Genomic DNA, 57671 nt, shown 5'->3' on the forward strand with positions numbered 1-57671 from the left:
AATCCACACCGAACCCGGAAGGCCCTCACCCGTTCAAGACACATCGGCCGAGACCTGCGTCACCCGTCCACAACCTCCCAGGGCAATACACCTAGCCCCGTGCGTCTGACGCACTCGCCGTTTCCCTGCGGGAACATTGGTCTCCGCGCCCCGGTGGTGGGCTCGTCGCGCAGTTCCGCCCCCTCGGCCCCAGAGGGCCTGGGGAGACCCCCAGCGCCACCTGTTTCGCTGCCCCCGTCGTTTGTCTGCGGGCCGAGGGCAGGGTGTTTGGGGCGCTGGGGGTCCCCCCGTGCCCGCAGGGCACAGGGGGCGAAACTGCGCGAACAAGCCCCGCCAGGGCGCGGAGGCCAACGCAGTCGTGGGGCTGCGGCCCGTGGGTCGACCGTCGAGCCCGCCGCATGGCGGACCGTCAGAGTTTGATGCTGGCTGCTACTGGGAGGTGGTCGCTGTTCGTGCGGGGGAGCGTCCAGGACGAGACCGGCTCCACCCCCCGCACCAGGATCTGGTCGATCCGCGCCATCGGGAACGACGCCGGCCAGCTGAAGCCGAACCCGTCCCCCGCCGCCCCCTGCGTCGACCTCATCTGCGCCGTCACCGACTTCAGCGCACGGTCGTTCATCGTGCCGTTGAGGTCGCCCAGCAGCACGACCCCCGCCACCCGCTCCCGCGAGATCGCCTCGCCCAGCGCGTCCGCGCTCCGGTCGCGTTCGCTCGCCGTGAAGCCCGCGCGCATCTTGACCCGTACGGACGGCATGTGGGCCACGTAGACCGCGACCTCGCCCTGGGGCGTGACGACCGTGGACCGCATCGCGCGGGTCCAGCCGAGCCGGATGTCGACGGGGGCGACGTCCTGGAGCGGGTACTTGCTCCACAGGCCCACCGTGCCCTGCACGGCGTGGTACTTGTACGTCTCCGCGAGCGCGTCGCGGTACGCGGAGACCCGGCCCGGGGCCAGTTCCTGGAGCGCGAGGACGTCCGCGCCCGACGCCGCGACGTCCTTCGCGGTGCGCTCCGGATCGGGGTTGTCCGCGTTGACGTTGTGCGAAGCGACCGTCAGATCGCCCCCGCCGGTGGACTTGTCGGTGATCAGGCCGCCGAAGAGGTTGAACCAGACGAGCACGGGCAGCAGCAGGGCGATCAGCGCCGTCGCCGACCGCCGCCACAGCGCCACCAGCAGCAACAGCGGCACGGTGACCACCGTCAGCCACGGCAGGAACGTCTCGGAGAGGCTGCCCAGGTTCCCTATCCGGTTGGGAACGTGGGCGTGAAGCCCCGTCAGGAGGGCGACGAGCGCGGCGCACCCGGCGAGGACCAGGCCGCGCCGCCAGATGCCCGGATCGCCGCGCCAACTCCGGAACGGCCCCAGGCGACGGAGCCGGGATCGGGATGGGGTGACCGGGTCCTTCGGGTCGCCGCTCTCCGTCTCCGCTTCGTACGCCTGCACCATAAGAGCTTTTCCTCACTGCCTTGCGCCGCCACACACCAGCTTCGGCCCCGACACTAGGCGATGACGGTACTTCCCCGTGCCGCCCAGGGGCGGCCGTACGCTTTCGATGACGGTTGCGGGGCGCGTCGCGGTTCCTCGTATCGGCGCAGGTGGTGCAGGTGTGACCGAAGCATCACAACACCCCCGGACCCCATCGGGTGCGGGCGGGTCGGACACCTGACGTCACGGGGCGTCACCGAGCGGCCCCCGGTCTTTCCACGGTGCGGCACGAAGTGCCACCATGGGGGTGATCCGGGGACGCCGTCAGGGCGCCACGAGATGACGTAAGGAGCCGCAAGCCATGACGCTTCAGGCTGCCCACAAGCCCGCCGACAGCAGCAAGGCGCTGTACGGGGGCAAGGGCACTCGCCGCATCACGGTCCACGACGTCGCCGCCGCCAAGGAGCGCGGCGAGAAGTGGCCCATGCTCACCGCCTACGACGCGATGACCGCTTCCGTCTTCGACGAGGCGGGCATCCCCGTCGTCCTCGTCGGCGACTCCATGGGGAACACCCACCTCGGCTACGACACCACCGTCCCGGTCACCATGGACGAGATGACGCTGCTGGCCGCCGCGGTGGTCCGGGGCACCCAGCGCGCCCTCGTCGTCGGCGACCTGCCGTTCGGTTCGTACCAGGAAGGGCCGGTACAGGCCCTGCGCAACGCCACCCGGCTGGTCAAGGACGCCGGGGTGGGGGCCGTGAAGCTGGAGGGCGGCGAGCGCTCGCTGCCGCAGACCGAGCTGATCGTCCAGGCCGGCATCCCCGTCATGTCCCACCTGGGCCTGACCCCGCAGTCCGTGAACACCATGGGCTACCGGGTGCAGGGCCGGGACGAGGAGGCCGCGCACCGGCTGCTGCGGGACGCCAAGGCCGCCCAGGACGCCGGCGCCTTCGCCCTCGTGCTGGAACTGGTGCCCGCCGAGTTGGCCGCCGAGGTCACCCGCTCGCTGCACATCCCGACGATCGGGATAGGCGCGGGCCCCGACACGGACGCCCAGGTCCTGGTCTGGACGGACATGGCGGGCCTGACCGGCGGCAAGGTGCCCCGGTTCACCAAGCAGTACGCGGACCTGCGGCGCACCCTGGGCGACGCGGCGAAGGCGTTCGCCGACGACGTCGTGGGCGGCGCCTTCCCGCAGGAGGAGCACACCTTCCACTGAGGCCCGCGGCACACCCGAGCCACCCCCGGCACAGACGACAGCCCGCCGATCTTCCCCCGTCGGCGGGCTGTCGGCCGTCCACGGCCGCTGTCGGCCACTGACGGCCGCTGTCGGTGGAGTGTCGGCGATCTGTCGGCGGCGGCCGGCACCGTGGACGGCATGATGCGAAACGACAAGAACCCGCACGGCGCCGGGGACACCGCCGTTCAGGTGCGGGGGCTGGTCAAGCACTACGGGGAGACCAAGGCGCTGGACGGCGTGGACCTCGACGTCCGCGAAGGCACCGTGCTCGGCGTGCTCGGCCCCAACGGTGCCGGCAAGACCACCCTCGTACGCTGCCTGTCCACCCTGATCGTCCCGGACGCCGGGACCGCGACCGTCGCCGGCTACGACGTGGTGCACCAGCCCCGGGCGCTGCGCCGCGCCATCGGTCTGACCGGGCAGTACGCCTCCGTCGACGAGAAGCTGTCCGGCTGGGAGAACCTGTACATGATCGGGCGGCTGCTCGACCTGTCGCGCAGGGACGCCCGGGCCCGCAGCGACGAGATGCTGGAGCGCTTCTCCCTCACCGAGGCGGCGAAGCGGCCCGCCGCCCAGTACTCCGGCGGCATGCGGCGCCGGCTCGACCTGGCCGCTTCGATGATCGGGCGGCCCTCGGTGCTCTACCTGGACGAGCCGACCACCGGACTGGACCCGCGGACCCGCAACGAGGTGTGGGACGAGGTCCGCACCATGGTCTTCGAAGGCGCCACGGTGCTGCTCACCACCCAGTACATGGAGGAGGCGGAGCAGCTCGCGCACGAGCTGACCGTCATCGACCGGGGCCGGGTCGTCGCCAGCGGCGGCGTGGACGAGCTGAAGGCCAAGGTCGGCGGCCGGGCGCTGGTGGTGCGCCCGTCCGACCCGGCCGACCTGTCCGAGATGGCGCGGGCGCTGGCCGAGACCGGCCTCGACGGGATCAGCGGGGTGCGCACGGTGCCCGAGGAGGGCCAGTTGTACGTACCGATCCTGGCCGACGTGCAACTGACCGCGGTGATCGGCCTGCTGGCCGAGCGCGGCTTCGAGATCGCCCACATCGGCACCCACCTGCCGAGCCTGGACGAGGTGTTCCTGGCCATCACCGGAGAGAAGACGAGCGGGTCGCAGGCGGCCCTTGAGGAGGTCGCCGCATGAGCGCCACCACCACCAGCGAGCCCACCCGCACGGCGGCCGGCACGGCGCCGAAGGCCGCGCCCCGCCCGGCGGGCGAGGGCCGCATCGGGCTGCGCGCCAACCTGCGCCACATCGGTGCGCTGGCCCGCCGCAACACCATGCAGATCAAGCACGACCCGGAGTCGATGTTCGACGTCCTGCTGATGCCGATCATCTTCACGCTGCTGTTCGTGTACGTCTTCGGCGGCGCGATCTCCGGCAAGGGCAACCAGCAGGACTACGTCAACTACGTGGTGCCCGGTCTGATGGCGATGATGGGCCTGAACATCGCCATGGCGGTCGGCTCGGGCGTCAACGACGACTTCAAGAAGGGCGTGATGGACCGCTTCCGGTCCATGCCGATCGCCCGTTCCTCGGTACTGATCGCGAAGGTCGTCGTCGAGGTCGGCCGGATGCTCGTCGCCATGGTCATCCTGCTGGGCATGGGCTTCCTGCTCGATCTGGAGGTCGGCGGCACCTTCGCCGGGCTGCTGGCCGCCATGGGCCTGTCGCTGCTCTTCGGCGCCTCGCTGATGTGGATCTTCATCCTGTTGGGGCTGGCCCTGCGCACCGCGCAGGCCGTCCAGGGGATGGCGATGCTCATCCTGATGCCGCTCCAGTTCGGTTCGTCGATCTTCGCGCCGCCGGACACGATGCCCGCCTGGTTGGAGACGTTCACCAAGTACAACCCGCTGTCCAACCTGGCGGACGCGGCCCGCGCCCTGATCAACGGCACGCCCGTCGGCGACTCGGTGTGGATGACGCTGGTCTGGACGGCGGCGATCACCGCGGTCACCGCGCCGCTCGCGGTCCGCAGGTTCCGCACCAAGACGTGAGCGGCGCCCCTCGGGGCCGGCTCAGACGAGGGCGACGGCCTCTTCGGCGGAGAGGCCGTCGCCCTCGGCGTACGCAGCCGGGTAGGCCTCCTTGAGCAGGGCCCGCAGCCGCGCCTCCACCTGCTCGTGCTGTTCCGCCTCATGGCGCGGCATGGCGTAGTCCGCCATCCGCTGGGCGTCGGCCGCGCCGAGGATGCGTGCGGCGTCGGCGGCGCGCTCGGGGTGGAGCGCGGACAGTGCACCGGCCGCCGTGACGAGCTGGGGCGCGATCATGTGCGGGGCGACCGCCCTGCACAGCGGCGTCAGCGCCCCTTCCAGGGCCCGGCGCGCCCCGGCCAGGGCCCGCTCGTGGTGGCCGTCGAGGTGGTCCAGCCAGGCGAGGAAGCCACGCACCATGTCCTCGAAGGCGACGAGCATGCTGGCCTGGAACTGGCCCAGCATCTCGGTCATCAGCTCCCGTGACTCCGCGATCCGACCCGTCCTGCCGAGCCACAGCCCGAGCACGATCCGGGCGACGGCGCTGGCCTCGTGGAACTCGACGTCCTGGCCGTCGACGACCTCACGGAGGATCGCCTCGCCCCGGGCGCCCTCCTCCGGGCCCAACTCCATCAGCGCGCCGCCGAGCCGGGCCCGCAACACGGCGACCTGGCCGTGGGCGCCGATCCGCTCGGCCCGCGCGACGGCGGCGGCGTAGTCGTCAGCGGCGTCCGCGTAGTCGCCGCGCCGCTCCCGCGCCTCCGCGCGGGCGGCCAGGGACTCGGCCTCGCCCCAGGAGTCGCCGAGCCGTTGGAAGATCTCCAACGCCTCGTCCGCGTCGCGGATGGCGTCGCCGGCCCAGCGGGTCCGGTTGGCGAGGACGTTGGCCCGGGTCTCCAGCGCCGACGCCAGCTCCCAGTCGTATCCGGGCAGGGACCGGCTGGTCCGTACGGTGTCGTTGAGCACCTTCTTGAGGGCTTCCAGGTCCCCGGTCAGCAGCACGGCGAAGAACCACATGGACGCCGGGTGGCGGCAGATCTGCGGCAGGCCGGCGTGGTAGACCCGGGTGACCCTGCGCAGTCGGTCCAGGCCGTGGGGCGAAGTCCACACCTCCATGTCGCGGTTGATCACCACCATCCGCATCATGTCGTTGCTGCGGCGGGCCTCGTCGAGCAGATGGGCCGGCCAGGGCGGGGGGAGGTCGGTGGGGCGTTCGTGGACGGGTTCGGCGGGGCCGCAGTCCGGGCCGAAGGGGTCGGGGCCCAGCTCGCGGGCGGCGACGGTCCAGTGGCGGGTCTCGGTGCGCAGGTCCTTCATCTGCCAGTACCAGGTGAGGGACATCACGAGGGAGAGGACTTCTTGTTCCTCGCGGGCGGCGACGGCGCGGCGCAGCGCGGTGCGCAGGTTCTCGTACTCGACGTCCAGCAGGGCGAGCGCGACGTGCTGGTCGGGGCCGCGCAGCAGGGGGTCGGTGGCGCGGGCCAGCTCCCGGTGGTGGACGAGGTGGCGGCGCTCCACCGGGGCGCGTTCGCCGGATTGGTCGAGGCGTTCGGCGGCGTACTCGGCGACGGTCTCCAGCAGTCGGTAGCGCATCCCGGCGGCCTCGTCGGGCACCGCGACCACCAGCGACTTGTCCACCAGCGCGGCCAGTACGTCCAACACGTCGCCCGCCGCGGGCAGTTCCTGGCCGCAGACGGCTTCGGCCGCCGACAGCGCGCAGCCGCCGGCGAACACCGACAGCCGCCGCAGCACGGTCCGTTCGGCCTCGTCCAGCAGGTCCCAGGACCAGTCGACGACGGCGCGCAGGGTCTGCTGCCGGGGCAGTACGGTACGGCTGCCGCTGGTCAGCAGCCGGAAGCGGTCGTCCAGCCGGTCCGCGATCTGCCGGGGTGCCAACGCGCGCAGCCGCGCCGCGGCCAACTCGACCGCCAGCGGCAGCCCGTCCAGGCGTCGGCAGATCTCCGCGCACGCCTCCGGGTCGTCCGCCACCGAGAACCCGGGCCGCGCCGCCGCGCCGCGGTCCGCGAGCAGCCGCAGCGCCACCTCCTGGGGCAGCGGGTCCACCGCCCGCACCACCTCCCCGGGCACCCCCAACGGCTCACGGCTGGTGGCCAGCACGGTGACGCCGGGGCAGTCGCCGAGGAGGCGTTCCACCAGGGCGGCCGTGGTGCCCACCACGTGTTCGCAGTTGTCGACGATCAGCAGCATCCTGCGCCGGGCGCACAGCTCGACCAGCCGCCGCAGCGGTTCGTCCCCGGTCCCTTCGGCGACCCTCATCTCCTCGGCGCCGGCGCCGCGCAGCACGGGGCCGCGGGCGCCGAGCGCGGCGAGGACGGCTTCGGGCACGGTCTCCGGGTCGTTCACGGGGGCGAGTTCGACCAGCCACACGCCGTCGGGGTGGTCGGCGGCGACCCGCTCCCCCGCCTCCTGCGAGAGCCGGGTCTTGCCGGACCCACCGGGGCCGAGCAGCGTCACCAGCCGGGCGCGCTGCAGGTCGTCGCGGAGGTCCGCGATGTCGTCCTCGCGGCCGACGAAGGACGTCAGCCGGGCGCGGAGGTTGCCGCGCGGAGCCCGTACGGGGTTGTTCGGTACGGGGGCTCGTACGGGCGCGGGCGACGGTTCGGCGGGGGCGAGCAGCTCGCGGTGCAGGGCGATCAGCTCCGGGCCCGGGTCGGTGCCCAGGCGTTCGGCGAGGGAGCGGCGCAGCGTCTCGTACGCGTCCAGGGCGCGGGCGGGCCGGCCGGCGGCGCGCAGGGCGCGGACGTGCAGGGCGTGCAGGGGCTCGTCGAGGGGGTGCGCGGCACACAGGTCGGCGAGCTCCGGGAGGGTCTCCTCGGCCCGCCCGAGCGCCGTGAGCGCGGTCAGCCGGGTGCGTACGGCCTCCAGCCGGCGGGCCTCCAGCCGGGCGGCTTCCGCACCGCCGTCGGGGAGGTCCGCGAGGGCGGGGCCGCGCCACAGCCCGAGGGCGTCGTCCAGGACGTCCAGCGCCTTCGCGGCGTCCCCGTCGTCCAGGGCGCGCCGGCCCTCGCCCGCGAGCCGGGTGAAACGGTGCAGGTCCACGTCGTCGTGGTCGGCGCCGAGCCGGTAGCCGCCGCCGTCGGAGAGCACGGCGTCCGCGCCGATGGTGCGCCGCAGCCGGCCCACGAGGGCCTGTAGGGCGCCGGTCGCGTCGGCGGGCGGATCGCCGTCCCACACCTCGTCGACGAGCACGGCCACGGGCACCGCCCGGCCGGCACGCAGTGCCAGCACGGCCAGTAGCGACCGCAGCCGCGCGCCGCCGATCGCGACGGGCGCGCCGTCGTCGTCATGGACCTCGGTGGTGCCGAGCAGCGAGTAGCGCACCCGTTCATTGTCCCCAACGCCCGTTCGTCGTCGCTCGGCACCCGTGATCCGGTTCGGTCGGGGTGCGGACGCGGGAGCGGCGCGCCGGGTACGGTCGGTGCGCACGCCGTCACCCCACAGGAGTCGCACCCATGATCCACACCGCCTCCCGCCGCAGCGGGCGGGGCATCAGCCCCGTCTTCCTCGGGATCGTCGCGATCGGGGCGGTCTCGGGGTGGGCCGTGTGGACGGACTTCGGGAAGACCGCCGGGGTCGCGGTCTTCCTCTTCGTGACCGCGGCGTGGGTCGTCTCGCTCTGTCTGCACGAGTACGCGCACGCCCGCGCGGCACTGCACAGCGGGGACGTCACCATCGCCGACAAGGGCTACCTCACGCTCAACCCGCTGGCCTACACGCACGCGCTGACCAGCGTGATCCTGCCGGTCCTCTTCGTGATCCTGGGCGGCATCGGACTGCCGGGCGGCGCGGTCTTCATCGAACGCGGCCGGATCCGGGGTCGCTGGCGGCACAGTCTGATCTCGGCGGCGGGCCCGCTGACGAACGCGCTGTTCGCGGTGGTGTGCACGGCGCCGTTCTGGCTGGGCGGGCTGGACGGCGTGCCGGTCCTGTTCCAGTTCGCGCTGGGCTTCCTGGCGCTGCTCCAGATCACCGCGGCGCTGTTGAACTTCCTGCCGGTGCCGGGGCTCGACGGATACGGGGTGGTCGAGCCGTGGCTGTCCCCGTCCCTGCGCCGCCGCGTGGAGCCGATCGCGCCGTACGGCCTGTTGGTCGTGTTCGCCCTGCTCTTCTTCGTGCCGGAGGTGAACAGGGCGTTCTTCGACGTGGTGGACGCGATTTTGCGGGGCTTGGGGGTGGGGGACCTGGAGTCGAGCTGTGGCTACGAGTACTACCGGTTCTGGCGCGGCGAAAACGCGGCGTGCGCGTCCTGGCTCTGACCCTGCGGGCCGCCCGCGCCCCTGTTTTGCTGCCCCCGTCATTTGTCTGCCGGGCATCAGCGAGGTCTTGAGGGGCGCTGGGGTCCCCCACGGCGGAACTGCGCGAACAGCCACAGACAGGCCGCAGACGGGAACGGCGGGTCTTCAGGGGCGCGAGCCCCGGCGGGCTGAGGCTTGCGGGGTCACCTCACCCCGGCGCGTACCTTTCCGCGGCGGATGTAGTACCACGCCATGTTCGACGACAACCCCGCCAGCAACACCCACACCACACCGATCCACATGCCCTGGACGAACGAGACCACCGCCGCCGCCACGGCGAGCGCGCAGACGGCGAGGGAGTAGACGGCGAGGCGGGGCATGGGGTCGGCTCCTGTCGGTCCTGGCGGGTGCTGGCGGGCGTCGCGACGTGGGTCGTGCGCCCGCTCCAGTGTCCCCCATGCCCCGCCGGCGCTCACACGTCGGTGACCCGCAGCCCCGCGTGGGCCTTGTAGCGGCGGTTCACCGAGATCAGATTGGCCACCAGCGACTCCACCTGGTGCGCGTTGCGCAGCCGGCCGGCGAAGACGCCGCGCATGCCGGGGATGCGGCCCGCGAGCGCCTGGACCAGGTCCGTGTCGGCCCGGGACTCGCCCAGCACCATCACGTCCGTGTCGATCTCGTCGATGGCCTCGTCCTGGAGCAGGACCGCGGACAGGTGGTGGAACGCCGCGGTCACCCGCGAGTCCGGCAGCAGCGCTGCGGCCTGCTCGGCGGCGCTGCCCTCCGCCGGCTTGAGGGCGTACGCGCCCTTCTTGTCGAAGCCGAGCGGGTTCACGCAGTCGATCACCAGCTTGCCGGCGAGGTCCTCGCGCAGCGCCTGGAGCGTCTTGGCGTGCCCGTCCCACGGCACGGCGACGATCACCGCGTCGCTGCGGCGGGCGCACTCGGAGTTGTCCGCGCCCTCGATGCCGAGGCCCAGTTCGGCCGCGGCTGCCTGGGCGCGCTCGGCGGCGCGGGAGCCGATGATCACCTTCTGGCCGGCCTTGGCGAGCCGGTAGGCCAGCCCGCGGCCCTGGTCGCCGGTGCCGCCGAGGACGCCGACGACGAGTCCGGACACGTCCGGCAGCTCCCAGGGGTCCTTGGGGGCGGATGCGGCTGCCGCGGCGCCGGCGGTGTTGTCAGTGGAAGTCATGAGCCCGACCCTACTGGCAGGTACACGTACGGGTGAGTCCCGCCGAAGCGGTGCTCGCCCCGGCGGCGCGTGCTCCAGGATGCGGGCCATGGATGCCGTACGCGTCGCGCTGCTGCGCGAGGTCCTGGCGGGCACCCGGTGGCCCGCCGCCGCCCGACGGTTCGCCGGGGTCCTCCGGTCGTCCGTGGTCCCGCGCGGCGGCGGGCTGCTGCTGGTCGGGACGGCGGAGTACGAGCCCTGGCACCTGGCCGCGCACCTGGTGGACGAGGCGGCCTGGTCGGGCCGGCCCGAGCTGACGCCGACCCTGGTGCGCCACGGCACCCGCCCCGGCGCCCCGCCGCACCTCGCGGTGGGCCTGGACCGCCTGGGCGGCGTGCGCCGGGGCGAGACGCTGTTGCTGGTGGCCCCGGACCGTCCGGGCGAGGTCCTGCTGGAGCGGGTCCACGACGCCCGTCGCAGCGGGGCGACGGTCCTCGCGCTGGAGTCCGGCGACGCGGACGTGCAGGGGCTGGCGCACGAGTGGCTGTCGGTCCGCCCGGAGAGCGACGAGGTGGACCTGGACACGGTGCAGCACCTGGTGAGCGCGGCGGCCGGGGAGAACGGCCTGCCGGTGGCGCGCGGCAGCCGGCACTTCAGGGACCGGGTGTCCCGGCTGGTGGACCAGCTGACGTCGCCGCCGCCGGAACGTTGGTGAGCGGCGCTCGCGCACCCCGCCGGCAGGCACCGCGGGGAAAATCGTTTGCCCGCACCATCCAACCGCCGTGACGATGACCGGTTGTGGCGTCCAAGCTCTCCGCGATACTCCCCGACCTCTCCCCCTGGCACTCCTCCCGGGACTTCCGGCTGCTGTGGGGCCAGGGCCTGATCACCTTCTTCGGCAGCTTCATGGCGATGATCGCCCTGCCGCTCCAGATCAAGGACCTGACCGAATCGCCCCTCGCGGTGGGCGCCATGGGCGCCGTCGAGCTGGTGCCGCTGATGGTGTTCGGGCTGTACGGCGGGGCGCTCGCGGACGCGATGGACCGTCGCAAGGTGATCTTGTGGACCGAGGCGGGACTGGGCTTCCTGGCGCTGCTGCTGTTGGTGAACTCGCTGCTGCCGGAGCCGCTGCTGTGGCCGCTGTACGTGGTCGCGGCGGGCGTCTCCGCGCTGGCCGGGCTCCAGCGGCCGGCGCTGGACTCGCTGATGGCCCGCATCGTGCCGCACGACCAACTCACCGCGGCAGCCGCGCTGAACGCCCTGCGCTGGCAGGCGGGCGGCATCCTCGGGCCCTCGCTGGCGGGCGTGGTGGTGGCGTACGCGGGCCACGCCACGGCGTACGGCATCACCATCGTCACCTTCGCGGTCTCCGTCGCGCTCTGCCTGCGGCTGGCGCCCGCGCCGGCGGCGGGCGACGCGGAGCGGCCGTCGCTGCGCGGCATCGCGGAGGGCGCCCGGTACGCCTGGTCACGGCCGGTGCTGATGGGCACGTACGCGGTCGACCTGTTGGCGATGGTGCTCTCCGCACCGATGGCGATCTTCCCGTTCCTCGCGGACGAGCTGGACGCGGAGTGGTCCCTGGGCCTGATGTACGCCTCGGTCTCGGTGGGCTCGGTCGCCCTCAGCCTGACGAGCGGCTGGACCTCGCGGGTGCAGCGGCACGGCCTGCTGCTGATCTTCGGGGCGATGGCGTGGGGGCTGGGGATAGTGGCGGCGGGGGTGTTCGACAACGTGTGGCTGGTGCTGCTGGCGCTGGCGTTCGCGGGCGCCGGCGACATGCTCAGCGGTCTGGCCCGCAGCACGATCTGGAACCAGACGATCCCGGACAACCTCCGGGGCCGGCTCGCGGGCATCGAGGTGCTGTCGTACAGCGTGGGCCCGCAGATGGGCCAGGTCAGGGCGGGTGCCATGGCGGGCTGGACGGGGACGCGGCCGGCGGTGTGGGCGGGGGGTGTGGCGTGCGTGGCGGTGGTGGGTGCGTTGGCTGCGGCGATGCCGAAGCTGGTGGCGTACGACGCGTCGACGGATGCCGACGCCCAACGCCGCCGCGCGGAAAAGGAAGCCACCCCGCTGTAGCCCTGCGCCCTGCGCTCTGCGCCGCCTGGAGATACCCGCCGTTTCCCTGCGGGTGCGTTGCCGTCTGCGGCCCGGTGGCGGGCTGTTCGCAGACAGCAACGCACCCGCAGGGGAACCGCGAGGTCACGCGGGGCGGGGGCTACTTCGGTGGGGGCTCGTGCCAGCGGGGGTCCTCGTCCCACTCCGCATTGCGTTCCCGCGCCGTCTCCATGGCATGGGCCGCCTCCTTAGGCGACCCGTACGGCCCCATCCGGTCCTTCGCCGGACACTCCGGCCCCTCCTCTACCTTCTGGTGCTTCAGGCAGTAGTACCACTCGCCCGGCTTCCCGACCGTCCGCCGCTTGAACAGCGCCATCACCAACGCCTCCCTCTTCCCTCTCGTCCCCATGCTGCCCCACGCCCCGTGGTTAGACTCGCTGACATGTCTGGCCAGTCATTGCTCGTGCCGGGTGAGCTCTCCCCCACCCGCTCCGTTCCCGCCGCCGTCAAGCGCCCCGAATACGTCGGGAAGCCCGCCCCGACCCCTTACACCGGGCCGGAGGTGCAGGACCCCGAGACGGTCGAGCGGATGCGCGTCGCCGGGCGCATCGCCGCCCGGGCGATGGCCGAGGCCGCGAAGCACATCGCGCCCGGCGTGACCACGGACGAACTGGACCGGGTCGCGCACGAGTTCCTGTGCGACCACGGGGCGTATCCGTCCACCCTGGGCTACCGGGGCTTCCCCAAGTCGCTGTGCACCTCGGTGAACGAGGTGATCTGCCACGGCATCCCGGACTCCACGGTGCTGCGCGACGGCGACATCGTGAACCTGGACGTGACGGCGTACATCGGCGGCGTGCACGGCGACAACAACGCCACGTATCTGTGCGGTGACGTGGACGAGGAGTCACGGCTGCTGGTGGAGCGCACCCGGGAGTCGCTGAACCGGGCGATCAAGGCGGTCAAGCCGGGGCGGCAGATCAACGTCATCGGGCGGGTCATCGAGTCGTACGCCAAGCGCTTCGGGTACGGCGTGGTGCGGGACTTCACGGGCCACGGGATCAATTCCTCGTTCCACTCCGGACTGATCGTCCCGCACTACGACGCCCCGCACGCCACCACCGTTATCCAGCCGGGGATGACGTTCACGATCGAGCCGATGCTGACGCTGGGGACGCACGAGTACGACATGTGGGACGACGGCTGGACCGTGGTCACCAAGGACCGGAAGCGGACCGCGCAGTTCGAGCACACGCTGGTGGTGACGGACACGGGCACCGAGATCCTGACGCTCCCCTGACCGTACGGGGGCGGGAAGTCCGCGAAGACGGGGACGGGAACGGGTTTTACCGACAGCACGTCGGGAACACATTGACTTAGGTAAGCCTAAGTAGAGAGAATTGGTGCTGGCAACAGCCGTGGGCCGCTGCCGTCTGTGCTGTCCGTCTCAGCCCGTCCCATCGCCCCGGAGGTCCGCCGTGGACGCCACCGCCCCCGCCCCCTTCTCCCAGCTGCTGCGCTCCGCCACGCACGACAAGCACGACGAGGCGAACGCCTCCCCCTTCATCGGCCACCTGCTCGCCGGGCAGCTGGGCATCGAGGCGTACGCGCGCTACACCGAGCAGCTGTGGTTCGTGTACCGGGCGCTGGAGGAGGCCGCGGAGTCGCTGCGGGACGACCCGGTCGCTGGGCCGTTCGTCCGCGACGAGCTGATGCGCACGCCCGAGCTGGAGCGCGACCTCGCGCACCTGCGGGGCGAGCGCTGGTGGGAGGGCGCCCGGCCGCTGCGGGCGACGGCGGCGTACGTCGCCCGGATCGAGGAGTGCGCACGGAACTGGCCCGCCGGCTACGTGGCGCACCACTACACCCGCTACCTGGGTGACCTCTCCGGCGGCCAGGTCATCCGCGACCAGGCCGAGAAGACCTGGGGCTTCAACCGCAAGGGCGACGGTGTGCGGTTCTACGTGTTCGAGCGGATCTCCAACCCGGCGGCGTTCAAGCGGGCGTACCGCGAACTGCTGGACTCGGTGGACGCGGACGACCTGGAGAAGCAGCGGATCGTGGACGAGTGCCGCCGCGCCTTCGACTACAACAGCGCGGTGTTCTGGGAGCTGAACGAGGCGTACCCGCTCAGCGCCTGATCCGCACCACCGCGGCCGTACGGACCGGCCCCAGGTCGCGTCCGGAACGTCTTGTGTGCGGTTGCCTTGGCTGGCGCGCCGCCGCACGGGACCTCACGGGACTTGGCGGACACGACCTAGCCCATCGACCGCAGCGCCTCCGTGACGCTCAGGCGGCGGGCGGGCACCGCGGCCGGCGGGGGGACGGGGGTGAGTACCGGCGCCTGGGAGACCAGGCGCACGCGTCCGCCGAGTTCCACCTCGCCACCCGGGCCGGGGGCCGTCAGGATCTGCGACCCCCGGCCCTGAGTGATGTTCAGGGCCCGGCCGAGCCGGTCGGTGAGCAGCAGCGCGGCGGTACCCGTCGCCTCGTCTTCCTCCGCCGCGTCGCCGTCTGCCGTGTCGAGCGGGCGGAACGCCCTGGCCCGTACGCGGCCCGCGGCCTCCTCCTCCCAGGCCCAGGCGTACCACCACTCCCCCGGGGCCGCGCCGGTCGGCGGGCCGGTGAGCGCGTCGACCTCGGCGGGGGAGGCGTGCTGCGCGAGGGTGCACGGCGGCGCCCAGTCGGCGCGGACCGTGATCCAGGTGAACTCCCCGTCGCCGCGGGCCCACACGGGCCCGGGCGGCGGGTTCAGCTCTTCCAGGTCGAGCAGCCAGGCGGCGCCGATCAGGGCCGCGCCGGCGAAGGGCAGTCGTCGGCCGGGGGCGTGGACGTCGACGGCTCCGCGCTCGGGGTCGTCGACGAACACGGTCTCGCCGCGGCCGACTTCGGCGGCGAGGGCCTGCCGGGCGGCCGGGCCGCGGTGGCGGCGGGCGTCGCGGACGACCGAGACGGCGTTGCCGTGCCGGCCGTCGGCGGAGCAGAAGACGTGCAGCACGTCCAACTGGTCGCGTTCGTTCACCCCGGCATTGAAGCACCGCGGGACGGTGGTGTGCACACGCGTCAACGGCGGGGCGGCGCCGGCACGTTGGCTGCCGGGCCGCCCCGCCGTCGTGCGACGGGGATGCGGATCAGCCGGTGGCGCCCGCCCGGCCGCGGCGGCGGGCCAGGACGAGCGCGCCCGCGCCGGCCGCGGCGATGCCCGCGGCGGCGGCCAGCAGCCCGGTCACCGGGACGTCGGCGCCGGTGTTGGCGAGGGCGCCGCCCGTACCGCCGCCGACCGAGCCGCCCACGGAACCGTCCGCCGCGCCTCCGACGGCACCGCCGACCGAGCCGCCGCCCACGGAACCCCCGCCGGTGCTGTCACCGGCGCCGTCGCCGGTCGTACCGCCGGACGAGGAGCCACCGGACGAAGTGCCGCCGGAGGTGGTGGCGGCGGGCAGTTTCACCGACTTGTCGAGGGCGACCGCGACGTTCACCCGGTCCAGTTCCTCCCCCGGCTGGTACATCCCGCTGAACGCCTTGCTGCCGTCCGCGGTGAGCTTCGCCGGCACCCCGGTCAGCTGCACCAGTTTGTCCTTGGCCGTCAGCGCGTTCGCCGGGACGGTGAGGGTGGCGAGGCCGAGGTCGTTGTGGGTGGAGACCTTGCCGGTGTTCTTGTCCTTGGTGGACACGTCGGCGAGCAATGTGCCCTTGGCGCCCTGCACCCGGACCTTCAGGTCGCTGAGCTTGAGGTCGAGCAGGTACGTGCCCTGGATCTCGTGGCCGAGGAAGCGCACGCCGCCGTCGAAGGACGCGTCGAGGGACTTCTTCGCCGGGTCGAAGGTGCCCTTGCCCTTGGGGAAGCGGAATCCGGCTGCGGTGTTCTTGGCGCCGCCGGAGAGCTCGATCTTGCCCTTGGCCATGCCGGTGGTGACGTACGAGCGGAAGCGCTCCTTGACGCCCCAGTCGAGGTTGCCGTCGACGATCGCGCCGTCCGGCGCCGCGGGCGGGTCGCTCGGCTTGCCCGACGGCTCGGGCGACGGCTTCGTCGGCTCGGGGTCGGGGTCGGGCGAGGGGCGGGGCGGCATCTCGGCCTTCACCGTGAGGGTGGCGGCGTCCAGTTCCTCGCCGGCCTTGTACATCCCCAGGGCCTCGGCGCCCTCGGCGGTCAGCTTCGCCGGGATGTCCGCGAAGACCATGGCGCCGCCGGCGCCCTGCCCGGGGGACTTGTCCGTCAGGTCGAGCGCTGCGACCTGCACGTCCTGCCGGGTGGCGCCCTTGGCGGTGACGTCAGCGGTGATGAAGCCGCTGGTGCGGTTGGTGGTCAGCTTCAGGTCGGCGAGCCCGATCGTGTAGCCGTACTTGGTGGCGTCGAAGGTGACGGAGCCCTTGAAGGCGGTCCGCACGCCGTGCTTGGACATGTCGTACGTGCCCGTGCCGGCGGTGAAGGCGAACGGGCCGTTGCCGGCGGCCTGTCGGGCGCCGTCGGCGACCGTGATGGTCCCCTCCGAGCGCTCGACGACGTGCTTACGGAAGGTCTCCTTGAAGCCCCAGTCGAGCGTGCCGTCCTTCAGCTGGTACGTGGGCGCGGCGGCGGGGGCGGAGGGCCGCGCGTCGTCGCCGGCCGCGAAGGCGGGCAGGCTCAGGGCGGTGGCTCCGAGCGCGACCGCAGTGGCGGTCGCGGCGGCCACGGCCAGGGGGCGCCTTGTTGCTGACATCGGGTTCTGCTCCTGCGTGTCGGGGGATGGGTTCAGGGGTGTGGCGCCGGCCGGGGGCGGCCGGTCGGGCACGGCAGACCGGGGGGGGTTCAGCCGGCCGGGGTTTCGGTCGCGGTGTCGGTCGCGCGCCGGCGGCGTACGACCACGAAGGCGAGCGCGAGGGCGACGATCAACACGCCCGCGCCGACGGCGAGGTACGTCGCGGTCGAGGACCACCACGACGACGGGGACGGGGACGAGGACGAAGAGGCAGCCGGGGCGGCGTCGGAGGCGGCCGGGGCCGGCGTGGACGCGGACGGGGCGGCGGCCCCGACGTCGCTGCCCAGGTCGGGCAGGGCGGGCAGTTGGGCCTTGGCGTCGACGGCGACCGCGAGCGACACCGGGTCCATCTCGGTGCCCGCCTTGTACATGTTCCCGAACGCCTCGGCGCCTTCCGCGGTGAGCGTCGCCGGCGCTTCGGTGAGGGTCGCCAGGCCCGCCTTCGGCGCGAAGTCCTTCGCGCCGAAGGTGACCAGGGGCACCGCCTTCGTGGTGGCGCCGGCGCTGGCGACGTCGGCGCTCAGCGTGCCCGTGCCGCCCGCGACCTTCGCGGTGACCTTGCTGAGGGTCAGGTCCAGGTTCTCCCCGGTGAAGCGGACGGAGCCGGCGAAGGAGGCGTCGAGGCTCTGCTTCTGCGCGTCGTACGCACCGGTGCCCGTCGGGAAGCGGAAGAGGGCGCCGCCGTCCTGCGCGCCGTCGGCGAGGGTCCACTTGCCCCGGGCGATCGAGCCCGTGACGTACTCGCGGAAGGTGCGGCGCACGCCCCAGTCGACGGCGGCGTCCCGGACCGTGCCCTGCGCCGCGTCCGTGGCGTCCTTCGCGGCCTTGGCGTCCTTCGAGCCGCTGCCGGCCGACGGCTGCGGCTCCTTCGGCTGCGCCTGCCGCGGCGGGCCCGCGTTCACGAGGTCGACGCTGAGGCTGATCGGGTCCAGCGCGGTGCCGGCGGTGTAGAAGCCGGCGAAGGCGGTGGCGCCCTGGGCGGTGAGGGTGGCGGGGACGCTGGCGAGCCGGATCGGTCCGCTGCCGCCCTTCATGTTGACGCCGGAGAGGTTGAGGGAGGCGAAGGGGACCTGGGTGGTGGAGGTGACCTTGCCGGTGCCCCTGGCCTTGCTGACCATGTCGACGTGGAGGGTGCCGCGACCGCCCGCGATCCGCACGGTGGGGCGGCTGACGGCCAGGTCCAGCTCGTGGCCGCCGTTCGGCTTGCGGTGGCCGGTGAAGTGGACCCCGCCGCCGAAGCGGGCCTCGAAGGCGCCGGTGGCCGGGTCGTACGAGCCCTTGGCGGAGTGGAAGCGGAACTGTCCGGCGCCGACCGTGGCCGCGCCCGACGTCAGCCGGTAACCGCCGTCGGCGATCGGCCCGGTGACGTACGTCTGGAACGACTTCTTGATGCCCCAGTCGAGCCTGCCGCCCCGCACCTCGCCCTCGGCCGCATGGGCGGCGGTGGCCGGGAGCAGGGCTCCGAGCAGGGCCGCGAGCAGCGCCACGGCGAAGGCTCGGGCCGTTCGGTACGGCGGCATGGGTTCCCTCCAGGGGTACGGCGACGGGCGCTCGGGCGCACGGCCGGAGTCGGGTTCGGGGGGCGGGTTCGCGAGGGCGGGTTCGCGAGGGCGGGTTCGGGCGGCCGGATCGGGGTCGGTGGACGTCTGCGGGCTGCGCGGGAGCGCGCACCTGGGACGAACGACCCGTCGTCCGGGCACGGGACGGGCATGGGACGGGCAACCGGCGCACCCCCACCCTGGCCAGCAAGGTAAGGCTAACCTAAGCTATCTCCAGCCCGGGTCGGTAGTCCCCGTAGGGCCCCATTTGCGGCCCCGTCCGGGTGGCCGCAGCCGACGACGGACAGACAGGACGGTGCCCCCGTGCCTTCGGACCGCAGAACCCCCTTGGTGCGTACGGCACTCGCCGCGCTCGCCCTCGCCGTCGGCCTCGCGGCCACCGGTTGCGGCAGCGGCGACACCGCCGCGAAACCGGACGGGGGCGGCTCCGCCTCGGCGCCCGCCGACCGGGTCGAACCGCTCGCCGGCACGCCGGCGCCGAAGCTGCCGGTGACCGTCGACTCCGCGGACGGCAAGCAGGTCACGGTGGCCTCCGCCGAGCGGATCGTGCCGCTGTCCGGCTCCCTCAGCGAGATCGTGTACACCCTCGGGCTCGGGGAGCGCGTCGTCGCCCGCGACGTCACCGCCACCTTCGAACAGGCCGAGGAGCTCCCGGTGGTGACCCGGGGCCACGACGTGTCCGCCGAGAGCGTGCTGTCCCTCAAGCCCACCCTCGTCCTCGCGGACACGACCACGGGACCCGACGAGGCCGTGGCCCAGATCCGCGACGCCGGCGTCCCGCTCGTCACCGTGGAGACCGCGAAGGGCCTGGACGACGTACGGACCAGGATCGAGGCGGTCGCCGGCGCACTCGGCGTCCAGGCCGCCGGCGCCGAACTCGTCGAGCGCACCGAGTCCCGCATCGCCGCGGTCCGGAAGACGATCCCGAAGCCCGCCGACGGCAAGGAGCCGCGCGTCGCCTTCCTCTATCTGCGCGGCTCCGCCTCCGTGTACCTCATCGGCGGCGCCGAGTCCGGTGCGTCGTCCCTGCTGGAGGCGGCCGGCGCGATCGACGCGGGCAAGGAGTCCGGGCTCACCAAGGACTTCACCGCCATCACCAGCGAGGCGCTGGCCAAGGCGGCGCCGGACGCGATCCTCGTGATGAGCAAGGGCCTGGACTCCGTCGGCGGCGTCGACGGGCTGGTGAAGATCCCCGGCGTCGCCCAGACCCCGGCCGGCATGGACCGCCGGGTCGTCTCCGTCGACGACGGCGTCCTGCTGAACTACGGACCGCGCACCGACCGGGTCCTCGCCTCGCTCGTCGAACAGCTCCACGGGCAGGGGAAGGACTCGTGACGGCGACCGCCGACTCCCCGCCCTCCCTGCCGCGCACGGCGGTGCCGCCGCCCGCGAAGGGGTCCCCCGCACCGCGGCGCCGCCGCTCCGCCTCGGCCCTGCTGACCGTCGGACTGTCCGCCGCGCTCGTCGCCGTCGCCCTCGTCTCGGCGGGGTACGGCGCGTACGACATCCCGCTGGCCGACGTGGTCGCCTCCGTGCAGCACCGCGTCGGGCTCGGCGGACAGGCTCTCGACCGGGTCGGCGAGAGCGTGCTGTGGAACGTACGGCTGCCGCGCGTCGTCCTCGCGCTCCTGGTGGGGGCCTCGCTGGGGTGCGCCGGAGCCCTGATGCAGGGCGTGTTCGGCAATCCGCTGGCCGAGCCCGGCATCATCGGCATCTCCGCGGGCGCGGCGGTCGGCGCGGTCGGCTCCATCGCGCTCGGCCTGAGCTTCTTCGGCAACTGGACCATCACCGCGTGCGCGTTCGTCGCCGGCCTGGCGACGGTGCTGCTGGTGTACGCGATGTCCCGGTCCGGCGGGCGTACGGAGGTGGTCACGCTGATCCTCACCGGGGTCGCCGTGAACGCCTTCGCCGGCGCGCTCATCGGGCTGTTCATCTTCTTCGCCGACAACGCCCAGATCACCCAGATCACCTTCTGGCAGCTCGGCTCGCTCTCCCAGGCGACCTGGCCGAAGGTGCTCGCCGTGCTGCCGTGCACCCTGCTCGGGCTGCTCGTCGCGCCCTTCTACGCCCGCAAGTTGGACCTGCTGGCGCTCGGCGAGCGGCCGGCGCGGCACCTGGGCGTCGACGTGGAGCGGCTGCGGCTGACGTTGATCCTGGTCGTGGCGTTGCTGACGGCCGCGGCCGTCGCCGTCGCCGGGATCATCACCTTCGTGGGCCTGCTGGTGCCGCACCTGCTGCGGATGGCGAACGGGCCGGGGCACCGCTTCCTGGTGCCCGGCAGCGCGCTCGGCGGTGCGCTGATGCTGGCCGCGGGCGACTTGGCGGCCCGTACGGTCGCCGAGCCGGCGGAGCTGCCGCTCGGGGTGCTCACGGCGCTCTTCGGCAGCCCGTTCTTCTTCTGGTTGTTGCGCAGGACCCGCCGTCGACAGGGAGGCTGGGCGTGAAGAGGCTCTTCTCGGTGCGCGAGCGGGAGTTGCCGGGGCGCCCGGCGCCCGGTGACGTCCTCGCCGAGGCGCGCGGACTGCGGGTGCGGCTCGGGGACCGCGAGGTCCTGTCGGGCGTCGACCTGGACGCCCGCGCCGGCGAGGTGCTGGCGCTGGTGGGCCCCAACGGGGCGGGCAAGTCCACGCTGTTCGCCGCGCTCGCCGCGGACCTGGCGCCGGACGCGGGAACGGTACGGATCGCGGGCCGCCCCGCCGGCGCCTGGGCGCCGCGCGACCTCGCCCTGCGGCGCGCGGTGCTCCCCCAGTCCTCGTCGCTGTCCTTCCCGTTCCCGGTGGCGGAGGTCGTCCGGATGGGGCGGGCGCCGTGGGCGGGGACGGTGCGGGAGGACGAGGACGGGGCGGCGGTGGCGCAGGCGCTGCGGGCGACGGAGACGGAGGGCTTCGCGGACCGGCCCTTCTCCGAACTGTCCGGCGGCGAACGGGCCCGGGTCGCGCTGGCCCGCGTCCTGGCGCAGCGGACGTCGCTGCTGCTCCTCGACGAACCGACGGCGGCGTTGGACCTGCGGCACCAGGAGTTGGTGATGCGGCTGTGCCGCGGTCGGGCGGCGACGGGGGACGCGGTGGTCGTCGTCCTGCACGACCTCGGCCTCGCGGCGGCGTACGCGGACCGCGTGGCGGTGCTGAGCGGGGGCGGGGTGGAGGCGGTGGGGGTCCCGGCGGATGTGCTGGAGCCGTCGCTGCTGACCCGCGTGTACCGCGAGCCGGTCGACGTCTTCCCCCACCCACGCCACGGCACCCCCGTAATCCTCCCCACGCGCACCGAGCTCGCGTGAGCGCTCCCGCGCGCGGGCTGCGTTGGCCTCTGCGGCCGGGTGGTGTGCTTGTCGCGCAGTTCCCCGCGCCCCTGGGTTCCTGTACCCAAGGCCCTTGGATCCACTAGCCGGCACTGGGAACGACGGGGGAAGCACATCAGGGGCGCGGGGAACCGCGCGAGCAGCCCACCACCGGGCCGCAGAGACCAACGCTCTCGCAGGGAAACGGCGGGCAGGTCACCAGCCCACAATCACCCCGCAGAGAACCGCGCGGTAGCGCAGGGGCGTCCACCTTGCGAAGGGATCCGCGCGGTAGGAGGGGTGGACGGGGTGGACGGGACGTGTTTGTACGGGCTGCGCCTGGGGCTCGCCGTCGGGGCCGGCATCGCCCTGCAACTCGCCCTCGTCGCACGGACGAAGCACACCCGCCCCGTGTGGACCACCACCGCCACCACCACCGCCCTCTTCCTCGGCCTCGGCGGGCTCCTCGAATTCGGCTCCCGACAGCCCACGCCCGAAACCCGCAGCCTCGTCACCGGCACCCTCGCCCTCGCCGCCGTCGCCGCCGTGACCTGGTTCGTCGTCCGCCTCCGCACCGGCAGGCCCGCCCCCGCAACCCTCCTCATCGCCGTCACCGCCCTCCTCATCGGACGCGAAGGGCTGGAGGGCGCCCTGTACTTCTGGTCCGCCGCCCGCGCCGCGACCGGGGTCAGTGCCAGCGCACAGCCCCTGCTCGGACTGGCGCTGGGGCTCGCGATCGCGCTGCTCGCGGTGTGGGGGCTGTACGCGGGCGTCCGCCGCGCCGGACCGGAGCGGACCGCCCGCTGGACCGCCGCCGCGCTCGGCGTGATCGCCGCGGGAATGCTGGTGCAGGGCGTCAGCGCGCTCCAGGACGCCGGCGCCCCCGGCGCCACCGGCAGCGCCGCGCAGCCCGCGTACGACCTCACCGCCACCGTCCCGCCGGACAGTTGGTACGGCACGGCGCTCAACGGCCTCGTCCACTTTCTGCCCGATCCGACCGTCCTCCAGGTCACCGTCTGGTTCCTGTACGCGGTCCCGGCGCTCCTCTTCGCCCTCGCCCCGATAGGGTTCGGTCGTTCAGTCGGGGGCGCGGGGGCCAAGGAGAAGACGACCGATGGGTAGGCCGATTCGGGTGGGTGCGCGAGGCCGTAGCGGTAGTCGCAGCCGGAACCACGTCCGCAACCGCAGCCTCGCGGCGGCGGTCGCCGCACTCGCGCTGACCGCGACCGGCTGCGTGACCGTCCACGGCGAGCGGGAGGTCGTGCCGACGGCGACGGACGCGGAGGCGGCGCGGGCGCTGGAGGAGTTCACCGCCGCGTACAACGACCGGTTCAGGACGTACGATCCGACGCTCCACGCCGACCGGCTCGCCGGCCCGCTCGGCGCGGTCAACCGGGCCGGCATGACGTCGCAGCGGGCGAAGTCCCCGGGCGGCAACCCCAACCACCGGGCCCTGGAGCTGACGGACGCCTCGTTCTCCATACCGAAGAAGGCGGGTTGGCCGCGGTACTTCCTCGCGAACGCGGACGCCAACTGGGGCGGGGGCCGCCAACAGGACGACCGCTGGCTGTTGGTGTTCCTGCGCGAGGGCCCCGACCAGAAGTGGCGGGTGGCCTACCTCAACACGATGGCCCGGGACCGGGTGCCGGAGTTGAAGACCGACGGCGACGGCTTCGCCGTGCCCGTGCCCGTCGAGACGGCCTCGCTGGTGAGCGCGCCGTCCGCGCTGGCGAAGAACTACTCCTCGTACCTCCAGTCCGGCGCTCCCCCGCTCTTCAAGGACGGGCCGGACACCTCCCAGTGGCGCGACGCCCGCCACCGGCCGTCCACGCCGGGCACCACGACCCAGTGGATCGACCAGCCGGTGAACTCTCCCGACTCGGCCCCGGTCGGGTTCGCCACGAAGGACGGCGGCGCGCTCGTCTTCTTCACCACCAAGACGTACGAGCGCCAGACCGCGGCGAAGGGCGTGCAGCTCAGCGTGCACCCGGACCTGAAGCCGCTGCTGACGGGCGAGGTGAAGCAGTCCGTGACGAAGGAGCGCGTCTCGGGCCTCGCGGCCCACGTCCCGGCCGCGTCGGGCGGCGCCGACGGCAAGGTCGACGTGCTCAACCGGATGTCCGGCCTCACGTCCGTGAAGGGCGAGTGACGGAGGGCCGAGTGGCGCACGGCCCGTGGGGGCTCAGCGGTGCAGCGGCCAGGGCTCCTCGTGGTGCAGCGCGTACCGTGCGCACGCGTCGGTCAGCGCGCCCAGCAGCGTGAGCGGCTCCGGGAGGGGGTGTTCGGGGCCGCGCACCCAGCTGACCGCGTGGTCACCGGGCAGCAGCGCGGGCGGCACCAGGACGTAGCTGCCGCGGCAGTGCCACCGCAGGCCGGGGTGCTCGTCCATCGTCTCGGGGTGGCAGTCCAGCTCGCAGGGCCACCACTCGTCCTCGTCCTCCGGGGTGCCGCGGGTGGCGGTGAAGAACAGCGCCCTGGCGTCTTCGCCCTCGCCCCCCGACTCGGCGACCGGCCCGACCTCGACGCCCTGCTCCAACAGCCGCTCCAGCGCGTTGCGGCCGGCTTCCAGGGGGACGTCGAGCACGTCGTGGACCATGCCCGTGGCGGTGATGAAGTTCGCCCGCGGCTCGCCCTGCGCCCAGCGCTGGATCTGCACGGGGTCGGTCGTGGACTGGGTCTGCCAGGCGAAGGAGACCGGGTGCCGGCCGGGGGTGGGACAGCCGATGCGCTCGCACGAACAGCGGTACGCGACGGGGTAGGCGGCGGGCGCCAGCGGCAGTCCCGCGGCGGCTGCGGCGAGCAGCAGGTCCTCGCGGTGGGCGTCGGAGACCGCGCCGTGGTCGGGGGCGGTGTCCTTCGAGCGCCTGCGCAGCCACTGCGCGAGGCGGCTCTCCCCGGGGAGTCTGTCCGTGCCGCGGTATCGACCTTTACCGTCGCCCATCTATCCCCTCACACATCACGCTCGCCCCTCGCGGTCCCTGCCATGGTCCCACCATCCTGCTCCGCGGGGGTCCACTGTCCCCAACCGGGGGGCCTCTCGACTCATTCCGGGGCGCACGGAAGTGGGGTGCGGGATACTGCGCGACCGGCGCACGGTCCGGCGCACCGCCCGGCGCACGGCGCCGTTCTGTGCGGTTCCGACGAAGCGGCGGCGGGCGGAGTTTCGTAGGAAACCGCGAAAACTGCCGAAAGGCGACGCGCGGGGCGAACGCTTCACCGCACGGCCGGCGCTCTTCCGCCGGGGCGCCCCCACCATGGCTCCACGCACACCCGCGTACCCGACGTCTCCGTGTGAGGAGCCTTCTTTGCGCTCATCGCTTCGTGACGCATCGCCGCGCCGCTACCTGATGTGCCCACCCGCGCACTTCAGGGTGACGTACTCCATCAACCCGTGGATGGACCCGGCGAAACCCGTCGACCTGCCCCTGGCCATGGCCCAGTGGGAAGACCTGCGCGACCGCTACCGCACCCTGGGCCACACCGTGGAGCTGTTGGCTCCGCGGCCGGGCCTGCCCGACATGGTCTACGCCGCGAACGGCGCGACCGTCATCGACGGCCGGGTGCTGGGCGCCCGGTTCGCCCACCCGGAACGCCGGCCCGAGGCCGCGGTCCACCTGGAGTGGTTCCGTACCGCCGGGTTCACCGAGGTCCACGAGCCGGTGCACGTCAACGAGGGCGAGGGGGACTTCGCGGTCACCTCGTCGTACGTGCTGGCGGGGCGGGGCTTCCGGTCGTCCCCGCTCTCCCACGACGAGGCGCAGGAGTTCTTCGGCCGGCCCGTGATCGGGCTGGACCTGGTGGATCCGCGCTACTACCACCTCGACACCGCGCTGTGCGTACTGGACGGGGCGGCGGACGAGGTCATGTACTACCCGGGCGCGTTCTCGCCGGGGAGCCGGTCGGTGCTGGCGCGGCTGTTCCCCGACGCGCTGGTGGCCGACGGGCCGGAAGCGGCGGCGCTGGGGCTGAACGCGGTCAGCGACGGTCGGCACGTGCTGCTGCCGCAGGCGGCGGTGGGCCTGTTCGGGCCGCTGCGGGACCGGGGCTTCGAGCCGATCGGGATGGACCTGGGCGAGTTGCTGAAGGGCGGCGGCAGCGTGAAGTGCTGCACGCAGGAGCTGCGCCCCTGAGCCCGGCCTTGGGAGCCCTGGAGCCCTAGGAGGTGCCGGGGCCGCGGACGACGACCACCGGACAAGGTGAGTGTTGGGTGCAGTGCTGGGCGACCGAGCCCAGCACGGCCCCGACGAAACCGCCGTGGCCCCGGCTGCCGACGACGAGGAGTTCCGCGTCGACGGCGGTGGCGAGCAGCGCGTCGGCCGCCGTGCCGTGGACGACGTGGGTGCGTACGGGCACGGCCGGTGAGGGGCCCGCTACCTCGGCCACCGAGTCCTGGAGCACCTTCTCGGCGACGGCTGCCGGGTCGTAGTCGCCGGCCGGCGGGGTCCAGCCGAGGGATCCGTAGTACGGCGGGAACTGCCAGGACATCACGGCTTCGACGCCGCCGTTGATCAGTGCGGCCTGGCGCAGGGCCCAGCGCAGCGCCTCCTTGGAGGAGGGGGAGCCGTCGACGCCGACGACGACGCGGCGGTGCGGGTCGGTCGGGCCGGGGGCCTCGGGATCGGTGGGGAACGTCGCGGATTCCTCAGACACCTCAGACACCTCTGCCTCCGTCGTGACCTGGACCGCCCGAAGAGCCCGTGGGACCTGGTCAGCCCGTGGGGCTGGTGAGCCCGGTCAGCCCGGTGGGCCCGGGCGGCGGGCGCTCCTCATCCCATCGTCGGTCAGGCTTCCGGTGCCGGCCACTCCTCGCCCCAGTCGGCGCCGCGGGCGGCCTTGTAGGCGGCGCCCTGCCGCTTGGTGACGGTGACCCGATCGAGGCCGTCGCTCCCGGTGCACAGGTCGAGCAGGACCAGGCCCTTACGGATCTGGGGCCGGCGGGTGATCCGGTTGGCGGCGGGGCGCACGGGGAAGCGGGTGGCGACGACGTAACTGAACTTCTCGTCCTCCCACGCCAGCGATCCGCCCTTGATCCGGCGGTGCAGCGAGGAGCGGCTGACGCGGGCGGAGAAGTGGCACCAGTCCGTGCCGGGGGCGATGGGGCAGGCGTCGCTGTGCGGGCAGGGGGCCGCGACGGTGAGCCCGGCGGCGACGAGCCGGTCCCGGGCGTCGATGATCCGCTGGTAGCCGTCGGGGGTGCCGGGCTCGACGATCACGACGGCGCTGGCGGCGCGGGCGGCCTCGTCGACGACGGCGGCGCGGTCGTCCTCGGTCAGCTCCTTGAGGACGTACGACACCGTGACGAGATCAGTGCTCTCGATGTGGAGCGCCGCACTGATACGAGAGCGCTGCCAGCGGGCCGAGCGCAGCCCCGGCAGGTCCGAGCCGGCCGCCATCTCCCGCCCCAGCTCCAGCGCGGGCTCCGCCCAGTCCAGCACGGTGGTGGCGACCGGGACGGCCACCTCGCCCTCCCACGCGCCCGCGACCGCCCAGCTCGCCGCGCCCGTGCCGCCGCCGACGTCGGTGTGGGTGGCGGGCGTCCAGTCGGGGGCCGCCGCCCGCAGCGCGTCCAGCACCGCCCGTACCGCCTCGTACGTCGCCGGCATCCGGTACGCCGCGTACGCGAGCACGTCCGCGCGGTCCCGCAGCACGGGCGCGTCCGTCGGCGTCTGCCCCCGGTAGTTGGCGATCAGCCGGTCGACCGCCTGGGCGGCCCGGGTCGGGGGCAGTTCGTCGATCAGCCCGGCGAGGGCGGCGCGCAGCGCGTCGGCGGTGGGAAGGGTGTCGCTCACCGATCGATTCTAGGTCCCCCCGCGACCTCGCTTCCCTTGCCGTCCTTGCCGCCGGGGCGCGACCAGGGGCGGCACAGGAACAGGAAGCAGCAGACCGCCGCCACGGCACACGTGAGCTGGACGACGGCCATGGGGACGGCCGTGTCCTCGCCCGCGATGCCGACGAAGGGCGAGGCGAGCGCCCCCAGCAGGAAGGAGGACGTGCCGATCAGCGCGGACGCGGAGCCCGCCGCGTGCGGGGTGCGCATCAGGGCGGAGGCGTTGGTGTTCGGCATGATCAGGCCCTGTGCGGCCATCATCACGAAGAGTCCGGCCGCGATCCCGACCAGCCCGACGTCGCCGAAGGCGCCCGCCGTCATGAGCACCAGCCCGACGCCGGCGAGGACGATCACGCCGAGGCCGACGCCGAGCGCCTTGTCCAGGCTGACCCGGCCGGCGAGCACCCGGCCGTTGAGCTGGCCGACGGCGATGAGACCGATCGAGTTGAGGCCGAAGAGCAGGCTGTAGGTCTGGGTGGAGGCGCCGTGGATCTCCTGGACGACGAAGGGGGACGCGGTGATGTAGGCGAAGAGCACCGCGAAGGAGAGGCCGCCGGTGAGCACGTAGCCGGTGAAGACCCGGTCGCCGAGGAGTCCGCGCATGGTGCGCAGGGCGGGTCCGACGCCGCCGCCGTGCCGGCGCTCGCGCGGCAGGGTTTCCGGGAGCCAGGTGAAGGCCACCGCGGTCAGCAGGATGCCGACGACGGTGAGGACGACGAAGATGCCGCGCCAGTCCGTGAAGCGCAGCACCTGCGCGCCGATCAGCGGGGCGACGATCGGGGCGACGCCGGAGACCAGCATGAGGGTCGAGAAGAACCGGGCCATCTCGACGCCCTCGTACAGGTCGCGGACGACGGCGCGGGCGATCACGATTCCAGCGGCGCCGGACAGCCCCTGGAGGAGGCGGAAGACGACGAGCAGCGTGGCGTCCGGGGCGACGGCGCACAGCGCGGTGGCGACGACGTAGACGACCATGCCGACCAGCAGCGGCCCGCGCCGGCCCCACTTGTCGCTCATCGGGCCCACCACGAGCTGGCCGAGCGCGAGGCCGGCGATGCAGGTGGTGAGGGTGAGTTGGACGGTCGAGGCCGACGCCGTCAGCGAGTCGGTGACGGCGGGCAGCGCCGGGAGGTACATGTCCATGGAGAGCGGCGGGAGCGCGGTGAGCCCGCCGAGCACCAGCGTGACCAGCAGGCCGACGCGGCGGGCCGCGACGACGCCGGGGGCCGGCGGGTCCTCCGGCGACCGGGACGGGCCCGGCACCGCGGGCGCCGGCACCGCGGCGGTGGGTGCCGCGACGGTCGGCGCCGGGGTCGTCGTCGAGGTCGCCGGGGCCGGGGCCGAGGTCATCGGGGCCGGGGCCGCGGCGGTCGGTGCCGCGCCCCCGTTGGGTATGTCGCCTTCGTTCCCCGCCGTGCCGGTCGGGCCGCTCTCCGGCCTGGTCATGGATCCTCCGCTGGGTAGGTGTGCCGACCATGCTCTCAGCCCGGCGGGGGCGGGCGGGTCACGCGGGCCGCAGGCCCGGATCGCCGGCGACCGTCACGAACGACGCCGCGGTGCCGATCGGCGCGCCCGGGACCGTCACGGCCGGCACCGTACGGAAGTCGGCCCGTGCCGCTTCCTCGCCGAGCGTGACCGTCAGGTAGCCGCGGCGGCCGTTGTAGAACCGCAGGTGCGGATTGGCCCGCGTCAGGTTCTCCCAGTTGGCGGGCCGGTCGGCGCCGTCCCGGCCGCTGCTGATGGAGGTGGCGACGAGTTCGGTGCCGAGGGTGCGCGAGGCGGGGTCGTCCCAGTCCTCCTTGAGGTCGAAGCCGTGGCCCACGTGCACATCACCGGTGAGGACCATCAGGTTCTCCACGCCGGCCGCCCGCGCCCCGGCGAGCACCCGGTCCCGCGACGCCGGGTAGCCGTCCCAGGCGTCCATGCTCAGCCGGTACGCGTCCGACGGCACGTCGCGCCTGCGGGCGAAGACGACCTGCTGCGGCAGCACGTTCCAACGGGCGGTGGAGCGCTGCCAGCCGTCGATCAACCACTGCTCCTGCTGCTCCCCCGTCATCGTCCGCGTCGGGTCCTGCGACTCGGGCCCCGGCACCTGCCAGCCGTCGCCGTACGCCTGGTTGGAGCGGTACTGCCGGGTGTCGAGCACGTCGAACTGCGCCAGCCGTCCGAAGTGCAGCCGCCGGTAGAGCTTCATGTCCGGGCCGGTGGGCCGCTGAGGCATCCGCAGGGGCTGGTTCTCCCAGTACGCGCGGTAGGCCGCTGCGCGGCGCAGCAGGAACTCCTCCGGGGGCACGCCGTTCTCCGGGTCGCCGCCCGCGTAGTTGTTCTCGGTCTCGTGGTCGTCCCAGGTCAGGACGAAGGGGTGGGCGGCGTGCGCGGCCTTCAGGTCGGGGTCGGTCCGGTAGAGGCCGTAGCGCAGCCGGTAGTCCTCCAGGGTCAGCGTCTCGCGGTTGAAGTGCGCGGGCAGCCGGCGGTCGGTGTAGGCGCGGGCGCCGCCGGTGGCGTTCACGGCGTACTCGTACAGGTAGTCGCCGAGGTGGAAGACGGCATCGAGCTCTTCGGCTGCGAGGTGCGCGTAGGGGGTGAAGTAGCCGTCGTGGTACGCCTGGCAGGAAACGGCGGCGAACCGCAGCTCCCTGATGCGGGCGCCCCGCGCGGGCGCGGTCCTGGTGCGCCCGACGGGGCTGAGCCACGACCCGGCGCGGAAGCGGTAGTAGTACACCCGGTCCGGGTCGAGTCCGGTGACCTCGACGTGCAGGCTGTGGTGGACCTCGGGGTGCGCGGTGGCCGTGCCGCGCCGGGCGACCCGGGTGAAGCGGGCGTCGTGCGCCACCTCCCAGCGGACGGTGTACGTGCCGCGGGGCAGTCCGCTGTCGGGCTCGTACGGGCGGGGCGCGAGCCGGGTCCACAGCAGTACGGAGGTCGGCTGCGGGTCGCCGGACGCGACGCCCAGCGTGAAGGGGTCGGCCTTCAGCGCGGCGGCGTCGGCCGCGGCGGCGTGCGCGCTGCCCGGCAGGTTGGTGGTGAAGGCGAGGACGGCGGCGGCGCCCGCGGTGGTGAGGATGCGTCGGCGGCCGAACGCGGCGCCGATGTGCCGTGCGGCTGCGCGGAGTTCGTCCGGGTGCGTGGGTCTCATGGGTGGTGGCCCCTCCCCTTGCGGCGGTTGTCCTTCCGCATGGGAGTGGCAGCGGGCGTACCGGTGCTGTCGGGCGCGGGGCCGGCAGATGACGACCGGGTGACTTCCCGGCACGGACGCGGGCCGTACGAGTGCGGGTCGATGGGGTACGGGCGGCTTGAGTGCGGGACTACGCTCCGACCCCATGAACACTCAGTCCACTCAGTCGAAGGTCGCCGTGGTGACGGGCGGCGGTTCGGGGATCGGCCGGAGCGTGGCCCTGGCGCTGGCGGGTGCGGGCTGGTCGGTCGCGGTGGCCGGCCGGCGTGCGGACGCGCTGACGGAGACGGCGTCGCTGGCGCGGACGGCGCCGTTGGCGGGCGGGAACGTGCTGTGCGTTCCCACTGATGTGACGTCACCCGCCGATGTCACCATGCTCTTCGACACGGTCCGGCGGGATTGCGGACGTGTCGACCTGCTGTTCAACAACGCGGGTGCGTCCGGGCCGCGCGGGGTCGCCTTCGAGGACCTGACGCACGAGGACTGGCTCCGGGTCGTCGACGTGAACCTGACGGGTGCGTTCCTGTGCGCGCAGGCCGCGTTCCGGGTGATGCGGGACCAGTCGCCGCGGGGCGGGCGGATCATCAACAACGGTTCGATCTCCGCGCACGTGCCCCGTCCGCAGTCGGCGCCGTACACCGCGACGAAGCACGCGATCACCGGGCTGACGCGCTCGCTCTCCCTGGACGGCCGCCCGTACTCCATCGCCTGCGGGCAGATCGACGTCGGGAACGCGGCCACGGAGATGACCGGGCGGATGACGGCCGGGATCCTCCAGGCCAACGGGGAGACGGCGGTGGAGCCGGTGATGGACGTGGCGGACGTGGCCCGTACGGTGCTGCACATGGCGGAGCTGCCGTTGTCGGCGAACGTGCAGTTCGCCACGGTGATGGCGACGACGATGCCGTACATCGGACGGGGTTGACGGCGGTCGGCGGCGCCGTGGAAGGCTTGCGTCCCATGAACGCGATCGATGACGCCGACGCCCTCTGGCCCACCGTCGACCGGCTGCGCGCCTGGCTCGACGCGGCGAACGACCGCCCCGCGGAGGAGGAGTTGCTGCTGCGGGTGCTGAAGCTGGCGGAGGAGGTCGGCGAGACCGCGCAGGCGGTCATCGGCGCGACGGGCCACAACCCGCGCAAGGGCAACTCGCACACCTGGCAGGACGTGGAGTCGGAGCTGTGCGACGTGATCCTCACGGCGATGGTCACGCTGCGGACGCTGACGCCGGAGGCGGAGGCGGTGTTCCAGCGCCACGTCCACGGGGTGGCCCGCCGCGCCCTGACGTGACCGGGCGGCGGTCCACCCGGCCGCACCCCTGATCGCCCAGGGGGCAGCCACGGCCCGGCGCGCGCCTGACCACCCCGCCGTTTCCCCGCGGGAGCGTTGGCCTCTGCGGCCCGGTGGTGGGCTGTTCGCGCAGTTCCCCGCGCCCCTAAAGACCTCCACCTCCGGCCCGCAGAGAACGGACGGGGGGGGGAGCGAGAGAGGGGCGCGGGGAACTGCGCGACAAGCCCACCGCCGGGCCGCAGACAGTCACGCTCTCGCAGAGTCACGGCGCGGGCGCTTCTTTCGTTGGGCCGGCTCATCCCTTCGTCGGGCGATCGCAGACCATCGGCCGACCCGCAACAGCCCCTCTCCTCCCCAGACTTGGGGACGGAAACCAACCACAGGGGAGGGCACATCGTGAGCCACCGAACCACGGCGAGGAACCGCCGCGGCGGGATCAGCAGGGCACAGTTCCTGGCGGCTGCGGGCGCGGTCGGGGCCGCCGCCTCGCTTGGCGCGGCCGGAGCGACCGCGACCGCAGCCACCGCCGCGCCCCGCCCCCGCGGCGTGCGCTACCGCAGCGTCTGCTACACCCTCGGCGACGGCGAGACCCCCGGCACCGCCTGGAGCGCCCGCCGCATGCGCCACGACCTCAAGGCCATCGCCCGCGACCTGCACGCCAACTCCGTGAAGGTGACCGGCGACGGCGTCGACCGCCTCAACGCCACCGCGTCCGAGGCCGTCGAACGCGGCCTCCACGTCTGGCTGGAGCCCACCCTCAGCGACCGCCCGCAGCCCGAGACGCTGGACCACCTCGCGGAGACGGGACGGCACGCGGAGCGGCTGCGCCGCCAGGGTGCGGACGTCCACCTCAGCGTGGGCTGCGAGTTCTGGCTGCTCGTACCGGGCATCGTGCCGGGCGAGACCGTGCTGGACCGGATCAAGAACCTCCAGGACGGCAACTTCGACCCCGTCGACATGCAGCGCAAGCTGGACGCCTTCACGGCGCGGGCCGCGGCCGTCGGCCGGGACGTCTTCCGCGGGCCGCTCAGCTACGCCGCGGCCCAGCACGACCGGGTCGACTGGCACCTCTTCGACGTCGTCGGCATCGACTACTACTCGTACTTCCCGCGCCGCGAGAGCTACGTGCGCGAGCTGCGGGAGTACCTGCGCTGGGGCAAGCCCGTGGCGATCACCGAGTTCGGCACGTGCGCGTACCGGGGGGCGCCGCAGGCCGGCGGCATGGCGTGGGACGTGGTCGACGAGACCAAGCAGCCGCCCGAGATCGTCGGGGACCTGGTGCGCAGCGAGCGCACCCAGGCGTCGTACGTGGGCGAGCTGTTCGACGTCTTCGAGGAGCTGGGGCTGCACGCGGCGATGGCCTTCGAGTTCATCTCGGCGGACGCCCCGCACCGCGCCGACTCCCCGCGGCACGACGTGGACATGGCGACGTACGCGATCGTCAAGTCGATCAAGGACGATCCGGTCGACCCGGCGTCGGACTGGCACTGGGAGCCGAAGGAGGCGTTCCACGCGCTGGCCCGACGCTACGCCCGCTACGGCCGCAAGGCTGGCGACGACCGTGGGGCCCACCCCTGATTGCCCCTCTCCACGGGCCGTCCACAGGGGCGTCACAACCGGAGCGGAGCGCCCCCCGGGCCAGCGGTGGAGCGCCGTGAGCACCACCTAGGGTGTTCTCCATGAACGCACCGGGGGACGTGGTCGACGGCCGGTTCCAGTTGGTCGAACCACTGGGCAGCGGCGGCATGGGGACGGTCTGGCGCGCTTGGGACAGCGCGCTGCACCGCGAGGTCGCCCTGAAGGCCGTGCGCCCCGAGGCCGCCGCGTCCGACGCCGTACGGGAACGCGTGCTGCGCGAGGCCCGGGCGCTGGCCCGGCTGAACCATCCGCACGTGGTGACCGTCCACCACATCGCCGTCGCCGATCCGCACCCCTGGATCGTGATGGAGCTGGTGCCGGGCCACTCGCTCCAACAGCGCCTGCGCGAGGCGCCCCTGACCCCGACGGAGGCCGCGCGGATCGGCCGCCAGGTGCTGTCGGCGCTGCACGCCGCGCACGCGGCCGGCATCCAGCACCGGGACGTGAAGCCGGCGAACGTGCTGCTGCGGCCCGACGGGGTCGCCGTGCTCACGGACTTCGGCATCGCGGCCCTGCAGGGGAGCAGTTCGCTGACGCAGACCGGCGAACTGGTCGGCACGGTGGAGTACATGGCGCCGGAGCGGATCCGCGGCCGGCACGACGACCCGGCGTCGGACCTGTGGTCCCTGGGCCTGGTGCTGTACGCCTGCGTGGAGGGCGTGTCGCCGCTCCGGCGCGAGACGACGTTCGCCACCCTGGCGGCGGTGCTCGACGATCCGATACCGGCGCCGGTGCGTTCGGGGCCGCTGGCGCCGGCCCTCGGGGCGCTGCTGGTGCGGGATCCGCTGCAACGGCCGGACGCGGCCCGGCTGGACACGCTGCTCGCGCAGGTGGAGTCGGGCGCGCCGGCCGCGTACGCGCCGGTGCAGCACGCGTACCAGGTCGCGGCGCCCCCGGATGCGTCGGCCCGTACGCAGGTCGGCCGCCAAGCCCCGACCCAGGCACCGCCCCCGCCCCCGCCCCCGGCCCCGGTGCACGGGCCGGCACCGACCTCCGGGCGCGCTGCGACGGCGCCCGCTCCGCCTGCGCGGCGCGCCCGGAGCCGTATGCCCCTGATCGTGGCCGCGGTCTCCACGGTCGTCGCGGTGGTCCTGGCGACGGCGCTCGTCGTGACGCTGCGCAACGGTGGCGACGGCGACGGCGCGGACGACGCGTCCGGCGTCCCGGACACGTCGACGGGGGCCGACCCGACGCCGCAGGTGCCCGATGTGAAGCCCTCGCCCGTGACCCCGGTGTCCCCGCCCGGGGCCAAGGGCAAGTGGGTCGCCCAGGTGCTGTCCGAGCCGACGTCCACGGGCCCGGCAGCCCGGGACGAGAAGCTGGCGAGGCTCCGGCAGACGGTGCCGGACGTGAAGTACGTGCGCAGCGACGACTACGCGTCCCTGCGCCCCGGTTACTGGATCTTCTACGCGCCCGGCCCGTTCAAGGACGGCCGGGCGGCCGTGCGGTACTGCGAGAAGCGCGGGATGCCGTCGGCGGACGACTGCTTCGGGCGCTACCTGAGCAAGAGCGCCGCGGACTTCACCCTCCAGTGCCGCCCACCCCTGGACGCCCCCAAGGGCCGCTGCACCCACCCCGCCGCCTCAGCAGCGCGATAGCGCCGCAACACGTGCGCGATGACGGCGCCCGCCGCCCGGCGGCGGGTTGTTCGCGCAGTTCCCCGCGCCCCCACGTGTTTACTTCCCGGAAACCGGACCGTACCCTGCGCTAAAACCACACGTTCGGGCATGGAACGGATGTAATCCCACATGTACGCACCGGAGCGCCAACAAGAGATCCTGCGGCTCGCCCGTGAGGGCGGACGCGTCGACGTGCTCTCGCTCGCCGAGGAGTTCCAGGTCACCGCGGAGACCATCCGACGCGATCTGAAGGCGTTGGACCGCTCGGGACTCGTCCGCCGGGTCCACGGCGGCGCCATCCCCGCCGGGCGGCTGGACTTCGAGCCGGACCTCTCCGAGCGCGAGGCCACCGCGGCGGACGAGAAGGACCGCATCGCCCGCGCCGCCCTCGCCGAACTCCCCGCGGACGGCAGCGTGATCCTCGACGCCGGGTCCACGGTCGGCCGGCTCGCCGCCGCCTTCCCGCTGGAGCGCTCCCTGACCGTCGTCACCCACGCCCTGCCGCTGGCCGTGCGGCTGGCGGACCACCCGGGGATCGATCTGCACCTGGTCGGCGGCCGGGTCCGGCACCGCACGCGCGCCGCGGTGGACGCCTGGGCGCTGCGCGCGTACGGCGAAGTCCGCGCCGACGTCGTCTTCCTCGGCGCCAACGGCTTCTCCACCGCGCACGGACTCACCACCCCCGACCTCGCCGAGGCCGCCGTCAAGCGGGCGCTGCGGGCCGCCGCCCGACGGGTGGTGCTGCTGGCCGACTCCACCAAGTACGGGGCGGAGCACTTCGCCCGCTTCGGGGACCTCGCGGACGTGGACCTGCTCATCACCGACACGGGGCTCTCCCCCGAGGACGCCGCGGCCGTCGAGGCCGGCGGCACGGAGGTCGTGCGCGCGTGATCGTCACCGTCACTCCGAACCCGTCCCTGGACCGTACGTACGAGGTGCCCGCGTTGGAGCGCGGGGCGGTGCTGCGGGCCGGGGCCGAGCGCACGGACCCCGGGGGCAAGGGCGTGAACGTCTCGCGGGCGGTGGCCGCCGCCGGCCGCCGCACCGTCGCCGTGCTGCCGCTCGGCGGCGCCCCCGGCGCCCTCGTCGCCAGCCTCCTCGCCGAACAGGGCATCGAGGTGGCGAGCGTGCCCGTCACCGGCGTGACCCGGTCGAACGTCGCGCTCGCCGAACCGGACGGCACCCTCACGAAGATCAACGCACCCGGGCCCGAGTTGTCGGCGGCCGAGGCGCAGGCGCTGCTGGCCGAGGTGTTGTCGCTGGCGTCGGCGTCGAACGGGTGGGTCGCCTGCTGCGGCAGCCTGCCGCGCGGGGTGCGCCCCGACTGGTACGCCGCCGTCGTCGCGCGCGCCCGCGCGGCCGGCGCCCGCGTCGCCGTCGACACCTCGGGGCCCGCGCTGCTCGCGGCGCTGCGTTCGCGCCCCGATGTGGTCAAGCCGAACGCGCACGAACTCGCCGGGGCCGTCGGCCGCACCCTGCGCACCGTCGGGGACGTCGTCGCGGCGGCCCGGGAGTTGCGCGCGCGGGGCGCGGGCGCGGTGCTCGCCAGCCTCGGCGCCGACGGTCAGGTCCTGGTGGCCGCCGACGGCGTCCGGTACGGGCACGCCGCGGTGGGCGCGGTGCGCAGCGACGTCGGCGCGGGCGACGCCTCGCTCGCCGGCTTCCTCGCCGCGAGCCGAACAGGCTCGACGAGCCGCGCCGACTGCACGAGCCTCGCGGGCGACGCGGGCGACGCGGGCTTCACGGGCGACGCGGGCGACGCCGCGCTGGCCGCGGCCGTCGCGCACGGCGCCGCTGCCGTGCAACTCGCCGGCAGCCTGATGCCGACCCCGGCCGACCTCGCCCCCGAAGCCGTCGCCGTGACCAGGGACGTCCCGCTGGACAGAGCACTCACCGAGCAAGGGAGCCCGCGATGAGCGAGATGATCACCGCGGACCTGGTCGACCTCGACCTGGCCGCCACCACGAAGGAGGCGGCGGTCCGCTCCCTGGCCGAACGCATGGCGGCGCTCGGCCGGGTCAACGACGTCGAGGGCTTCATCGCGGACGTGGCGGCGCGCGAGGCCCAGTTCCCGACCGGCCTGGAGGGCGGCATCGGCGTACCGCACGCGCGCAGCGCCCACGTCACCGAGCCCACGCTGGCGTTCGGCCGGCGCGTGGCTTCGTTCGGCCGCTCCGGCTCCGGCATCGACTTCGGCGCCGCGGACGGGCCCGCCGACCTGATCTTCCTCATCGCGGCCCCCGCGGGCGCCGACGACGCCCATCTGACGATCCTGTCGAGCCTGGCCAGGCACCTGGTGGACGGGGCCTTCACCGACGCGCTGCGACAGGTGACCGACCCGGCAGCCGCGGCGGCCCTGCTGCGCGGCGAAACCACCAACGCCGCCGACACCAACGCCAACGCCACCGCCACCGCCAACGCCACCGCCACCGCCAACGCCACCGCCACCGCCACCGCCACCGCCAACGGACGGTCGGACACCCGGCATGACTTCGCGTCGGACAAGATCCCCACGGCCGTCTGCACCGACTCCCCCGACGGCGCGACGGACGACGACACCAGCCGACCGGCCGGCGCGCCGCCGTTTCGGATCGTGGCGGTCACCTCCTGCCCCACCGGCATCGCGCACACCTATCTGGCCGCCGAAGCGCTCCAGCGCGCCGCCGAAGAGCGGGGCGTGCACCTGGACGTCGAGACCCAGGGCTCGGGGGGCTTCACCCGGCTGGACCCGGTGCTGATCGCGGCGGCCGACGGCGTCGTCTTCGCGCACGACGTGCCCGTACGGGAACGGGCCCGCTTCGCCGGCAAACCCACCGTCGACGTCGGCGTGAAGGCCGGCATCGACCGGCCCGGCGAACTGATCGACCAGGTACGGGCCGTGGCGGAGCGCAGCGAGACGGCCCCGGGGCCGGCCGCCTCCGCGCACAGCGCCACCATGGACGCCGCCGCGGCGGACACCGCCCCCGTGCACGCGGCCGGCGAACCCGGCGACGGCTACGCCACCCGGCTGCGCACCTGGCTGATGACCGGGGTCAGCTACATGGTCCCGTTCGTCGCCGCCGGCGGTCTGCTGATCGCCCTCGCCTTCGCGATCGGCGGCTACGAGATCAACGAGGCGAAGTCCGTCGCCGAGCACTTCGCGTGGACGCAGGGCGCCAGTTGGGCCGCGCTGCTGTTCCAGACGGGCCAGTTGGCCTTCGGCTTCCTCGTGCCGGTGCTCGCCGGATACGTCGCGTACGGCATGGCCGACCGCCCCGGACTCGTCCCCGGCTTCGTCGGCGGCGCCGCCGCGCTGACCATCGAGGCGGGCTTCCTCGGCGGGCTGATCGCCGGCCTGATCGCCGGCGGGACCGTGCTGGCCGTCCAACGCGTCCGGGTGCCGGCCGCGCTGCGCGGCGTCATGCCGGTGGTCGTGCTCCCGCTGGTGTCGTCCGCCGTCGTCGGCTTCCTGATGTTCCTGGTCGTGGGCCAGCCGGTGGCCTCCCTCCAAGAGGCGCTCACCGACTGGCTGTCGGGGCTCTCCGGCGAGGGCGCGGTCACCCTGGGCGTGGTGCTGGGCCTGATGATGTGCTTCGACCTCGGCGGCCCGCTGAACAAGGTGGCGTACGCCTTCGCCGTCGGCGGGCTCGCGGCCCCGAACGAGGGCTCCTTGAAGGTGATGGCGGCGGTGATGGCCGCCGGCATGGTGCCGCCGCTGGCGATGGCGCTGGCGACGGTGGTGCGGGCCCGGCTGTTCACCCGGGCCGAGCGGGAGAACGGCAAGGCGGCGTGGGTGCTGGGCGCCTCGTTCATCACCGAGGGCGCGATCCCGTTCGCCGCGGGCGATCCGCTGCGGGTGATCCCCGCGGCCATGGCGGGCGGCGCGGTCACCGGCGGTCTCTCCATGGCGTTCGACTGCACCCTGCGCGCACCGCACGGCGGCGCGTTCGTGGTGCCGCTGATCGGAAACCCCTGGCTGTACCTGGTCGCGATCGCGGCCGGCACCCTGGTGAGCACGGCCCTGGTGGTGCTGCTCAAGAGCCTGCGCACCGAGCAGTCGGAGGGCGCGCCGGCCGAGCAGGCACCGGCACCCGCGTAAGACGCAGCGCGCGTGCCGCACCCCCCGCGACGGGGCGTGGCACGCGCGCTGCGGTGCGTACGTCGTACGCGTGACGTCAGCGTCGTACGCCGTACGTCAGCGGACCTCGTACGTCATCGGGTGGCCGTCGTCTCCGGGGAGTCCAGCGGCGGGACCTGCCCCTCACCGGCGTCCGGGGCCGGCCGGCCGTCCTCCGCCCCGTCCATGTGCAGCTCGGGCGGCTGCCGGGTGAAGAAGCGGGTGGTGATCGCGAGGATGACCAGCCCCGCGGCCATCCACACCAGGCCGACGACGAAGGTCGTCCCCGTCAGGCTCGTCCACAGCCAGCCGGTGGTGAGGAAGCCGAGGCCCGGCAGGAGGCCGTTGACCAGCAGGGACCTCGCGGTGAGCGGGCCGCGGCCGGCGCCGAAGAGGTAGTGCTTCACCACGCTCAGGTTGACCATCGAGAACGCCGCCAGCGCACCGAAGTTGATCATGACGACGGCCTGGTCGAGGGTGAGGAACACGGAGAGGCAGGCCACGGCCGAGACCAGGACGAGCGCGCCGACGGGGGTGCCGAAGCGCGGGTGCAGCCGCCCGAAGACGCGCCGCGGCAGCAGTCCGTCCCGCCCCATGGAGAAGATGATCCGGGAGACGCTCGCTTGCGAGACCATCGCGGAGCCGAAGCAGCCCAGCACGTAGACCGCGGTGAACGCGGCGCTCAGCCCGCTGCCGCCGATCGTCTCCATCAGCTCGGCGCCCGCCGAGTCGGGGTCGGAGAACTGCCCGTCGGGGCGGACCAGGGAGCCGATCCAGGCGACGAGGATGAACAGCCCGCCGCCGATCGCGGTGGTCAGGATGATGCCCAGCGGCACGGTGCGACGCGGCTCGTGGGCCTCCTCGGCGAGCGTGGACACCGCGTCGAAGCCGAGGAAGCTGAGCGCCAGGATCGCCGCGCCCCCGGCGAGCAGCGACCACTGGTCGGACGCCGGCACGAAGGACTGGAACAGGTCCCCCGCCGCCACCTCGGACTTCGCACCGCCGACGAAGACGAACACGGCCAGCAGCAGACCCGTCACACCCATGATCAGCGCGGTGATCCGGCTGACGAACTTCACGCCCAGCACGTTGAACACCAGCACCACGAGCAGGACGAGCACGCTCCACACGCCCTGCGGCACCCCCGGGAACTGGGCGTGCAGATAGATGCCGGCTAGCAGGAAGGACACCATCGGCAAGAAGAGGTAGTCCAGCATCAGCGTCCAGCCGGTGAGGAATCCGACGTGGCCGCCGAAGACCTTCTGCGAGTACTTGTACGCCGATCCCGCCGCCGGATAGCTGCGCACCATCCGCCCGTAACTGTGCGCCGTCAACAGCATCACGCCGAGTGCCAGCACATAGGCCGCGGGCAGGTGTCCGCCCGTTTCGTCATTGACGATGCCGTAAGTGGTGAAGACCGCGACGGGCGACATGTAAGTGAGGCCGAACAGGACGATCGCGGGCAACCGCAGCACGCGCGTCAGCCGAGGCGCATTTTCAGTGGTGGTACTGGACACCGGCTCTTTTCCTCTCCGCGCCCGTCGGGTTCAACGGGGGTTCCATCGATTCCCGAAGAGTGGCAAACCCCAGGCCAGGCGGACATACGTAATCTTACGGAGTTCGCCGGAGGTCCCCTCGCCGTTACCGTGACCTTGATCCCGCAATGGAGAGAGGACCCCTATGTGGCCTGCTGGCTGTAGCGCGGCAACGGCTTTGACGGTCGACTTCGACGCCGAGGAATTGTGGCTCGCCGAGGACCCCGCGAACGCGGCGCGCCCCGGCGTCCTTTCCCAGGCCCGATACGGCGCGGAAATCGCCGTGCCCGCACTGCTGGACATGTTGGACCGGCTCTCGCTGCCCGCCACCTTCTTCGTCTGCGGTCGCGATGCCGAAAGGCATCCGCGGATCATCGAATCCATCGTCGCCCGGGGCCATGAAATCGGGCACCATGGATACAGCCACCGCTCTCCGCATCTGATGGCGCGGGACGAGGAGGCCGAGGAGTTGTCCCGCGGCCTGGAGGTGTTGCGTTCCTTCGCGGAGCGGATCGAAGGGTATCGATCGCCCTCCTGGGACATCAGTCCCCACACGCTCGACCTGTTGGTCGAGAACGGCTTCAGCTATTCCTCGAACATGATGGACGCGATCAATCCGTACGCGCACGCGACCCACGATCTGGTCGAAGTCCCGGTCCACTGGTCGCTGGACGACGCACCGCACTTCTGGTTCGACGCGACCAGTTGGGACCGGACCATCCGCTCCTCGCGGGAGGTCATGGAGCTGTGGAGCGAGGAGACCGCCGCGATCCACGAGGCCGGCGGGCTGGTCACGCTCACCGTCCATCCGCAGATCATCGGCCGGCCGGGACGGCTGCGGATGCTGGAGAAGTTCCTGATGGCGACGGGGGCGTACGACCGGGACCGGGTCTGGTTCGCCACCGGCTCCGAGATCGCCGCCGCGACCCGGGAGCACCGGGCCGCCCGCACCGCCGCCACCCCCGCGGCCGAGAGCGTCGCCGTGGGTGCGGAGGTGCCGTCGTGACCCCCCGCGCCGACGCCGTGACCCCCCGTACCGCCGTCGTCACCGGCGCCGCCCGCGGCATCGGCCACGACGTCGCCCGCCGGCTGCTCGCCGAGGGGTGGCACGTGGTCCTCACCGACGTCCACGCCGACGTCGCCCGGGTCGCCGCCGACCTCGGCGGCGAACGGGCCCTCGGCCTGGTGGCCGACGCCGCCAGCCCGGCGGACGCCGCGGCCGTCGTCGAAGCCGCGCTCGACGCCTTCGGCCGCATCGACGCCTTCGTCGCCAACGCCGCGGTCGGCGGGCCGGAGACCCCGCTGCTCGACACCCCGGACGCGGAGATCCAGCAGGTCATCGACGTCAACTTCTTCGGGGTGCTGCACGGCATCCGGGCCGTACGGGCCGCCCTCACGCGCTCCGACAGGCCCCGGATCGTCGTCATCGGCTCGCTCTTCGCCCAGCAGCCGACGCCCGGCGCCGGCGCCTACAGCGCCGCCAAGGCGGCGGTGGGCTCGCTGATGCGCACGCTGTCGGTGGAGTTGGCGCAGGAGGTCCCCGGCCTCACCGTCAACGCGGTGGCCCCCGGGTACGTCATGACCGAGATGCACCGTGACGAACTGCGCTCCCGCGCCCGGCGCAGCGGCCGGACCTTCGACGAGGAGCGCGCCCGGGTCGTCGCCCAGGTGCCGCTCGGCCGGCACGGCACCGGCGCGGACGTCGCCGACGCCGTCCACCACCTGCTGTCCGGCGCGTCGTACGTGACCGGGCAGACCGTCAACGTCAACGGAGGAGTGCTCACCTCATGAACAGGCTCGTCGTCACCGGGTCCCGCTCCGGCATCGGCCGGGCCACCGCCGCCCTCGCCCGCCGGCAGGGCTGGACGGTCATCGGACTCGACCTGATGCCCGAGGGGGCCGCGGCGGCGAACGGCGCCGGCGCGGTCACCTTCCCCTGCGACGTCACGGACGGGGACTCCGTGCGCGACGCCTTCCGCCGCGTCGACGAGGCGTGGGGTTCGCGCGCCCCGGACGCCGTGGTGCACTGCGCCGGGATCTACCGCTTCAAGGAGGCCACGGCGACCGCCGCGGCCGACTGGGACGGCGTGATGGACGTCAACGGGCGCGGCTCGCTGCTGGTCGCCGCCGCCGCGGCGGAGCGGATGCGCAACTCCGCGTCGGGCGGCAGCATCACGCTGATGTCCAGCATCGCGGCGGTCCGCGGCGACGCGGGCGAGCCCAGCGCCGCGTACAGCGCGAGCAAGGGTGCGGTGGAGGCGCTCACCCGCCAACTCGCCGTGGAGTGGGGGCCGTACGGCATCCGGTGCAACGCGGTCGCACCGGGCGTCATCGACACCCCGATGACCACCGTCTCGGGGAACCCGGACGCCTTCGAACAGGTCCTGCGGCGCATTCCGGCCCGCCGTCTGGGTACGGCTGAAGAGGTCGCGCAGGTCTGCTTGTTCCTCGCGTCCGAACAGGCCGCGTACGTCAGCGGCACCGTGATCGCCGTGGATGGAGGACAGAGCGCGTCATGAACGCGGAACCACAGACCGTCGAGGGTCCGCCGGCAGAGCCCTTGTTCGTACGGACCAGCGGCAGCCCGCTGGACCGCGGCCGGCAGTACGGCGCCACCGCGCGCCAACAGGTGCTGCGGTCGCTTGAGCAGTACGAGCGCGTGTACGCGAAGTTCGCCGACCTGCCGTGGGACGCGGCGACCGCCCTCGCGGAGACCTTCGTCCCGGTGATCGAGGCGTTCAACGCCGATCACCTGGAGGAGATCCAGGGCATCGCGGAGGGCGCAGGCGTGACCTTCGCCGACGTCCTCGCGCTCAACCTGCGCACCGAGATCCTCTTCTCGGGCAAGGCGCGGAAGATCGCCGCGGGCGCGGGCGGGGCTCCGCCGCCGGCCGAGTGCACCGCGTTCGTTGACCTGCGCGGCCCGGAGCCGGTCGTCGGCCAGAACTGGGACTGGATCCCCTTCGCCCACGACACCGTCGTGGTCCTGGAGACGGAGCCGACGAACGGCCCGCGCTGGGTGTCGGTGGTGGAGGCCGGTCTGCTGGCCAAGTTCGGGATGAACTCCGCCGGGCTGACCGTGCTGACGAACGCGCTGGTCACGTCGTTGGACGTGGGCAGCCCCGGCATGCCCTACCACCTGCTGCTGCGGGCCCTGTTGGAGTCGGAGTCGCTGGCGGCGGCCGAGGAGACGCTGCGCTCCGTGCACCGCTCGTCGTCGGCGAACTACCTCCTGGTGGGCGAGGGCCGGGCGGTGGACGTGGAGACCCGCCCAGGCGGCGCCGACGACGTCAGCGTCCACCGGGTGGAGCCCGGCGGGCTGTTTGTGCACACGAACCACTTCGTCAGCGACGACTCGGCGTTCGCGTCGACGGGCACGGACCTCGGCCCCACCGTGATGGCGGACACCCTCTTCCGGCGCGGGCGCGCCGTCGAGTTGGCACAGTCGCTGCCGCAGCCGACCGTGGCCGGCTGGCACCGGGTGCTCAGCGACCACGAGAACCTGCCGGAGGCGGTGTGCTGCCATCCGAACCCGGCTGAGCACGAGTTGGAGCAGGGCTCCACGGTCGCCAGCGCCCTGATCGAGCCGGAGCGGCAGGTCATGCACCTCGCGCTCGGCCACCCCTGCACCGCGCCCCGCTCCCCGTACGGCTACCGGGCCTTCTTCAAGGGCCTGGGCTGACGGACAGGATCTCCTGCCCGGCCCCCGACAGCCGATAGGTCAGCGTGGGCTGGGACAGGCTCTGGTCGACGGAGTCGTACGGATAGCCGGTGACCGCCTGCCCGGCGTCGGCGAAGAGGTACGTGCCGTTCACCCCCCGGTACGCGGACTCCCGCAGGTGCCCGCCGATCGCCGCCGGGCTGAACGAGCCCGTGATGGCGTGCGCGGCGTGCACCATCCGCACCTGGTCGTACGCGGCGCTCGCCTGGCTGCGACCGGGAGCGGAGCCGTACGCGCGGGCGTACGCCTCGGTGAAGCGCCGCCCCAGCGGGTCGTCGGGCCGGCCGGTGACCGTCGACCAGATGACCTGACCGCCGGGGTCGTGCGCGATGCGCCGGGCGAAGCCGGGCACCGACGGCGTGTAGATGTGGTAGGTGAGTTGGCCCGGGCGGTGGCGGGTGATCGCGTTCTGGAGCTCGGCCGCGGTCTCCACGGACAGGTGTGAGAGCACGACGACGTCCGGCCGGTCCGCGAGCGCATCGGCGACCAGCTCGTCCACGCGGTCCACGGTCAGGCCGACCCGGTGCGTGGAGGTGACCTCCCAGCCGACGCCCGCGACCCGGGTTTCGAAGGTGTCGTCGGTGACGGCGCAGCCGTAGCCGTCGAGTTCGACGACGGCGAGCCGGTGCCGGCGGTCGCCGCGGGAGGGACAGCCGCCGAGGAACGACAGCAGCGCCGCCTGGTACGTCGGCTCGGATGGGCAGGTCTGGAAGACGTGCCCGTACCGCCCCGGGTCCTCGCGCACCGCGGCCACGCTCCGCGTCCAGGTGTTGGTGTGCAGGAACGTGACGCCGAAGTCCGCGGCGAACTCGAAGACGGCGGGGCTCAGGGCGCTGGCGTAGCTGCTGGTGATGGCGTCCGGGGCGGCCTCTTCGAGCGCGGCGAGCCCGGCGCGCACCGAGGCGTCGTCGAGGGGGTCGATGTTGACGGTGACGTGCTCGACGGCGCGTCCGAGGTCGCTGCGGAGGGTGTTGACGTCGCTGGCGGCGAGGGCGGCGCCCTGGGCGGTCTCGCGCCCGTCGGCGGCGAAGGCCCCGCCGACGGCGATGGTGGCGATGCGCAGCGTCTCCCGGCGGCGCGGGCGGCCCGCGCGGTGGGCCCGGGCGGTGGCGCGCAGCCCGGCCGCGGCGGCACCGCTGTGCCGCTCGACGTCGAGGACGCGGATGCTGCCGGCGCCGTCGGCGTCCGGCTTCTGTTCCGTCCCGCCGGGGATCGGCAGCCGGATCAGGTCCCGGTCGACGGCGAGCGCGCCCGCGCCGGCCCGCGAGTCCTGACCGAGCTTCTTGAGCAGCCGCTCGACCTGGGTGGTGACCGTACGGATGCTGGTGCCGAGCCGGCTGGAGATCTCCCGGTTCGACAGCCCGAGCGCGACCAGCGACACGATGTCGATCTCCCGCGCGGTCAGCCCGCCCGGCGGCCCGTCGAGCGGGCTGAGGACGACGGAGACCTGCGCCTGCTCCCCCGGCCGCCGCTCCAGGGCGCACCGGGCCCAGCGCCCGTCCTCGTACCAGAGGAACCGCACGGACGACAGCCCGGCGACGGCGAACCCGACCACCCGCCGCAACAACTCGGGCCCGAGCGCGGCGGACGCCCCGGGGGCGTCGAAGGGGGCGGCGCCTTCGGCCCCCGGGGCGACGCTGACCTCCCACAACTGATCGACACCGCGGCCCGGGGCCACGGCGGTACGGGGAGCGGGGAGTGACCGCACGCGATGCCTCCTTCGTCCGGCCGTCGCGAGAAACCTCGCAAAGCACAATAATCGGCAAATCGCACGCGTACCAGACCCGCCGGGCATCGTCACACTCCAGGGAGGGTCCGCGCCTCGATCCCGTGCCGCTCGAACAGCGCGGCGACGACCCCGCCGCCCTGCGCGAGCCGCCCCGCCCCTGTCGTGCATGACGTCCCGCCTGCACGACGGACTCCTCGCCAATCAACAGCGCCTCAACCACACCCGGCCCGCCGCGCCGAGGCCGTAGCCCCAGGGCACGAAAAGGCCCTCTGCTCAGCCGCCGTACTGAAAGCGCGCCGGTTCACCGAGCACCGAGCGGGCGCTCTCGAAGTCGGCCAACCGAGCCGCCACCGTAGCCACGGCGATCCGTTCCGGAAGGGCGGCGGAGAACTTCAGACCTCGTACGGCGCGACGGTCTACGTCGGGCAGGACGAGGTTCTCCCCGACGTTGTCGCGGGCAGCGCGCCAGTCCGCCGGGGTGAGGTTCTCTCGCAGGCGCAGCCAACTGTCGGTGGGCCGTTGCAGGGGGTCGGTGATGGGCTGGAGGGTGGCTGCCAGGGTGGCATTGGCACGGTAGCCGGCCCAGGTCCACCAGCGGACATCTGAGCCGACGCGCGTGATCAACGTGCCGCCCGGGTGGACGGTGTCAGGTGCGTCGGTGCCACGCTGTTCGACCAGGCAGGCCGCCGCTCGCCGAGTGAGGGAGACGGGTGGGTCCGTGCCTAGCAGCACCTGGCGCATCGCGCGCGTCAAGGCGTACGACAGTCCGGCCACTCCTCCGTTCATCCACTTGGCGATTCCGCCGCCGTCAGTGGGCTCGACGAAGACGCGTTTGCGCAGCCAGTCAATGTACGTGACCTGCCAGCTGCGTCCGCCGAGCAGCAAGCGCCTGGGGCCGGGGCGTTCCTCCGTGAGCACGCTCGGGTCGGTGCGACCGATCTCCGTTCGTCCGGACAGGACGGTGAACTGGGGAGGTGCGGTGAAGGAGGCCGTGAGTTCGATGAAGTGCCGCTTGCCGAAGCGGCGCTCCGCCTCGGGTCCGACGAACAGCATCCCACCGTCGCTGTCGAGGAAGCCCTCCTCGGTGAGGAAGCGCAGGATGGAGGCGGCTGACTTGTCGAAGGGAGCGAGGCCGTTCCACTGTCGGTCCCACAACTGGTCGCCGAGTTTGTGCTGTTGCAGGGTGACGGCAAGCAGTTGCTGGGCGACCAGATGGCGCGGCACCGGCGGGGGAACGACCGGTTCGACCCAGCCCCGCGACCACAGCAGCAACAGGCCCGCCGCCTGCAGCAACGTGTCCTTGCGGGTGGTGAGGAACAGACAGTTCCGCACGCTTCCCGGACGCCGGCCGGTGCGTCCGATGCGCTGCAGGAACGAAGCGACGGAGGCCGGTGAGTCGATCTGGACGACGCGGTCAAGGTCTCCGACGTCGATGCCCAGCTCGAGAGTTGAGGTCGAGATGATCACACAGTCGCGAGCCTCGGCGAACGCCTGCTCGGAACGGGTGCGTTCCTCGACTGAGAGGGAGGCGTGCGAGAGGAAGACCGTCACCTCGCGCGCACGGAGCGCCGCGCCCAGCTCCTCCACCTGGCGACGCGAGTCGCAGAAGACGAGCCGTTTCTCTCCCTTGTGCAGTGCCGCGATGAGTTTGGCCGCGTTGTCTAGGGAGCCGACGTAGTCGAGTTCCACCTCACCCGCAGGTCTGCTGGACGATTCGGGGCTCGCTTCGTTCCTGAGTCCGCTGCCGTCGACGTACGGCAGATGCACACCAGGGGCGATGACCCGACCGGTGCGGCTGCCGGCGCCCGTGCCTTGCAGCCAGTGCAGCAACTCGGCCGGGTTGCCGACGGTCGCCGAGAGCCCGACGCGCTGGACGGGTCGTCCGGTGACCCGCTGCAACCGTTCGAGCACTGCGAGCAGATGCCACCCCCGGTCGTCCTCCGCGAACGCGTGCACTTCGTCGATGACGACGGCCCGCACGCTGCCCAGCAGGCGGGCGTGGTCGGTCTTGACGCCGATCAGCATCGCTTCGAGCGACTCCGGCGTGGTCAGCAGGATGTCCGGCGCCTCGGCCCGGATGCGCCGCCGCTGCGATTCCTTGGTGTCGCCGTGCCAGAGTGCAGCCCGTCGCCCCAGCCACTGGGCGTACGTGTCGACGCGGCCGACCAGATTGTTGAGGAGCGCCTTGAGCGGGCACAGGTACAGCACGGATGTGCCGATCCACTTCTGCTCGGTCATCGCCGACAGCAGAGGGAAGCACACCGCCTCTGTCTTGCCCCCTGCCGTCGGAGCCAGCAGTACGGCATCCTGCCCCTGCATGAGCGGCGTGATGGCCGCCCGCTGCAAGGGACGCAGATCGGGCCAGCCGAGAGTGTTGACGACGTGGTGCAGAACGACGGGGTCGAGTCGCTCGAGTACGTCGATGTCCTCGTCACCCGGGTCCTTCTCGGCCGGGCTTCCCGCCTCCGCCATCACAGCTCCAGGTCGATGTCGTCGGCCGATGCGGAGCCTCCCGAGACCGTTGCAGCCAGATTCCGTTCGACCTCGGTGAGTTCGCTACCACCGACGGTAAGCCGGTAGTGCCGCCGCGGGTCGAAGTCGTCGAACTGGTCCACGCGGTCCAGAACGTCCCCGACGAGCTTCTTCAGGAAGAGCCGGGGGGCCACCCCGACCTTCCCACCCAACGCCCCGCCGACGGCCACGGCGAGATCGGCGACGTAGGTGTCGTCAACGACCTTGCGCACGCGCTCGGGTGCCTCTGCGGCATCGGCGTACAGGTCACGGATGGTGAGGCCCAACCCGACCAGGGACTCCTGGTTGAAGCCGGGAAGCCTGATCTGGACGGCACGAGGGTTGTCGAAGCGCGGTTCGGTGGTGAAGTCGGTGGCCAGCCGCTGAGCGAGCGGAGCAAGACGCTGCACACCCTGCTGCCCCTCGTAGAAGGCCGGGGTGCCCGTGATGACCAGGTAGAGGCCGGGGAAGCGGCCCGAGTGCACCTCGTCGATGAGTTGCCGCAGCGCGTTGAGCGCCTTGTCGCGGGCGTCCGACCGGACCCGTTGCAGCGTCTCCACCTCGTCGAGAACGACGAAGAGCCCGGTGTGCCCCGAGTCGCGCAGCACGGTGAGGAGCCCCTGCAGGAATCCGAGTGCTCCGAAGTGGTCGAGGTCACCGCGCACTCCCGCGGTCCTGCGGGCGGAGGCCGCGACGTGCGGCTGGCCGCCGAGCCATGCCAGGACAGCTGCGGCGGTCGCCTCGTCACCGTCCGCAAGGGCTGCCCGGTAGCCACGCAGAGCGGTGGCGAACGACGGGGCGTGTCGGGAGACCTCGGCGAGCCGTGCGACGAGCAGCTTCTCCACCTCGTTCGGAAGCTCCTCCTCGGTCGCGCCGGCCGAGAGGGCGTCTTCCTCCAGTGCGTAGAACCAGGCGTCGACCACGGGTCGCAGCGCGCTGGGCGGGAAGCTGGAGGTGGTGAGCCGCTCGGTGAGCCGCCGGTAGACCGTCTCCAGGCGGTGCAGCGGGGTCTCGTTCTCCGAAATCTGGACCTCGGCCACGGCGAAGTTGCGGCGCTTGGCCCGTTCCCCCAGCCAGCGGGTGAAGAACGTCTTGCCGGACCCGTACTCCCCCCGCACGGCCTTGAACACGGAGCTGCCAGACGCCACGGCGTCCAGTTCCGCGTCCAAGGCGGCTTCGAACCGGTCGAGTCCGGTGGCCAGCAGATCGAGTCCGCCATCGGGCACGGCACCGCGCCGCAGCGCGTCGATGACGGTACGGCGGCGGGCGGCGCTCACCTGTGCGGGGCGCTGGGATCCGGTGGTGCTCACGGCAACCAGTCTTCCATTTCCGCGGACATGCCCGTACGAGGACGAGAAGGCGGCGGTCAGTCAGCCCGCGCCTCCCACGGCAACGTCGCGAACCGCCCACTTCGCGGAACGGGTTGACGGTCACCTGGAGACGCTGTTGGAATCACTCTCCGTACATGCGCCAGGGTGGGAGTGGGACGAACGTGGCGGCACTGGACAACGTGAAGCTCAAGGACGTACTCGGGGACGTGGCATCGGGTTCCTTGCAGTTGCCCGACTTCCAGCGCAACTGGAAGTGGGACGACGACCGGATCCGCGCCATCATCGCGACGGTGACCTTGGACTATCCGCTCGGCGTGGTGATGACGTTGCAGACCGGCGGCGCCACCCGGTTCCGCTCCCGGACTCTCACGGGAGCACGACCCGTAGGGGATCCGACCGCGGACCTCCTCCTGCTGGATGGGCAGCAGCGACTCACCTCCCTCTTCCAGGCCCTGTGGCTGGACGCCCCGGTGGAGACGGCGGACGCCCGTGGCAAGCCCATCGAACGCTGGTACTACGTCGACATCGCGAAGGCCGTCGGCCCGTCTGCGGACCGCGACGAGGCCATCCTGTCCGTCCCGGCGGACAAAGTGCTCCGCAGGGACTTCAACCGCACGGTGGTGCTGGATCTCAGTACCACGGAGGGCGAGTGTGCGGCCGGTCTCTTCCCTCTGCACATCGTCTTCGACGCCCAGCGCGTGAACCAGTGGATGATGTCGTACGTCAAGGCGGACGAGGACCTGAACTGGGACCTGTGGGGTCAGTTCGACGAGTCGGTCCTCCAGCAGGTACGTGCGTTTCAGGTACCGATGATCCGACTGTCCGCTGCCACCTCCTTGGACGCGGTCTGCGCCGTGTTCGAGCGGGTCAACACTGGCGGCGTGCCCCTGAACGTCTTTGAACTGCTCACCGCGACTTACGCCGGGGACCGCGAGTACGTGGACCGGACCGGGGACTACTACCAGCTCCCCGAAGTGTGGCGGGAGATCAAGCAAGGGCTGGCGGCCAAGTACCCGGTCTTCGGCCGTCTGGACGGCAGCGTCGAGAACGGGCTGAGCAGCATCGACTTCCTGCAGGCCATCGCCCTGGTACGCACCTGGGAACGGAAGCAGGCGGGCACTGGGGCGACGGTGTCGTGCAAGCGACGGGATCTGCTGGACCTTCCACTGGCCGACTTCGTCCGGCTGGCGCCGGAACTGGCCGGCGCCTTTGCCTGGGTGGGCGACTTCCTGGAACGACAGTGCATCGTCCGCCCCAACGATCTGCCGTACAAGACTCAGCTCGTACCGCTCGCGGCCGTCCGCGCGATCCTCGGTACGGCACTGGACGGCCTGGGAGCGGAGGAGAAGACCGAGCAGTGGTACTGGTGCGGCGTCCTCGGCGAGATGTACGGCGGCTCCACCGAGACCCGCTTCACCCGTGACGTCGAGCAGCTCGTCCCGTGGATCGCGCAGGACGACCGGGCCCCGGACACCGTCACGGACGCCTTCTTCTTCGCCGACCGCCTCGACAGCCTCACCACTCGCAACAGCGCCGCCTACAAGGGCATCTACGCGTTGTTGGTTAAGCAGGGGGCAGTGGACTGGCACCACACGAGTAGCCCGCTCAGCCCCGGCAGGCTGGACGAGTACAGCGTGAACGTCCGCCAGATCTTCCCCAAGGCATGGTTCCGGCGCGGCAACAGCCGCGGCCTGCCGACGAACTCCATCGTGAACAAGACCCCGCTGTCCTATCGTGCGGCGATGGACATGACCGGGGCACCGTCCTCCTACGTGACCACCATGGTCGCGGCCTCCGACATGCGCCCCGAGTGGTTCGACGACGTGCTCGCCACCCATCTCATCGATCCTGAAGCACTGCGCGACAACGACTACGAACGGTTCTACAACGACCGTTCCAAGCAGTTGCAGGACCTCGTGCACGCCGCCATGGGCAAGAGGACCATGCTCCGTGACCCTGCGGAGGGCGAGGCCCGATGACGAGCACACCGAGCGGGCAGGACCTCGCAGCGCTCAAAGGCAGGACCGTCCCCGTGCAGGACATTCTCGACCTGTTCCAGGTCAGGGTCCGTGATCACCGGACGGTGCAACGCATCTCCCAGGCGTTCGCGGACGCCGGGCTGACGACGCTGCCGAACTTCGCTGTCTGCAGCCAGCGCAGCAACGTCGACGTGGTACCGCTCGCGTCCGTCCCCGCACAGGCCGCCGCTGCCGACGCGGAGGAGGACGAAGCCGAGGAGGCTCTGCCTTCAGCAGCCCTTCCGCAGCGCCTGCTGCTCGGGGACATCCCGTCAGCGCGCCGCGGCCTGGTGTCCGTCGGTCCCGGCACGCCCTTGCCGCAAACGACGTTCCTGATGCGCACCAACGGCATCGCCCAGGTTCCGGTGACCACTGGCATGGCCCAGATCCACGGGGTGGTCACCTGGGGGTCCGTCGCCAAGATGTACGAGGCGGGCAAGGAGCCGACGCTGGACAACGCGATGGAGAAGGACTCCCTTCCGGTCGCCGACACCCGTCAGGAGCTCTTCTCCGCCCTGCCCATCATCCGCGAGCACGGGTACCTCCTGGTCCGGGGTGACGACGGCTGTCTCTCGGGCATCGTCACCGCCGCAGACGTCACGGACCGCTTCGAGGGCGCGGCGCGGCCCTTCTTCATCGTCGGGGAGATCGAGTCCTTGCTGCGCCGCTGTTTGGGCGCGGCACTGGACGAGGAGACCATCAAGGCCGTCCAGACGAACAAGAAGCCTGAGCACCGCACCGGCCAGGTCTCCGACCTCATGTTCGGCGACTACTTGAAGCTCCTCGACGGCGAACAGACGAAGACGTCGCTGGCCGAGCGCGCCGATGGCAACTGGGAAGCCCTCAAGTGGCCCAACATGCCCAGGGAGCAGTTCATCGGCCGGCTGAAGCGAGTGAAGGACATCCGCAACCGGATCGCCCACTTCGACGAGAAGCCGCTTCCGCCGGAGCTGCTCGACGAACTGACGACGTTCGCGAAGCTGCTGCGGGCGTTCGTGGCCTGAGGCGCGTGCGAGGCATCACGAGTGGGGCGTCCACGGTGGAGACCGCTGACGCCCGGCACCCCGAAGGCTGTCAGCGCGCCCGAGGGGCGAACTGCTCGCGCAGCAGCGCCTCGTGGAGCCGTAGCGTACGCCCGTCCGGCAAGGTCTCCAGCACCTGTACGCCGTCGTAGTTGAGGAGCTGCCGCAGAACCGCAGCGAAGCCGTCGCTCCGGGTTGTGGGCATGCCCGCACGCTGGGCTAGCGCGGTCACGGGCAAAGTGCCACCCGCATCGAGCAGGGCCGCGAGGGCTTTGCGGACCTGCTCCTGCTGCGGCTTGCGCGCCAGACCGTCGAGCTGTGCCTGGTACGTCTCCGAATCGAGCAGCGCCGTCACGAACGCCTCGGTGCGGGAGACGACGACCGGTGTGAGCAGTGCGTCGTCTCCGCCGGCAGTCAATGCCACCTCGAAGAGCGCGTCGGGCAGCGCCCCGGGGTCGGGTTGCTTCTTCCGGTGCTTCGGCGTCCCCTTCTTCGGAGCCTCACCAGCCGACCGGACCGAAGGTTCGCCCGATGTCGCCCTCCCCACCTCCTCAGGAGCCCACCAGGACGGCCGCTGATCTCCCAACTCCCGCCATCCCTTGGGCGGCTCCGCCCCGAACGGCAGGAACGCGAGCACGGGAATGGTGAACTCGGCGAGGGAGGACCCGCCGTGGTAGCCAGCCTTGAGCGCGGTGTAGCGGGAGTCCGCGTCCCAGAGCGCGACGATGGACGCGCCGGGCTCCGGCCAGACCACGCGCGGCCCGGAGAGGACGATCTCCCGTTCGCCCAGCGGGCCGCCGGGCAGGCGGTGCCGCGCCGACCCCGGCTCGGCAGCCGGGTCCGCCTTCGTTCCGTGCCGGTCGACGACGTGGCCGTGGTCGCTGGTGACGATGACCGCCATGCCCTGGGCCGCGGCCACCCGGAGCAGGTCGCGCACGCCGGGCACGTCGTCGACCCGCCAGGCTCCGTCGCCGAGTTTCTGCTCCTTGGCGAGACGGTCGTCGATGGCGTTGAGGACGACGGCGACATGGGTCCTACCATCGGTGAGCGCTTCGGTGAGGGCCGGGCCGAAGGTGTCGCCCGCGGTCTCGGTGCGCAGGTCGTCCTTGTGGAAGACGGCGGCCGGTGCCCCGCTCCACAGCTTCAGCGCGGGGAAGAGCCTCTTCTCGTCGGCCTGGGCGCCCTTCATCAGGGTGCCCGCGAAGAGGGAGGTCCGGGAGACGGCCGTCACGGTGGGGAGCGCGGCGGCCATCGCCCGCCGTCGCGGATCGCCTTCGTCCAGCGGGTCGAACTCGGCCCAGGAGCGGCGCAGTTCCTCACCGAGTTCGTTCGCTATGGCCGCGCTCATGCCGTCGAGCACGAGCAGCAGCACCCGGCGTTCCTCTCCACGCCGGACGACGGGCCCGACCACCCGGCCGAGGAAGGTCTCCACGGTGAGCATGCCGCCGGGCGGCGTGCCGTCCTTCGTCCAGCCGGCCAGCGAGCGCGCGAAGGACGCGTCGATCCGCAGCCGCCGGTCCCTGACGCGCGTGCCGAGGGTGTCGTAGGCGGCCTTGAGGGCGGGGTCCGGGTCGCCGCCGGCCTCGACGTGCTCCAGGGCGAGGTCGGTCCAGCCGGTCTCGACGACGTGCCGCTGTATGGCGTCGGCGACGGTGGGGGCGTCGGCGGCCGGGTCGGTGGCCAGCCAGCGGGCGAGGCGCTGTGCCATGCGGGCGCGTTCGATGCGGGCGGCCTCTTCCGGATCGGTGGCGAGCCGGTGGTCCGCGAGCCGTCGGACGGCCTCCGTCGCCGCGGCCGTGTCGCCTGCGGCGAGGGCCCGGCCGACGGCGGCGAAACGGGCTTCCAGTCCACCGCGCAGGACGGGGCTCGCCGCGACGGCCGCCGCCGCGCCGAACTGGCGGGCCAGTGCGGCGGACCGGTCGAGCACGATGCCGGTGGTACGGCGGGCCTCGCGGGCTTGGTCCGCGTCGGTGCCGCCGTGTCCGGTCAGCAGCGTGCTCACGTACTCCTCGGCGCATCGGCCGAAGACGCCCACCAGCGCGTCGAGTTGTTCACCGGCGCTCGGTGGCTGGTCACCGAGGTAGCGCTCGGCCCGGCCGCGGGCCTGGTACGTCTCGGGTACGGGTTCGGCGTGTTGCCAGAGGGCGGCGCACACGAGGCCGAAGGCGGCGGCGTCCGCGCCGCGCTCGGCGTCGACGAGGGCGAGCAGAGCACGCCCGGCGAGACCGGCCTGGTCCTCCTCGCCTAGGAAGGCGGTCAGTCCGGCGCGCTCGGGACCGCGCAGGCCCAGCAGCCGCTCGGGCGCCCCGGGCCGGGTCGACCAGTGCAGCAGGGTCTGTGCGTCGAGTCGGTCGTCACCGGCGCCCCGCGTGCCGTCCTCGGTGTCGTAGCGGCCGAGGCGCAGTCGTCGCTGGGCGAGCACGGTCAGGGCGTACTGCCGGGACAGCCAGCCGCCGGGCACGTGTGGCCAGCCGCTGGGCGGGGTGGCGTCGAGCAGGGCCTCGGCGGCCCAGTTGGCGTCCTTCAGGCGCGGGTCGATCTGTCGCGCGCCGAACGCCTCCCGCACGACGTCCCAACTGTCGACCATGTCGATGCGTTGCTTGTGGACACGGGCGGTGATCGCCGGATCGAGTTCGTTCTGTTCGCGGTCGGTGAGGACGACCAGGACGGGGGGGCCGGGGCGTCGGCCCGCCAGGTGGTCGAGGACGAGTTCGTGGACGGCGAGAGGTGAGGGCGCCACCGCGACCCCCGCCGTCCGGCCCTCGCCCCAGGCGGGTTCGGCTGGCCCGTCCCACCGGGGCGCGGACCGCAGCAGCACGGCTCGGCGCTTGCCCGCGTCGGCTTCTTTCAGGGAGGCGGCGAGGGAGGATTGCGAGGACAGGTACTGGGTGACGGTCGCGGTGTTCAGCCGGACGGCGCCCGGGGCGGCGGCGACGGTGTCCGTCATTCGACGACCTTCCAGGTGATCTCGATGGTCGCGTCGGGGTGGCGGGCGGCCAGTTCGGACAGCTCCGCCTGGAGATCGGCGGCGGCGCGTGCCGCGGTCGTACGGCGCCCACCGGCCGTGCGCGACGAGCCGCTGCCGGAGGAGGCCGGTGTGGGCGTCTGCGCAGGGGCGAAGGGAATGCGCGGGTCGCTGGTCCCCGTGTTCAGGGACAGGTCGTCGGCCGTGGGCTGCGGCGCGACGGCAGCGGGCGCAGGGGTGGTGGCGGCTTGGCGGCGCTTCAGCAGGGCCACGACCTCGCGCTGCATGTGGGCGAGCGTGTCGCGCAGGTTGGCGCTGCGCTGGTCGTCCCTGGCGACACCGCGCAGTGTGTCCAGCAGCGCCGTGCCCTCGGGGCCGAGTCCGGCGGCGAGTTCGAGGGTGCTCCAGGGCGCGGAGGCAACGGCCTCGGCGACGCTGCGGGCCTGCTTGATGGAGGTCCCGTACCGGTCGGCGCTGGTCTCGCCGAGCTCGAAGGAGGCGAGGGCCTCCACGGTCTTCTTCGCCCCGGTCGCCCCCTTGCCCGCCTCCGCCGTAAGCGCGTCCAACAGTTGCAGGGAGCGGCGGGCGAGGGCGAGCCGCCCGGTGTCGGCCGTCTGGTCGAGGCCGAGGAAGGAGGCGTGGGCCTCCAGTTGGTGCACCAGGTCCGCCGCGTGGTCCCGGTGGGCGCGGGCGCCCTCGATGATCTGGCGTGCGAACTGGTTGACCATGCGACCGCGTCGTAGGGCGGGAGTCTTCTGCCCGAAGATCGTCTCGAAGCGCTGGCGTGCCGTGTCCCAGTCGGACTCGGCGGGCAACGGCTGGCTGCGCAGCGCGTCGTGGTCCTTGATCGCGGACAGTTCGGGCGCGGGGTCGAGCACGGTGCCGCCGCGCACCCAGACCCGGTCGTCCATCTCGGCGAAGGCCGCGACGACGAGCCGGGCGAGGAAGTCGGGCAGGCCGCGGGGGTCGGGCTGGTCCGTCCAGTCGGTCAGGGTGATCAGGGACAGGTCCCCCGTGCTGCCCTGGGCGCTGGCGAGCTGGCGGAAGTGGTCGGCCCAGTAGCGGGACAGCTCGAAGTACGCCTCCTTCTGCTGTCCGATGCGCAGGGGCCCAGCAATCCGCTGCATGAGCTTGCGGTCGGCGGCCGGGACCTCCGCCCGTCCGTCACGCGCCTCGGCGGCGGCCCTCACGTGGGTGAACACCTTGCGGGTGTCAGCGGATTTGACGGCGGTGCCGGTGGCGTCGGGGTCGAAGTCGGGATGTGCCGGGTACTGGTGGGCGAGCAGCGTGCCCGCGACGTGCCGGATGCCGTCGTGCAGGCTCTGCCCGAAGGACAGGGTGAGGCCGTCCACGTCAGGCAGCGGGACGAGGTGGTCGTCGAAGTCGGGCACGACGTCGGCCGCTTGCTTCTGCCCGAGCCCGTACGCCTGCTTGAAGGCGCCCTTGATCTGCTTGAGCAGGGCCTCGCGCTGGGTTTCGAGGAGAC

The 57671-nt window shown here is 72.8% G+C and carries 46 protein-coding genes (1 of these 46 running past the window's edge); 27 read left to right on the forward strand and 19 right to left on the reverse strand.

Features of this window, described 5'->3' with window-relative positions:
• Nucleotides 1–409: 409 nt before the first annotated feature.
• Nucleotides 410–1447, reverse strand: coding sequence for an endonuclease/exonuclease/phosphatase family protein (locus tag ABZ842_RS32870; RefSeq protein ID WP_361545258.1), 1038 nt, complete (start codon nt 1445–1447; stop codon nt 410–412).
• Between the two features lie 340 nt (nt 1448–1787).
• Between ABZ842_RS32870 and panB the strand changes: the two genes are divergently transcribed.
• The 3 genes from panB (at nt 1788) to ABZ842_RS32885 (ending at nt 4675) form a co-directional block, all read left to right on the forward strand.
• The gene (gene panB, locus ABZ842_RS32875; protein ID WP_361545261.1) at nt 1788–2648 is read left to right on the forward strand and encodes a 3-methyl-2-oxobutanoate hydroxymethyltransferase; all 861 of its coding nucleotides are present in this window, start codon (nt 1788–1790) and stop codon (nt 2646–2648) included.
• 159 nt (nt 2649–2807) lie between these two features.
• Nucleotides 2808–3821 (forward strand): ATP-binding cassette domain-containing protein, encoded by a 1014-nt coding sequence (locus tag ABZ842_RS32880; protein ID WP_361545264.1) that lies wholly within the window; start codon nt 2808–2810, stop codon nt 3819–3821.
• A complete protein-coding gene (locus ABZ842_RS32885) occupies nt 3818–4675 on the forward strand; it encodes an ABC transporter permease (RefSeq protein WP_361545267.1) in 858 nt (285 codons plus the stop codon). Before ABZ842_RS32880 ends, ABZ842_RS32885 begins: the two co-directional genes overlap by 4 nt.
• Nucleotides 4676–4696: 21 nt before the next feature.
• Here the strand turns inward: ABZ842_RS32885 and ABZ842_RS32890 are convergent, their stop codons facing one another.
• On the reverse strand, nt 4697–7993 hold the full coding sequence (locus ABZ842_RS32890; RefSeq protein WP_361545270.1) for a BTAD domain-containing putative transcriptional regulator: 3297 nt from the start codon (nt 7991–7993) through the stop codon (nt 4697–4699).
• Nucleotides 7994–8124: 131 nt separating this feature from the next.
• Here ABZ842_RS32890 and ABZ842_RS32895 point away from each other — a divergent pair, with 131 nt between their 5' ends.
• A complete protein-coding gene (locus ABZ842_RS32895) occupies nt 8125–8928 on the forward strand; it encodes a site-2 protease family protein (RefSeq protein ID WP_361545273.1) in 804 nt (267 codons plus the stop codon).
• Between the two features lie 182 nt (nt 8929–9110).
• On the opposite strand, the gene ABZ842_RS32900 is transcribed toward ABZ842_RS32895, so the two are convergent.
• Nucleotides 9111–9287 carry a hypothetical protein gene (locus ABZ842_RS32900; RefSeq protein WP_361545276.1) on the reverse strand — a complete coding sequence of 59 codons (177 nt, stop codon included), beginning with the start codon at nt 9285–9287 and terminating at the stop codon, nt 9111–9113.
• Between the two features lie 92 nt (nt 9288–9379).
• Nucleotides 9380–10099 (reverse strand): NADPH-dependent F420 reductase, encoded by a 720-nt coding sequence (npdG, locus tag ABZ842_RS32905; protein ID WP_361545279.1) that lies wholly within the window; start codon nt 10097–10099, stop codon nt 9380–9382.
• An 88-nt stretch (nt 10100–10187) separates the two neighbouring features.
• On the opposite strand from npdG, the gene ABZ842_RS32910 reads away from it, so the two are divergent.
• A complete protein-coding gene (locus tag ABZ842_RS32910; protein ID WP_361545282.1) occupies nt 10188–10793 on the forward strand; it encodes a hypothetical protein in 606 nt (201 codons plus the stop codon).
• Between the two features lie 83 nt (nt 10794–10876).
• Complete coding sequence (locus ABZ842_RS32915) at nt 10877–12154, forward strand: MFS transporter (RefSeq protein WP_361545284.1); 1278 nt, start codon at nt 10877–10879, stop codon at nt 12152–12154.
• Between the two features lie 139 nt (nt 12155–12293).
• On the opposite strand, the gene ABZ842_RS32920 is transcribed toward ABZ842_RS32915, so the two are convergent.
• The gene (locus ABZ842_RS32920) at nt 12294–12509 is read right to left on the reverse strand and encodes a hypothetical protein (protein WP_361545426.1); all 216 of its coding nucleotides are present in this window, start codon (nt 12507–12509) and stop codon (nt 12294–12296) included.
• Nucleotides 12510–12575: 66 nt separating this feature from the next.
• On the opposite strand from ABZ842_RS32920, the gene map reads away from it, so the two are divergent.
• Together map and ABZ842_RS32930 are read left to right on the forward strand one after the other, a co-directional pair.
• Entirely contained in the window at nt 12576–13433 is an 858-nt protein-coding gene (gene map / locus ABZ842_RS32925) for a type I methionyl aminopeptidase (protein ID WP_361545287.1), read from the forward strand.
• A 178-nt stretch (nt 13434–13611) separates the two neighbouring features.
• On the forward strand, nt 13612–14274 hold the full coding sequence (locus tag ABZ842_RS32930) for a biliverdin-producing heme oxygenase (protein WP_361545290.1): 663 nt from the start codon (nt 13612–13614) through the stop codon (nt 14272–14274).
• A gap of 116 nt (nt 14275–14390) precedes the next feature.
• Here the strand turns inward: ABZ842_RS32930 and ABZ842_RS32935 are convergent, their stop codons facing one another.
• From ABZ842_RS32935 to ABZ842_RS32945, 3 genes are all read right to left on the reverse strand, one after another.
• Nucleotides 14391–15155, reverse strand: coding sequence for a PhzF family phenazine biosynthesis protein (locus ABZ842_RS32935; RefSeq protein ID WP_361545293.1), 765 nt, complete (start codon nt 15153–15155; stop codon nt 14391–14393).
• Nucleotides 15156–15264: 109 nt separating this feature from the next.
• Entirely contained in the window at nt 15265–16833 is a 1569-nt protein-coding gene (locus tag ABZ842_RS32940; protein WP_361545295.1) for an HtaA domain-containing protein, read from the reverse strand.
• An 89-nt stretch (nt 16834–16922) separates the two neighbouring features.
• The gene (locus ABZ842_RS32945) at nt 16923–18392 is read right to left on the reverse strand and encodes an HtaA domain-containing protein (protein ID WP_361545298.1); all 1470 of its coding nucleotides are present in this window, start codon (nt 18390–18392) and stop codon (nt 16923–16925) included.
• A gap of 369 nt (nt 18393–18761) precedes the next feature.
• Between ABZ842_RS32945 and ABZ842_RS32950 the strand changes: the two genes are divergently transcribed.
• The 5 genes from ABZ842_RS32950 (at nt 18762) to ABZ842_RS32970 (ending at nt 23857) form a co-directional block, all read left to right on the forward strand.
• A complete protein-coding gene (locus ABZ842_RS32950) occupies nt 18762–19766 on the forward strand; it encodes an ABC transporter substrate-binding protein (protein WP_361545301.1) in 1005 nt (334 codons plus the stop codon).
• A 41-nt stretch (nt 19767–19807) separates the two neighbouring features.
• Nucleotides 19808–20875 carry an iron ABC transporter permease gene (locus ABZ842_RS32955; RefSeq protein WP_361545429.1) on the forward strand — a complete coding sequence of 356 codons (1068 nt, stop codon included), beginning with the start codon at nt 19808–19810 and terminating at the stop codon, nt 20873–20875.
• Nucleotides 20872–21708: a heme ABC transporter ATP-binding protein gene (locus ABZ842_RS32960; protein WP_361545304.1), complete on the forward strand. Its 837-nt coding sequence runs from the start codon at nt 20872–20874 to the stop codon at nt 21706–21708. The genes ABZ842_RS32955 and ABZ842_RS32960 overlap by 4 nt, the downstream gene beginning before the upstream one ends.
• Nucleotides 21709–22017: 309 nt before the next feature.
• Nucleotides 22018–22830: an FTR1 family protein gene (locus ABZ842_RS32965; protein WP_361545307.1), complete on the forward strand. Its 813-nt coding sequence runs from the start codon at nt 22018–22020 to the stop codon at nt 22828–22830.
• Nucleotides 22823–23857 carry a hypothetical protein gene (locus ABZ842_RS32970; protein WP_361545310.1) on the forward strand — a complete coding sequence of 345 codons (1035 nt, stop codon included), beginning with the start codon at nt 22823–22825 and terminating at the stop codon, nt 23855–23857. The genes ABZ842_RS32965 and ABZ842_RS32970 overlap by 8 nt, the downstream gene beginning before the upstream one ends.
• Nucleotides 23858–23890: 33 nt before the next feature.
• On the opposite strand, the gene ABZ842_RS32975 is transcribed toward ABZ842_RS32970, so the two are convergent.
• Nucleotides 23891–24649 carry a bifunctional DNA primase/polymerase gene (locus tag ABZ842_RS32975; RefSeq protein WP_361545313.1) on the reverse strand — a complete coding sequence of 253 codons (759 nt, stop codon included), beginning with the start codon at nt 24647–24649 and terminating at the stop codon, nt 23891–23893.
• A gap of 364 nt (nt 24650–25013) precedes the next feature.
• Here ABZ842_RS32975 and ddaH point away from each other — a divergent pair, with 364 nt between their 5' ends.
• A complete protein-coding gene (ddaH, locus tag ABZ842_RS32980; protein ID WP_361545316.1) occupies nt 25014–25838 on the forward strand; it encodes a dimethylargininase in 825 nt (274 codons plus the stop codon).
• A 25-nt stretch (nt 25839–25863) separates the two neighbouring features.
• Here ddaH and ABZ842_RS32985 read toward each other — a convergent pair whose 3' ends face one another.
• The 4 genes from ABZ842_RS32985 to ABZ842_RS33000 form a co-directional block, all read right to left on the reverse strand.
• On the reverse strand, nt 25864–26358 hold the full coding sequence (locus tag ABZ842_RS32985) for a universal stress protein (RefSeq protein WP_361545319.1): 495 nt from the start codon (nt 26356–26358) through the stop codon (nt 25864–25866).
• 131 nt (nt 26359–26489) lie between these two features.
• Nucleotides 26490–27497: a small ribosomal subunit Rsm22 family protein gene (locus ABZ842_RS32990; RefSeq protein ID WP_361545322.1), complete on the reverse strand. Its 1008-nt coding sequence runs from the start codon at nt 27495–27497 to the stop codon at nt 26490–26492.
• Entirely contained in the window at nt 27494–28885 is a 1392-nt protein-coding gene (locus tag ABZ842_RS32995; RefSeq protein ID WP_361545431.1) for a multidrug effflux MFS transporter, read from the reverse strand. Before ABZ842_RS32995 ends, ABZ842_RS32990 begins: the two co-directional genes overlap by 4 nt.
• Nucleotides 28886–29039: 154 nt before the next feature.
• Nucleotides 29040–30671 carry an alkaline phosphatase D family protein gene (locus tag ABZ842_RS33000; protein ID WP_361545325.1) on the reverse strand — a complete coding sequence of 544 codons (1632 nt, stop codon included), beginning with the start codon at nt 30669–30671 and terminating at the stop codon, nt 29040–29042.
• A gap of 184 nt (nt 30672–30855) precedes the next feature.
• Between ABZ842_RS33000 and ABZ842_RS33005 the strand changes: the two genes are divergently transcribed.
• The 7 genes from ABZ842_RS33005 to ABZ842_RS33035 all read left to right on the forward strand — a co-directional run bounded on the left by ABZ842_RS33005 (nt 30856) and on the right by ABZ842_RS33035 (nt 39335).
• Nucleotides 30856–31635: an SDR family oxidoreductase gene (locus tag ABZ842_RS33005; RefSeq protein ID WP_361545327.1), complete on the forward strand. Its 780-nt coding sequence runs from the start codon at nt 30856–30858 to the stop codon at nt 31633–31635.
• Nucleotides 31636–31670: 35 nt separating this feature from the next.
• Nucleotides 31671–32000, forward strand: coding sequence for a MazG-like family protein (locus ABZ842_RS33010; RefSeq protein WP_361545330.1), 330 nt, complete (start codon nt 31671–31673; stop codon nt 31998–32000).
• A gap of 396 nt (nt 32001–32396) precedes the next feature.
• Nucleotides 32397–33578 (forward strand): abortive phage infection protein, encoded by a 1182-nt coding sequence (locus tag ABZ842_RS33015; protein ID WP_361545333.1) that lies wholly within the window; start codon nt 32397–32399, stop codon nt 33576–33578.
• 101 nt (nt 33579–33679) lie between these two features.
• The gene (locus ABZ842_RS33020; protein WP_361545336.1) at nt 33680–35236 is read left to right on the forward strand and encodes a serine/threonine-protein kinase; all 1557 of its coding nucleotides are present in this window, start codon (nt 33680–33682) and stop codon (nt 35234–35236) included.
• A gap of 150 nt (nt 35237–35386) precedes the next feature.
• Nucleotides 35387–36148, forward strand: a complete 762-nt coding sequence (locus tag ABZ842_RS33025; protein ID WP_361545339.1) for a DeoR/GlpR family DNA-binding transcription regulator — start codon at nt 35387–35389, stop codon at nt 36146–36148.
• Nucleotides 36145–37173, forward strand: a complete 1029-nt coding sequence (pfkB, locus tag ABZ842_RS33030) for a 1-phosphofructokinase (protein WP_361545342.1) — start codon at nt 36145–36147, stop codon at nt 37171–37173. The genes ABZ842_RS33025 and pfkB overlap by 4 nt, the downstream gene beginning before the upstream one ends.
• The gene (locus ABZ842_RS33035) at nt 37170–39335 is read left to right on the forward strand and encodes a fructose-specific PTS transporter subunit EIIC (protein ID WP_361545345.1); all 2166 of its coding nucleotides are present in this window, start codon (nt 37170–37172) and stop codon (nt 39333–39335) included. Before pfkB ends, ABZ842_RS33035 begins: the two co-directional genes overlap by 4 nt.
• Nucleotides 39336–39448: 113 nt before the next feature.
• Here the strand turns inward: ABZ842_RS33035 and ABZ842_RS33040 are convergent, their stop codons facing one another.
• Nucleotides 39449–40828, reverse strand: a complete 1380-nt coding sequence (locus tag ABZ842_RS33040; RefSeq protein WP_361545348.1) for an APC family permease — start codon at nt 40826–40828, stop codon at nt 39449–39451.
• Nucleotides 40829–41066: 238 nt separating this feature from the next.
• On the opposite strand from ABZ842_RS33040, the gene ABZ842_RS33045 reads away from it, so the two are divergent.
• Genes ABZ842_RS33045 through ABZ842_RS33060 form a run of 4 tightly spaced genes read left to right on the forward strand, consistent with a single transcriptional unit; the run spans nt 41067 to nt 44570 of the window.
• A complete protein-coding gene (locus tag ABZ842_RS33045; protein ID WP_361545350.1) occupies nt 41067–41894 on the forward strand; it encodes a polysaccharide deacetylase in 828 nt (275 codons plus the stop codon).
• A complete protein-coding gene (locus tag ABZ842_RS33050; protein WP_361545353.1) occupies nt 41891–42679 on the forward strand; it encodes an SDR family oxidoreductase in 789 nt (262 codons plus the stop codon). The genes ABZ842_RS33045 and ABZ842_RS33050 overlap by 4 nt, the downstream gene beginning before the upstream one ends.
• Complete coding sequence (locus ABZ842_RS33055; protein WP_361545356.1) at nt 42676–43407, forward strand: SDR family NAD(P)-dependent oxidoreductase; 732 nt, start codon at nt 42676–42678, stop codon at nt 43405–43407. Before ABZ842_RS33050 ends, ABZ842_RS33055 begins: the two co-directional genes overlap by 4 nt.
• Nucleotides 43404–44570, forward strand: coding sequence for a C45 family peptidase (locus tag ABZ842_RS33060; RefSeq protein WP_361545359.1), 1167 nt, complete (start codon nt 43404–43406; stop codon nt 44568–44570). Before ABZ842_RS33055 ends, ABZ842_RS33060 begins: the two co-directional genes overlap by 4 nt.
• Here ABZ842_RS33060 and ABZ842_RS33065 read toward each other — a convergent pair.
• The 3 genes from ABZ842_RS33065 to brxD all read right to left on the reverse strand — a co-directional run bounded on the left by ABZ842_RS33065 (nt 44554) and on the right by brxD (nt 50159).
• Entirely contained in the window at nt 44554–46317 is a 1764-nt protein-coding gene (locus ABZ842_RS33065; RefSeq protein ID WP_361545362.1) for an ABC transporter substrate-binding protein, read from the reverse strand. The genes ABZ842_RS33060 and ABZ842_RS33065 overlap by 17 nt on opposite strands.
• Nucleotides 46318–46611: 294 nt before the next feature.
• Entirely contained in the window at nt 46612–48810 is a 2199-nt protein-coding gene (locus ABZ842_RS33070; RefSeq protein ID WP_361545365.1) for a DEAD/DEAH box helicase, read from the reverse strand.
• Nucleotides 48810–50159, reverse strand: a complete 1350-nt coding sequence (brxD, locus tag ABZ842_RS33075; protein ID WP_361545368.1) for a BREX system ATP-binding protein BrxD — start codon at nt 50157–50159, stop codon at nt 48810–48812. Before brxD ends, ABZ842_RS33070 begins: the two co-directional genes overlap by 1 nt.
• 182 nt (nt 50160–50341) lie before the next feature.
• On the opposite strand from brxD, the gene ABZ842_RS33080 reads away from it, so the two are divergent.
• Both ABZ842_RS33080 and ABZ842_RS33085 read left to right on the forward strand, forming a co-directional pair.
• On the forward strand, nt 50342–52159 hold the full coding sequence (locus ABZ842_RS33080; protein WP_361545370.1) for a DUF262 domain-containing protein: 1818 nt from the start codon (nt 50342–50344) through the stop codon (nt 52157–52159).
• On the forward strand, nt 52156–53202 hold the full coding sequence (locus tag ABZ842_RS33085) for a CBS domain-containing protein (RefSeq protein ID WP_361545373.1): 1047 nt from the start codon (nt 52156–52158) through the stop codon (nt 53200–53202). Before ABZ842_RS33080 ends, ABZ842_RS33085 begins: the two co-directional genes overlap by 4 nt.
• Nucleotides 53203–53272: 70 nt before the next feature.
• Here ABZ842_RS33085 and pglZ read toward each other — a convergent pair whose 3' ends face one another.
• Together pglZ and ABZ842_RS33095 are read right to left on the reverse strand one after the other, a co-directional pair.
• A complete protein-coding gene (gene pglZ / locus ABZ842_RS33090; RefSeq protein WP_361545376.1) occupies nt 53273–56167 on the reverse strand; it encodes a BREX-2 system phosphatase PglZ in 2895 nt (964 codons plus the stop codon).
• Nucleotides 56164–57671: the final stretch of a phage resistance protein gene (locus tag ABZ842_RS33095; RefSeq protein ID WP_361545379.1), read on the reverse strand. Its footprint extends 2386 nt past the window's final position; only the last 1508 of its 3894 coding nucleotides appear in the window; the start codon falls outside the window, past its right edge — the gene reads right to left on this strand; the stop codon is at nt 56164–56166. The genes pglZ and ABZ842_RS33095 overlap by 4 nt, the downstream gene beginning before the upstream one ends.

This window comes from Streptomyces sp. NPDC047315 (assembly GCF_040643215.1).
Classification (GTDB): domain Bacteria; phylum Actinomycetota; class Actinomycetes; order Streptomycetales; family Streptomycetaceae; genus Streptomyces.

Excerpts from the sequence above, each read along its gene's own strand:
- ABZ842_RS32870 (WP_361545258.1), bottom strand. The coding sequence starts at position 1,447 with ATGGTGCAGGCGTACGAAGCGGAGACGGAGAGCGGCGACCCGAAGGAC.
- panB (WP_361545261.1), top strand. The coding sequence starts at position 1,788 with ATGACGCTTCAGGCTGCCCACAAGCCCGCCGACAGCAGCAAGGCGCTG.
- ABZ842_RS32880 (WP_361545264.1), top strand. The coding sequence starts at position 2,808 with ATGATGCGAAACGACAAGAACCCGCACGGCGCCGGGGACACCGCCGTT.
- ABZ842_RS32885 (WP_361545267.1), top strand. The coding sequence starts at position 3,818 with ATGAGCGCCACCACCACCAGCGAGCCCACCCGCACGGCGGCCGGCACG.
- ABZ842_RS32895 (WP_361545273.1), top strand. The coding sequence starts at position 8,125 with ATGATCCACACCGCCTCCCGCCGCAGCGGGCGGGGCATCAGCCCCGTC.
- ABZ842_RS32900 (WP_361545276.1), bottom strand. The coding sequence starts at position 9,287 with ATGCCCCGCCTCGCCGTCTACTCCCTCGCCGTCTGCGCGCTCGCCGTG.
- npdG (WP_361545279.1), bottom strand. The coding sequence starts at position 10,099 with ATGACTTCCACTGACAACACCGCCGGCGCCGCGGCAGCCGCATCCGCC.
- ABZ842_RS32910 (WP_361545282.1), top strand. The coding sequence starts at position 10,188 with ATGGATGCCGTACGCGTCGCGCTGCTGCGCGAGGTCCTGGCGGGCACC.
- ABZ842_RS32920 (WP_361545426.1), bottom strand. The coding sequence starts at position 12,509 with ATGGCGCTGTTCAAGCGGCGGACGGTCGGGAAGCCGGGCGAGTGGTAC.
- map (WP_361545287.1), top strand. The coding sequence starts at position 12,576 with ATGTCTGGCCAGTCATTGCTCGTGCCGGGTGAGCTCTCCCCCACCCGC.
- ABZ842_RS32940 (WP_361545295.1), bottom strand. The coding sequence starts at position 16,833 with ATGTCAGCAACAAGGCGCCCCCTGGCCGTGGCCGCCGCGACCGCCACT.
- ABZ842_RS32945 (WP_361545298.1), bottom strand. The coding sequence starts at position 18,392 with ATGCCGCCGTACCGAACGGCCCGAGCCTTCGCCGTGGCGCTGCTCGCG.
- ABZ842_RS32970 (WP_361545310.1), top strand. The coding sequence starts at position 22,823 with ATGGGTAGGCCGATTCGGGTGGGTGCGCGAGGCCGTAGCGGTAGTCGC.
- ABZ842_RS32975 (WP_361545313.1), bottom strand. The coding sequence starts at position 24,649 with ATGGGCGACGGTAAAGGTCGATACCGCGGCACGGACAGACTCCCCGGG.
- ABZ842_RS32995 (WP_361545431.1), bottom strand. The coding sequence starts at position 28,885 with ATGACCTCGGCCCCGGCCCCGGCGACCTCGACGACGACCCCGGCGCCG.
- ABZ842_RS33000 (WP_361545325.1), bottom strand. The coding sequence starts at position 30,671 with ATGAGACCCACGCACCCGGACGAACTCCGCGCAGCCGCACGGCACATC.
- ABZ842_RS33005 (WP_361545327.1), top strand. The coding sequence starts at position 30,856 with ATGAACACTCAGTCCACTCAGTCGAAGGTCGCCGTGGTGACGGGCGGC.
- ABZ842_RS33010 (WP_361545330.1), top strand. The coding sequence starts at position 31,671 with ATGAACGCGATCGATGACGCCGACGCCCTCTGGCCCACCGTCGACCGG.
- ABZ842_RS33020 (WP_361545336.1), top strand. The coding sequence starts at position 33,680 with ATGAACGCACCGGGGGACGTGGTCGACGGCCGGTTCCAGTTGGTCGAA.
- ABZ842_RS33025 (WP_361545339.1), top strand. The coding sequence starts at position 35,387 with ATGTACGCACCGGAGCGCCAACAAGAGATCCTGCGGCTCGCCCGTGAG.
- ABZ842_RS33035 (WP_361545345.1), top strand. The coding sequence starts at position 37,170 with ATGAGCGAGATGATCACCGCGGACCTGGTCGACCTCGACCTGGCCGCC.
- ABZ842_RS33055 (WP_361545356.1), top strand. The coding sequence starts at position 42,676 with ATGAACAGGCTCGTCGTCACCGGGTCCCGCTCCGGCATCGGCCGGGCC.
- ABZ842_RS33060 (WP_361545359.1), top strand. The coding sequence starts at position 43,404 with ATGAACGCGGAACCACAGACCGTCGAGGGTCCGCCGGCAGAGCCCTTG.
- ABZ842_RS33070 (WP_361545365.1), bottom strand. The coding sequence starts at position 48,810 with ATGGCGGAGGCGGGAAGCCCGGCCGAGAAGGACCCGGGTGACGAGGAC.
- ABZ842_RS33085 (WP_361545373.1), top strand. The coding sequence starts at position 52,156 with ATGACGAGCACACCGAGCGGGCAGGACCTCGCAGCGCTCAAAGGCAGG.
- pglZ (WP_361545376.1), bottom strand. The coding sequence starts at position 56,167 with ATGACGGACACCGTCGCCGCCGCCCCGGGCGCCGTCCGGCTGAACACC.